This window comes from Microbacterium testaceum (assembly GCF_020781835.1).
Taxonomy (GTDB): domain Bacteria; phylum Actinomycetota; class Actinomycetes; order Actinomycetales; family Microbacteriaceae; genus Microbacterium; species Microbacterium testaceum_H.
In genome coordinates this window covers 1-56872 of record NZ_JAJGNJ010000014.1, presented here as the reverse complement: position 1 = coordinate 56872, position 56872 = coordinate 1, and the positions used below count along the sequence as shown (strand labels likewise).

At 69.9% G+C, this 56872-nt stretch carries 55 protein-coding genes and 2 tRNA genes (1 of these 57 cut by a window edge); 24 read left to right on the top strand and 33 right to left on the bottom strand.

Annotated elements, in window-relative coordinates; translation table 11 throughout:
• Together LL239_RS16290 and LL239_RS16285 are read left to right on the top strand one after the other, a co-directional pair.
• Window positions 1–2457 carry the 3' portion of a carboxypeptidase-like regulatory domain-containing protein gene (locus LL239_RS16290; protein WP_228164443.1) on the top strand. It extends 2190 nt beyond the left edge of the window, so only the last 2457 of its 4647 coding nucleotides appear in the window; its start codon lies off the left edge, out of view; it ends in the stop codon at window positions 2455–2457.
• 72 nt (window positions 2458–2529) lie between these two features.
• A complete protein-coding gene (locus LL239_RS16285) occupies window positions 2530–3480 on the top strand; it encodes an arsenic resistance protein (RefSeq protein WP_228164442.1) in 951 nt (316 codons plus the stop codon).
• 7 nt (window positions 3481–3487) lie between these two features.
• Here the strand turns inward: LL239_RS16285 and LL239_RS16280 are convergent, their stop codons facing one another.
• Window positions 3488–4024, bottom strand: coding sequence for a gamma carbonic anhydrase family protein (locus tag LL239_RS16280; RefSeq protein WP_228164441.1), 537 nt, complete (start codon window positions 4022–4024; stop codon window positions 3488–3490).
• 139 nt (window positions 4025–4163) lie between these two features.
• Between LL239_RS16280 and LL239_RS16275 the strand changes: the two genes are divergently transcribed.
• Window positions 4164–4649, top strand: a complete 486-nt coding sequence (locus tag LL239_RS16275; RefSeq protein WP_228164440.1) for a Dps family protein — start codon at window positions 4164–4166, stop codon at window positions 4647–4649.
• A 56-nt stretch (window positions 4650–4705) separates the two neighbouring features.
• Here LL239_RS16275 and LL239_RS16270 read toward each other — a convergent pair whose 3' ends face one another.
• The 5 genes from LL239_RS16270 to LL239_RS16250 all read right to left on the bottom strand — a co-directional run bounded on the left by LL239_RS16270 (window position 4706) and on the right by LL239_RS16250 (window position 9651).
• Window positions 4706–6202 (bottom strand): amidohydrolase, encoded by a 1497-nt coding sequence (locus LL239_RS16270; RefSeq protein WP_228164439.1) that lies wholly within the window; start codon window positions 6200–6202, stop codon window positions 4706–4708.
• The gene (locus LL239_RS16265) at window positions 6199–6831 is read right to left on the bottom strand and encodes an FMN-binding negative transcriptional regulator (RefSeq protein ID WP_228164438.1); all 633 of its coding nucleotides are present in this window, start codon (window positions 6829–6831) and stop codon (window positions 6199–6201) included. The genes LL239_RS16270 and LL239_RS16265 overlap by 4 nt, the downstream gene beginning before the upstream one ends.
• An 18-nt stretch (window positions 6832–6849) precedes the next feature.
• A complete protein-coding gene (locus LL239_RS16260) occupies window positions 6850–7839 on the bottom strand; it encodes an Fpg/Nei family DNA glycosylase (RefSeq protein ID WP_228164437.1) in 990 nt (329 codons plus the stop codon).
• Window positions 7839–8381 carry a ribose-5-phosphate isomerase gene (locus LL239_RS16255; protein WP_228164436.1) on the bottom strand — a complete coding sequence of 181 codons (543 nt, stop codon included), beginning with the start codon at window positions 8379–8381 and terminating at the stop codon, window positions 7839–7841. The genes LL239_RS16260 and LL239_RS16255 overlap by 1 nt, the downstream gene beginning before the upstream one ends.
• Before the next feature lie 82 nt (window positions 8382–8463).
• Window positions 8464–9651 carry a ferrochelatase gene (locus tag LL239_RS16250; RefSeq protein ID WP_228164435.1) on the bottom strand — a complete coding sequence of 396 codons (1188 nt, stop codon included), beginning with the start codon at window positions 9649–9651 and terminating at the stop codon, window positions 8464–8466.
• Between the two features lie 126 nt (window positions 9652–9777).
• On the opposite strand from LL239_RS16250, the gene pepN reads away from it, so the two are divergent.
• From pepN to LL239_RS16225, 5 genes are all read left to right on the top strand, one after another.
• Entirely contained in the window at window positions 9778–12327 is a 2550-nt protein-coding gene (pepN, locus tag LL239_RS16245) for an aminopeptidase N (RefSeq protein WP_228164434.1), read from the top strand.
• A 131-nt stretch (window positions 12328–12458) separates the two neighbouring features.
• A complete protein-coding gene (locus LL239_RS16240) occupies window positions 12459–13370 on the top strand; it encodes an ABC transporter ATP-binding protein (protein ID WP_228164433.1) in 912 nt (303 codons plus the stop codon).
• Window positions 13367–14155: an ABC transporter permease gene (locus tag LL239_RS16235; protein WP_228164432.1), complete on the top strand. Its 789-nt coding sequence runs from the start codon at window positions 13367–13369 to the stop codon at window positions 14153–14155. Before LL239_RS16240 ends, LL239_RS16235 begins: the two co-directional genes overlap by 4 nt.
• Window positions 14156–14224: 69 nt before the next feature.
• Window positions 14225–15499: a mechanosensitive ion channel family protein gene (locus LL239_RS16230; RefSeq protein WP_228164431.1), complete on the top strand. Its 1275-nt coding sequence runs from the start codon at window positions 14225–14227 to the stop codon at window positions 15497–15499.
• A complete protein-coding gene (locus LL239_RS16225; protein WP_228164430.1) occupies window positions 15496–15945 on the top strand; it encodes a globin in 450 nt (149 codons plus the stop codon). The genes LL239_RS16230 and LL239_RS16225 overlap by 4 nt, the downstream gene beginning before the upstream one ends.
• A gap of 100 nt (window positions 15946–16045) precedes the next feature.
• Here the strand turns inward: LL239_RS16225 and LL239_RS16220 are convergent, their stop codons facing one another.
• Entirely contained in the window at window positions 16046–16714 is a 669-nt protein-coding gene (locus LL239_RS16220; RefSeq protein ID WP_228164429.1) for a hypothetical protein, read from the bottom strand.
• Between the two features lie 52 nt (window positions 16715–16766).
• On the opposite strand from LL239_RS16220, the gene LL239_RS16215 reads away from it, so the two are divergent.
• Window positions 16767–17636 (top strand): acyl-CoA thioesterase, encoded by an 870-nt coding sequence (locus tag LL239_RS16215; protein ID WP_228164428.1) that lies wholly within the window; start codon window positions 16767–16769, stop codon window positions 17634–17636.
• A 31-nt stretch (window positions 17637–17667) separates the two neighbouring features.
• On the opposite strand, the gene LL239_RS16210 is transcribed toward LL239_RS16215, so the two are convergent.
• The 4 genes from LL239_RS16210 to LL239_RS16195 all read right to left on the bottom strand — a co-directional run bounded on the left by LL239_RS16210 (window position 17668) and on the right by LL239_RS16195 (window position 21108).
• Window positions 17668–18201, bottom strand: coding sequence for an acyl-CoA thioesterase (locus LL239_RS16210; RefSeq protein ID WP_228164427.1), 534 nt, complete (start codon window positions 18199–18201; stop codon window positions 17668–17670).
• Window positions 18194–19873 (bottom strand): energy-dependent translational throttle protein EttA, encoded by a 1680-nt coding sequence (gene ettA, locus LL239_RS16205; RefSeq protein ID WP_228164426.1) that lies wholly within the window; start codon window positions 19871–19873, stop codon window positions 18194–18196. The genes LL239_RS16210 and ettA overlap by 8 nt, the downstream gene beginning before the upstream one ends.
• A gap of 151 nt (window positions 19874–20024) precedes the next feature.
• Window positions 20025–20525 (bottom strand): DUF6993 domain-containing protein, encoded by a 501-nt coding sequence (locus tag LL239_RS16200; protein ID WP_228164425.1) that lies wholly within the window; start codon window positions 20523–20525, stop codon window positions 20025–20027.
• Between the two features lie 40 nt (window positions 20526–20565).
• Window positions 20566–21108, bottom strand: coding sequence for a single-stranded DNA-binding protein (locus LL239_RS16195; RefSeq protein WP_228164424.1), 543 nt, complete (start codon window positions 21106–21108; stop codon window positions 20566–20568).
• A 192-nt stretch (window positions 21109–21300) separates the two neighbouring features.
• Between LL239_RS16195 and LL239_RS16190 the strand changes: the two genes are divergently transcribed.
• On the top strand, window positions 21301–21558 hold the full coding sequence (locus LL239_RS16190; protein WP_228164423.1) for a hypothetical protein: 258 nt from the start codon (window positions 21301–21303) through the stop codon (window positions 21556–21558).
• Window positions 21559–21599: 41 nt separating this feature from the next.
• On the opposite strand, the gene yczR is transcribed toward LL239_RS16190, so the two are convergent.
• Window positions 21600–23018 carry a MocR-like transcription factor YczR gene (yczR, locus tag LL239_RS16185; protein WP_228164422.1) on the bottom strand — a complete coding sequence of 473 codons (1419 nt, stop codon included), beginning with the start codon at window positions 23016–23018 and terminating at the stop codon, window positions 21600–21602.
• A 62-nt stretch (window positions 23019–23080) separates the two neighbouring features.
• Here yczR and yczE point away from each other — a divergent pair, with 62 nt between their 5' ends.
• A complete protein-coding gene (gene yczE, locus LL239_RS16180; RefSeq protein ID WP_228164421.1) occupies window positions 23081–23689 on the top strand; it encodes a membrane protein YczE in 609 nt (202 codons plus the stop codon).
• Window positions 23690–23738: 49 nt separating this feature from the next.
• On the opposite strand, the gene LL239_RS16175 is transcribed toward yczE, so the two are convergent.
• Window positions 23739–23948 carry a methyltransferase gene (locus LL239_RS16175; protein ID WP_228164420.1) on the bottom strand — a complete coding sequence of 70 codons (210 nt, stop codon included), beginning with the start codon at window positions 23946–23948 and terminating at the stop codon, window positions 23739–23741.
• Window positions 23949–24049: 101 nt separating this feature from the next.
• On the opposite strand from LL239_RS16175, the gene LL239_RS16170 reads away from it, so the two are divergent.
• From LL239_RS16170 to LL239_RS16155, 4 genes are all read left to right on the top strand, one after another.
• Window positions 24050–24122 (top strand) — tRNA-Arg (locus tag LL239_RS16170).
• Between the two features lie 37 nt (window positions 24123–24159).
• Window positions 24160–24786 (top strand): oligoribonuclease, encoded by a 627-nt coding sequence (gene orn, locus LL239_RS16165; RefSeq protein WP_228164419.1) that lies wholly within the window; start codon window positions 24160–24162, stop codon window positions 24784–24786.
• Window positions 24787–24822: 36 nt separating this feature from the next.
• Window positions 24823–24898, top strand: a tRNA-His gene (locus tag LL239_RS16160).
• 100 nt (window positions 24899–24998) lie between these two features.
• Entirely contained in the window at window positions 24999–26294 is a 1296-nt protein-coding gene (locus tag LL239_RS16155; RefSeq protein WP_228164418.1) for a tyrosine-type recombinase/integrase, read from the top strand.
• A gap of 36 nt (window positions 26295–26330) precedes the next feature.
• Here LL239_RS16155 and LL239_RS16150 read toward each other — a convergent pair whose 3' ends face one another.
• Window positions 26331–26519 carry a hypothetical protein gene (locus LL239_RS16150; RefSeq protein ID WP_228164417.1) on the bottom strand — a complete coding sequence of 63 codons (189 nt, stop codon included), beginning with the start codon at window positions 26517–26519 and terminating at the stop codon, window positions 26331–26333.
• Between the two features lie 59 nt (window positions 26520–26578).
• Here LL239_RS16150 and LL239_RS16145 point away from each other — a divergent pair, with 59 nt between their 5' ends.
• Complete coding sequence (locus LL239_RS16145) at window positions 26579–26791, top strand: hypothetical protein (RefSeq protein WP_228164416.1); 213 nt, start codon at window positions 26579–26581, stop codon at window positions 26789–26791.
• 331 nt (window positions 26792–27122) lie between these two features.
• Here the strand turns inward: LL239_RS16145 and LL239_RS16140 are convergent, their stop codons facing one another.
• Together LL239_RS16140 and LL239_RS16135 are read right to left on the bottom strand one after the other, a co-directional pair.
• Window positions 27123–27917, bottom strand: a complete 795-nt coding sequence (locus tag LL239_RS16140) for an SGNH/GDSL hydrolase family protein (RefSeq protein ID WP_228164415.1) — start codon at window positions 27915–27917, stop codon at window positions 27123–27125.
• A gap of 83 nt (window positions 27918–28000) precedes the next feature.
• On the bottom strand, window positions 28001–28213 hold the full coding sequence (locus LL239_RS16135) for a hypothetical protein (RefSeq protein ID WP_228164414.1): 213 nt from the start codon (window positions 28211–28213) through the stop codon (window positions 28001–28003).
• A gap of 375 nt (window positions 28214–28588) precedes the next feature.
• On the opposite strand from LL239_RS16135, the gene LL239_RS16130 reads away from it, so the two are divergent.
• From LL239_RS16130 to LL239_RS16120, 3 genes are read left to right on the top strand one after another with little or no spacing between them, the layout of a single operon-like run.
• Window positions 28589–28966 carry a metallopeptidase family protein gene (locus LL239_RS16130; protein ID WP_228164413.1) on the top strand — a complete coding sequence of 126 codons (378 nt, stop codon included), beginning with the start codon at window positions 28589–28591 and terminating at the stop codon, window positions 28964–28966.
• Window positions 28966–29259: an ATP-dependent Clp protease adapter ClpS gene (gene clpS / locus LL239_RS16125; RefSeq protein ID WP_228164412.1), complete on the top strand. Its 294-nt coding sequence runs from the start codon at window positions 28966–28968 to the stop codon at window positions 29257–29259. The genes LL239_RS16130 and clpS overlap by 1 nt, the downstream gene beginning before the upstream one ends.
• Complete coding sequence (locus tag LL239_RS16120; protein WP_228164411.1) at window positions 29256–29759, top strand: DUF2017 family protein; 504 nt, start codon at window positions 29256–29258, stop codon at window positions 29757–29759. Before clpS ends, LL239_RS16120 begins: the two co-directional genes overlap by 4 nt.
• Window positions 29760–29788: 29 nt before the next feature.
• Here LL239_RS16120 and LL239_RS16115 read toward each other — a convergent pair whose 3' ends face one another.
• The 6 genes from LL239_RS16115 to gatC all read right to left on the bottom strand — a co-directional run bounded on the left by LL239_RS16115 (window position 29789) and on the right by gatC (window position 35546).
• Window positions 29789–30382: a hypothetical protein gene (locus LL239_RS16115; RefSeq protein WP_228164410.1), complete on the bottom strand. Its 594-nt coding sequence runs from the start codon at window positions 30380–30382 to the stop codon at window positions 29789–29791.
• Window positions 30357–30677 carry a hypothetical protein gene (locus tag LL239_RS16110; RefSeq protein WP_228164409.1) on the bottom strand — a complete coding sequence of 107 codons (321 nt, stop codon included), beginning with the start codon at window positions 30675–30677 and terminating at the stop codon, window positions 30357–30359. Before LL239_RS16110 ends, LL239_RS16115 begins: the two co-directional genes overlap by 26 nt.
• Before the next feature lie 63 nt (window positions 30678–30740).
• Entirely contained in the window at window positions 30741–31997 is a 1257-nt protein-coding gene (gene dinB, locus LL239_RS16105) for a DNA polymerase IV (RefSeq protein WP_228164408.1), read from the bottom strand.
• A gap of 218 nt (window positions 31998–32215) precedes the next feature.
• Window positions 32216–33730 (bottom strand): Asp-tRNA(Asn)/Glu-tRNA(Gln) amidotransferase subunit GatB, encoded by a 1515-nt coding sequence (gatB, locus tag LL239_RS16100; protein WP_228164406.1) that lies wholly within the window; start codon window positions 33728–33730, stop codon window positions 32216–32218.
• Window positions 33730–35250, bottom strand: coding sequence for an Asp-tRNA(Asn)/Glu-tRNA(Gln) amidotransferase subunit GatA (gene gatA / locus LL239_RS16095; protein WP_228164405.1), 1521 nt, complete (start codon window positions 35248–35250; stop codon window positions 33730–33732). Before gatA ends, gatB begins: the two co-directional genes overlap by 1 nt.
• The gene (gene gatC, locus LL239_RS16090; protein ID WP_228164403.1) at window positions 35247–35546 is read right to left on the bottom strand and encodes an Asp-tRNA(Asn)/Glu-tRNA(Gln) amidotransferase subunit GatC; all 300 of its coding nucleotides are present in this window, start codon (window positions 35544–35546) and stop codon (window positions 35247–35249) included. Before gatC ends, gatA begins: the two co-directional genes overlap by 4 nt.
• A gap of 60 nt (window positions 35547–35606) precedes the next feature.
• Between gatC and LL239_RS16085 the strand changes: the two genes are divergently transcribed.
• Window positions 35607–37295, top strand: a complete 1689-nt coding sequence (locus LL239_RS16085) for a long-chain-fatty-acid--CoA ligase (RefSeq protein WP_228164402.1) — start codon at window positions 35607–35609, stop codon at window positions 37293–37295.
• Window positions 37296–37399: 104 nt separating this feature from the next.
• Here LL239_RS16085 and ligA read toward each other — a convergent pair whose 3' ends face one another.
• The 3 genes from ligA to LL239_RS16070 all read right to left on the bottom strand — a co-directional run bounded on the left by ligA (window position 37400) and on the right by LL239_RS16070 (window position 42256).
• Window positions 37400–39808 carry an NAD-dependent DNA ligase LigA gene (gene ligA / locus LL239_RS16080; protein WP_228164401.1) on the bottom strand — a complete coding sequence of 803 codons (2409 nt, stop codon included), beginning with the start codon at window positions 39806–39808 and terminating at the stop codon, window positions 37400–37402.
• A gap of 156 nt (window positions 39809–39964) precedes the next feature.
• Window positions 39965–41062: a tRNA 2-thiouridine(34) synthase MnmA gene (gene mnmA, locus LL239_RS16075; RefSeq protein WP_228164400.1), complete on the bottom strand. Its 1098-nt coding sequence runs from the start codon at window positions 41060–41062 to the stop codon at window positions 39965–39967.
• Between the two features lie 9 nt (window positions 41063–41071).
• Entirely contained in the window at window positions 41072–42256 is a 1185-nt protein-coding gene (locus LL239_RS16070) for a cysteine desulfurase family protein (protein WP_228164399.1), read from the bottom strand.
• A 45-nt stretch (window positions 42257–42301) separates the two neighbouring features.
• On the opposite strand from LL239_RS16070, the gene glgX reads away from it, so the two are divergent.
• The 3 genes from glgX to glgB all read left to right on the top strand — a co-directional run bounded on the left by glgX (window position 42302) and on the right by glgB (window position 48696).
• A complete protein-coding gene (gene glgX / locus LL239_RS16065; protein ID WP_228164398.1) occupies window positions 42302–44392 on the top strand; it encodes a glycogen debranching protein GlgX in 2091 nt (696 codons plus the stop codon).
• 201 nt (window positions 44393–44593) lie between these two features.
• On the top strand, window positions 44594–46561 hold the full coding sequence (locus LL239_RS16060) for a maltotransferase domain-containing protein (RefSeq protein ID WP_228164451.1): 1968 nt from the start codon (window positions 44594–44596) through the stop codon (window positions 46559–46561).
• The gene (glgB, locus tag LL239_RS16055; protein ID WP_228164397.1) at window positions 46558–48696 is read left to right on the top strand and encodes a 1,4-alpha-glucan branching protein GlgB; all 2139 of its coding nucleotides are present in this window, start codon (window positions 46558–46560) and stop codon (window positions 48694–48696) included. Before LL239_RS16060 ends, glgB begins: the two co-directional genes overlap by 4 nt.
• Before the next feature lie 54 nt (window positions 48697–48750).
• Here glgB and LL239_RS16050 read toward each other — a convergent pair whose 3' ends face one another.
• A complete protein-coding gene (locus LL239_RS16050; RefSeq protein ID WP_228164396.1) occupies window positions 48751–49695 on the bottom strand; it encodes a tetratricopeptide repeat protein in 945 nt (314 codons plus the stop codon).
• The gene (locus tag LL239_RS16045; protein WP_228164395.1) at window positions 49692–51494 is read right to left on the bottom strand and encodes a glycosyl transferase; all 1803 of its coding nucleotides are present in this window, start codon (window positions 51492–51494) and stop codon (window positions 49692–49694) included. The genes LL239_RS16050 and LL239_RS16045 overlap by 4 nt, the downstream gene beginning before the upstream one ends.
• A gap of 173 nt (window positions 51495–51667) precedes the next feature.
• Here LL239_RS16045 and LL239_RS16040 point away from each other — a divergent pair, with 173 nt between their 5' ends.
• Window positions 51668–52744, top strand: coding sequence for an AI-2E family transporter (locus tag LL239_RS16040; RefSeq protein ID WP_228164394.1), 1077 nt, complete (start codon window positions 51668–51670; stop codon window positions 52742–52744).
• A 3-nt stretch (window positions 52745–52747) separates the two neighbouring features.
• On the opposite strand, the gene LL239_RS16035 is transcribed toward LL239_RS16040, so the two are convergent.
• Genes LL239_RS16035 through frr form a run of 6 tightly spaced genes read right to left on the bottom strand, consistent with a single transcriptional unit; the run spans window position 52748 to window position 56702 of the window.
• Window positions 52748–53470 (bottom strand): alpha/beta hydrolase, encoded by a 723-nt coding sequence (locus LL239_RS16035; protein ID WP_228164393.1) that lies wholly within the window; start codon window positions 53468–53470, stop codon window positions 52748–52750.
• Window positions 53470–53757 carry a hypothetical protein gene (locus LL239_RS16030; RefSeq protein ID WP_228164392.1) on the bottom strand — a complete coding sequence of 96 codons (288 nt, stop codon included), beginning with the start codon at window positions 53755–53757 and terminating at the stop codon, window positions 53470–53472. Before LL239_RS16030 ends, LL239_RS16035 begins: the two co-directional genes overlap by 1 nt.
• A 7-nt stretch (window positions 53758–53764) precedes the next feature.
• Window positions 53765–54478, bottom strand: a complete 714-nt coding sequence (locus LL239_RS16025; protein ID WP_228164391.1) for a transglycosylase SLT domain-containing protein — start codon at window positions 54476–54478, stop codon at window positions 53765–53767.
• A gap of 47 nt (window positions 54479–54525) precedes the next feature.
• Window positions 54526–55101 carry a DivIVA domain-containing protein gene (locus LL239_RS16020; RefSeq protein ID WP_228164390.1) on the bottom strand — a complete coding sequence of 192 codons (576 nt, stop codon included), beginning with the start codon at window positions 55099–55101 and terminating at the stop codon, window positions 54526–54528.
• The gene (locus LL239_RS16015) at window positions 55098–56144 is read right to left on the bottom strand and encodes a phosphatidate cytidylyltransferase (RefSeq protein WP_228164389.1); all 1047 of its coding nucleotides are present in this window, start codon (window positions 56142–56144) and stop codon (window positions 55098–55100) included. The genes LL239_RS16020 and LL239_RS16015 overlap by 4 nt, the downstream gene beginning before the upstream one ends.
• A gap of 3 nt (window positions 56145–56147) precedes the next feature.
• The gene (gene frr, locus LL239_RS16010; RefSeq protein ID WP_228164388.1) at window positions 56148–56702 is read right to left on the bottom strand and encodes a ribosome recycling factor; all 555 of its coding nucleotides are present in this window, start codon (window positions 56700–56702) and stop codon (window positions 56148–56150) included.
• Between the last annotated feature and the right edge of the window lie 170 nt (window positions 56703–56872).

Sequence of the window (56872 nt, the reverse complement as noted above, 5' to 3'; positions counted from 1 at the left end):
GCGTACACGTTCACCGGCCTGAGCCCGGCGACCTATGCGCTCGAGTTCACTCCCCCGTCGGGTTCGGCGCTGCTGCCCGAGTGGTGGAACGACTCAACGGACCAGGCGACGGCAACCGGCCTGACAGTGGACGCGGGCCAGGTTCGCAGCAACCTCGTCACCAAACTTGCGACGGGCGGCTCGGTGGCGGGAACCGTACGCTCCGCCGACGGAGTCGCCGTGGGCGGAGCGGACGTACGCGTTATGAACCGCGCCGGTGTCGAGGTGGGCTCGTCCCGGACGGACGCGGCAGGTGCGTTCAGGGTGGTCGGGCTGCGCGCCGGAGACGTCGCCGTCGGTGTCCTCACGGGGGGTGGGCTGACGTTCTCCAACGGCGCCGGCTCGATCGTCGCGGCGGCGTTCTCATCCGTGGCGCTCGGTCGGACCACCACCGTCGAGATCGCCCTGGGTGGTCGCTCGATCACCGGCGTCATCACCGCGGCCGACACCGGCGCGGCGATCTCGAGCGGTACGGTCACGCTGTACTCGTCGACCGGCGCCGCCGGGATTCAGGCCACCATCGGCAAGGGCGGCGCGTACGCGCTGCGCAACGTCCCGCCCGGTTCCTACACGCTCGCGGTCCGTCCCGCCGATGCCGCGTACGCGCAGACATGGGCCTTCGGTGCGTCCTCAGCGGCAGAGTCCGACTACTTCACGATGAGCACGACATCGCTGAAGAAGAACCTCGCGGTGCTCCGTGCCGGTGCGATCACAGGTGACGTCCGCACCTCGTCGCAAGGGGGTCTGTCGCTGGGCCTGTGGCAGTCGAACGGCGCGACATGGGAGCGCACCGGGTCGCAATGGATCTCCGACGGCCAGACCTTCACGTTCGGGAGCCTCGCACCCGGCGTGTACGCGCTCGTCTCCTCGACCTACGATTTCGCATCCGACGATCCGGCGTCGGCGCCGCGGATCACGGTGGGCGCGGGTGCCACTGTCGACATCGGGACGGTGACGGATGTCCCAGCCTCGGCGGGGAGCCTGAGCGGGTCGGTGTCCGGCATCACATCCGCCTCGAACGTCGCCGTGTTCGTGACGTCCGCCGACGGCACGATCCGCTCCACCACGGTGAAGCGCACGGGACCGACGTCGTTCACCTACACGTTCCCCGCACTGTCTGCAGGTTCGTACACCGTGGGGGTGCAGAGCCCGTCGGCGCCCACCGCCTGGTACGGCGGGACGAGCGCCTCGTCCGCGCGGAAGGTGACCGTGTCGGCCGGAGGCGCCGCGAGCGCAAACCTCGCTGTCGTCCCGGGCAAGGCGAGCCTCGTCGGCACCGTGACCGGTCCCGACGGCGTCGGGGTTGCCGGCGTGTACGTCGCTGTCACGGAGACAACGGCCGCCGGCGGCATCGTCGACGCGAGGAGCGTCACCACGGGAGCGGACGGGCGCTACTCATTCCCCTCCGCGCTCGCCGCCGGTCACGCATACACCGTGACCGCGAGCAACTCGCCCGGGACGTCGGCGCGCGCGGAGATCCTTGCGCGCACGGGGTCTCAGACGGTGGACCTGGCGTTCGCGGCGCCCGCACGTCTGAAGGGCACCGTCCTGGATGCCACGACCGGCGCGCCCGTGGTCGGAACACCGGTACACATCGTCCTCAACAACGATGAGGGGCTCGTCGAGGAGACAGTGACCGACTCGCGCGGTCGGTACGACTTCTCGGATCTGTCGAGCGGGTCGTACCGCGTGCGGGTCGGTGCCTACAGCAGCGGCTACTCCCTGCCGGACGCGAGGAACTCGACGTACGCCCCGGAGTGGGTCGACAACGCCGCGACCCGCAGCGCCGCGACACCCGTGGCGGTGACGGCAGGATCGGTGGCCACCGTCCCCACGAGCAAACTGTCGGCCGGAGGCTTGCTGACCGGCCGGGTGAAGGCATCTCTCGCGACGGGCGGGAACGTCTGGCTCAGCAACGCGCACGTGTCGGTGAAGACCACCTCGGGTGAAGAGGTCGTGTCCGCGGAGACGAGCGCGACCGGAGCCCCGGGCGTGTACTCCGCCGTCCTCCCGCCGGGCACGTACCGCGTGTGCGCCTCCCTTCCGACGGGGGTTCCCCGGAGCGACCACTTCGGCGAGGCGTGCGGCACCACGACCGTCACCGTCAAGGCCGGGGCGGCGTCCACGGCGAACGTGACGCTCACCGAGCTGAAAGACCTGCAGACGACGAAGCCGCGCATCATCGGCAGCCCGAAAGTCGGGTCGACGCTGACCGCGGATCCCGGCGCGTGGACGGCGGGCACCACGCTCGGTTACACCTGGTTCGCCGGGAGCCAGGCGATCGCCGGGGCGACGAAAAGCACGTTTCGACTGACGTCCGCACAGGTGGGCAAGGCGATCACCGTGAGGGTCCGCGGGACCCAGACCGGCTACGTGCCCGCTTCGCTGACATCCTCCGCCACCAGCCCGGTGAAATGAGTCCGCGGGGCCGGCGGTCCACGCCGTCGGCCCCGCGGACGACCGACTGGCGGTCGCCCTAGGCTCGAGTCGATGATCACATGGGCGAACCGCTGGCAGATCCCCCTCTACCTGACGGGGATTCTCGCGGGCGCCGCGGTCGGAATCCTGCTGCCCAGCGCGACTCCCGTCTTCACGGCGCTCGTCAATCCGACCCTGATCGTGCTCCTGTTCGCGACGTTTCTCGCGGTGCCGTTCGTCGAGATCGGCCGCGCGGCGCGCGATGTCCGCTTCCTCGCGGCGATCCTCCTCCTCAACTTCGCACTCGTGCCGGCGCTGGTCTTCGGGCTCTCCCGCTTCGTCGCCCACGATCGGGCGATCCTCGTCGGCGTCCTGCTCGTCCTGCTCGCCCCCTGCATCGACTACGTCGTTGTCTTCACGCGGATCGCCGGCGGCGCGGCATCCCGGCTTCTGGCCGTGTCGCCCGTGGTCATGCTCGTTCAACTCGCGCTGCTGCCAGTCTTCATCGGGCTCATGGCCGGACCCGACGTCATCGACGGTATCGACATCGCCCCGTTCACGAGCGCGTTCGGCCTCTTCGTCGTCCTGCCGATGGGACTCGCCGCTCTCACTCAGGCGCTGGGACGCCGGGTCGCGGTCGCACGAATGGTCGAGCGCAGCATGGATGCCGCGATGGTGCCGATCCTCGCCGTCACCCTCGCGGTCATCGTCGCGGCCCACGTCGGGACGGTCCGCGACCATGTGAGTGCCCTCTTAGGGGTGCTCCCCGTGTACGTCGCCTTCCTCGTGGCCGCACCGCTCCTGGGCGTCGTCGTCTCCCGGCTCTTCCGGCAGGATGCGGCAACGGCGCGGGCGACGGTGTTCTCCGGCTCCACGCGGAATTCGCTCGTCGTCCTGCCGCTCGCCCTGGCCCTGCCCCAGCCGCTGGCCGCGGCATCCGCCGCCGTCGTCGCGCAGACCGTCGTCGAGCTGATCGGGATGATCGTGCTCGTCCGCGTCGTTCCGCGCCTGATTCCGCGGTGAGAATCACTCAGCTGGGGGTCGCCGCCGAATGCCGCTCCACGTGGTCGAGGTAAGTCTGAGCGTTACGCAGGATGCCGGCGCGTTCCTCTGACGTGAGCGCGCGGCGCACCTTCGCGGGCACTCCCGCGACGAGCGAGCCCTCCGGGATTACGGTGCCCTCCAGGACCACCGCTCCCCCGGCCACGAGGCATCCGGGTCCGATCTCGGCGCCCGAGAGCACGACGCTGCCCATCCCGATCAGCGAACCGTCGCCGATCGTGCAGCCGTGCACCACGGCGTTGTGTCCCACCGACACGTCCGCGCCGATCGTGACCGGACGACCCCGGTCGACGTGCACCGACACGTTGTCCTGCAGGTTGCTCCGTGGGCCGAGCACGATCGCCGCGCTGTCCCCGCGCACGACGGCGTTGTACCAGACGCTGGAATCCTCGCCGAGGGTCACATCGCCGATGATGCGTGCACCGGATGCCACGAACGCGGTCGCATGCACCTCCGGCGTCGCATCGGGCAGGGCGAGGACAGTGGCATCGGCAGCGATCGTCATACCGCCGACCCTATCGCCGGAGTGAGGTGAGGATTGCCTGTCTACCAGGGATTTAGCCGAGCCTCATCTTGCTTGCGGAATGTTCCGGGCTGAGTAGCGTTGCTGTCAGAACGACTTCCGAAGAACCCGAGGAGATCTCATGAGCACCGTTCAGACGCCCGCCGCCACCACCGTCGACTCGACCATGGCGTCCAGCACCGCACAGTTCCTCTCGCCGGTCGTCCTCGGTCTGGAGGCCCTCGTCGTCAACGGCAAGCAGGCGCATTGGCACGTGCGCGGTTCCAACTTCATCGGCGTGCACGAGCTGCTCGACACCGTCGTCGCCCACGCGCAGGACTGGGCCGACCTCGCTGCGGAGCGCATCGTCGCCCTCGGTCTCCCCATCGACTCGCGCCTGTCCACCGTCGCCGCCAAGGCGAAGGAGACCGCCGTCCCCGCGGGCTTCGCTCAGTCCGACGTCATCATCCGCGCCGTGATCGCCGACATCGACGCCGTTCTCGTCGACATCCAGACCGCCATCGACGGCCTCGACGAGACCGACCTGTCGAGCCAGGACGTCGCGATCGAGATCAAGCGCGGCCTCGACAAGGACCGCTGGTTCCTCTTCGCGCACCTCGCAGCCTGACGGACCCTCCGAGAAGGGGGCGGCGCTTCGGCGTCGCCCCCTTCTCGCGTCAGGAGTCAGGACGCGTGCGTCACCCGACCCGCGATGAGTGTGGTGCGGACGGGCATGGAACGCAGACCGCGCTCATCCGCGGTGCGAGGATCGGCGTCGACGATGACGAGGTCCGCACGCGCTCCCGGGGCGATCTCCGCGGGAGAGGTCGATCCTCCCGCGGTGGATGCCGCGATGGCGGTGTCGATGTCGACACGCTGATGCGGTTGCCACGCATCGCGCCCATCTCGGGTGCGGAACACCGCGGATGCCATCGCGGCCCACGGGTCGAGCGGCGCGACGGGGGCATCGGAGCCGAAGCGGAGGTTGCCGCCGCTGTCGGCCAGTGCGCGCAGCGGATACGGCTGCGCGGATTGCTCCGCCCAGATGGCATCCGTCATGTCTCGATCGTCCAGGGCGTGCTCGGGCTGCACGCTGGCGGCGACCCCCAGACGCGCGAACCGCGGAATGTCCGCGTGCGCGACGAGCTGCGCGTGCTCGATCGTGCCCACCGCGCCGGTGCGGGCGTACGCATCGAGCGCGTGCGCGTTGGCGACATCGCCGATCGCGTGGATCGCGCACTCGAGTCCCGCGGCCGTCGCGCGCGTCATGAGGTCCTCGAGCTCGTGAGGCGGGATCGTCAGCAGCCCGTGATTGCCGACATCTCCCGGATAGGGATGAGCGCACGCGGCGGTCCGCGTGCCGAGCGATCCGTCGGTGATGGCCTTGAGTGGGCCGACGCGGACGAGGTCGTGGTGCGCCCCGCGCACGGGGTCGCCCGTTCGAAGGCCTTCCGCGATCGCTCGATCCAGATGCTGCGGATACGTGCCGTACGACACCCGCAGCGCGTCGAATCCCCGTGCGACGCGGCGCTGCCACGGCTCGTCGTTCCAGGTCATGTCGAGGTCGACCAGTCCGACGATCCCCCGCGCGGCGGCGGCGCGCGCCATTCGCTCGACGGCGCGGTCCGCGACATCGGACCCGACGTCGTTGATCCGTCGCGAGATCTCGAACGCCTCCTCCTCGCGCAGCATCCCGGATGCCGAGGGCTCGATGCCCTCGCGACGGAAGGCGGCGGAGTTCATCCACACGCTGTGCACGTCGGCGTTCACGAGGTAGGTCGGCGCCTGGCCCGTGGCGGCATCCAGTACGTCGAGCGTGGGCTCGTCGGGCCACAGTCCATCGCGGAAGCCCACTCCGATGCGCCGGCCGCCGGACACGGGCGCGCGTCCCATGATGGCGGCGGCTTCAGCGGCCGACGCCGCATCCCCGAGCGGGATCCGCTCCACACTGAGCGCCCACTGCACGACATGGACGTGGTGATCCCACAGGCCGGGCAGGAGCCAACCGTCCCTCCCGTCGATGATGTGGCCGCGGGGCCGCAGGTTGCCGGTCGGCGCGATGTCCAGGATGCGTCCGTCGGCGAGCACCAGGTCCACGGGTTCACCGGGCGTGGGCAAGAACTCCCGGCCCGGACCGGCCACACGGACCGCGCGGACGAAGGCCGCGGTCTCGCCGATCATGCCCGCGGTCGCGCGTCGGCGGCGCGGCGCATCTCGGCAGCGAGAGACGGGTTGGCGTACGGCCGATCGCTCAGTCCGTCGATGATCGTGTCCACGACCTCGGCCGAACGGTTCTGCGACAGCTTCCGCTTGGCGACGACCCGCGTCGGTGTCAGCCGGAACCCGACCGTGCCCCGCTCCAGCCGCTCGACGAACTCCGGGTCGTTCGGCGCGCGGTACAGGCCGCGCGCATCGACGCCGTCGCCCTCGAAACGGGCGACGAGACGGTCGAGCACCCGCAGGTTCTCGTCGGGAGAGAGCAGTTCCGGGATGCCGCTGAGATGCGCCGTGACGAAGTTCCATGTCGGCACTGCCGGGACGTCGCCGTACCACCGCGGCGACACGTAGCCATGCGGACCTTGTACGACCACCAGCAGTTCCCGATCCCCGAGCCCGAGGATCGCATCGTCGGGCTTGCCGACGTGCCCCACGATGGCGAGATCGTCACGCTCATCGTCCAGAAGCACGGCGTAGTGGGAGGCGACGAGCCCCTCCGCGCCGGACGAGACCAGGGTGACCCACGGATTCTGCTCGATGAGACGTCGGATCTCGCCGACGTCGGTGATCGCGAAACTCGGATTCTGCCGCACCGGATCAGCCTAGAACGCTCACGCCTGGCAATTCGGACACCAGTACAGCTTGCGTCCGGCCGCCTCTTCCACGAGCACCGTCGTGCCGCAGACCCGGCACGGAAGACCCGCCCGGTGGTACACCCAGTGCCGGTCGTCCCGGTGTGCCATCGCGCGACGGTAGGCCTCGGGGTCGAGATCGTCCATCGTCATCATCTGCCCGGTCTGCACGCCGATCGCCAGCAGGCGCACCCAGTCGCGCCAGATGTCGCGCACGGTCTCCTCCGGCACGTCTCGGCCAGGGGTGTGCGGGTTCTGACGTGCGCGGAAGAGGAGCTCGGCGCGGTAGACGTTGCCGATACCGCTCACGACGGCTTGATCCATCAGCAGCAGGCCGATGGCGGTGGGCTTGCGCCGGACGGTGGCGACGAAACGCTCCTCCCCCTCGGCGATGTCGTCGACGAGCGGGTCGGGACCGAGCTTCGCGATCGTCGCCGCGACCTCGTCAGGGCTCTGCAGCTGGCACGCGGTGGGCCCGCGCAGGTCGGCGCACGTCGCCTCGGTGAGCAGGCGCAGACGCACCGCTCCCACGACCGGAGGCGGCCATTCGGTCTGCTCTTCGAGACCGGTGGTCTGCTCCGACATCCGCACCCGGGCGCGCCGCGGTGCACCGATCGAGGTCAGGGAGTTCTCGCCGGCGGCATCCAGAATCGGCTCGTCCAGGACGGTGCCGCGTTGGTTGGTCTGACCCATGCGTCCGTTCGCGGCGGCGATGGTGGCGTCCACCGCCACCTCGCCGGAGAAGTCCCACGCCCCGTACATACCGAGGTGGACGCGCAGCCACACGTCCGGGTCGAACCGCACGAACATCTGCTTTCCGACGGCGCGGACCTCCAGGGCCCCGCGTCCGTCGATGACCGCCGCACCCTCCGCGAACCGGCCCTGGGGGCTGGATGCCGCCACGGCGCGGCCGACGATGTTGCGGTCGAACTGCCGGGCGATGCGATGGACGGAGTGCCCTTCGGGCATCAGCCTGCCTCGGGGTCGAACGAATCGCTCGCGTCGAGCACGTCGGGCTCCTGCTGCCCCTCGCGGGGGTCGGGTACGAGGATGCCGTCCTGCTCGTAGGCGGCGAGCTGCGCGATCCGGCGGGCATGGCGCTCTTCGCCGGAGAACGGCGTTGCGATGAACCGGTCGATGAACGACACGGCCTCATCGAACGTGTGCTGACGTGCCCCGATCGCGATCACGTTGGCGTCATTGTGCTCGCGCGCCAGTTCGGCCGTCGCGATGCTCCACACGAGGGCGGCGCGGACACCGAGGACCTTGTTCGCCGCGATCTGCTCACCGTTGCCGGATCCGCCGAAGACGACACCGAGCGTCTCGACGCCGTCGGCCTGGTCACGCACGACCGCCTGGGCGGCGCGGATGCAGAACGCCGGGTAGTCGTCGAGCGGGTCGTACTCGATCGGACCGTGGTCGACGACCTCGTGGCCCTGTTCGGCCAGGTGGTGCTGAAGCTGAGTGGAGAACTCGAGACCGGCGTGATCGGTGCCGATGTGAATGCGCATGCGCTCATCCTATTGAGGGTCGCTGACACGTCGGGTGGACGCGAAGGCGCCGCCCACCCGACGCGGGCGGCGCCGCGGTGCGTCAGGGCCGAAGTCCCGCGGCGACGGGCTTGAATCCGGCGCGGACGTTCTCGCAGCACCCCGGACGGCACACGTCATACCAGGGGCCGAGGTCGGTGACGTGGGGACGTTCCGCCTTCGGGGTTCCCTTCAGACGCTCCTCGACGAGGTCGATCAGCCCCGACACGTACGCGGGGTCGATGCCCGGCGTGGGGGTGCGGACGGCACGGATGCCGGCCTCCTCGGCGGCTTCCATCGCTTCGGTGTCCAGGTCCCAGAGGACTTCCATGTGGTCGCTGACGAAGCCGAGCGGCACGATCACCACGGCCTCGGCCCCGCGGCCGGGGAGCTCGGCGATGACATCGTTCACGTCGGGCTCCAGCCACGGCTGCGACGCGGGGCCGGAACGCGACTGGTAGACCAACTCCCACTCGACGTCGGCGACGGCCGCGGCGACCTCGGCCATCACGAAGGCGGCGACGGCCTTGTGCTGCGCCTCGTAGGCACCGCCCTCGCCGAAGTCGACGTCGCGCGGACCCGAGCGCTGGGCATCCGCGGTGGGGATGGAGTGGGTGGAGAAGAGGACGCGGATCTTCTCGGGCGCGACGCCATCGGCGACGTAGGTGGACACGGCATCCTTCACGCCCTCGACGAAGGTCGAGACGAACCCGGGGTGGTCGAAGAACTGGCGCACCTTGTCGATCGTCACCGTCTCGCCGAGGCCGGTGGCCTCGAGCACGCGGGCGTAGTCCTCGCGGTACTGGCGGCAGCTCGAGAACGAGCTGTACGCGCTCGTCGCGATGGCCAGCAGGGTCGTGTCGCCGGCCTCCGCGGCCTCGGTGACGGCTTCCTCGAGGTAGGGCGCCCAGTTGCGGTTGCCCCAGTACACGGGAAGGTTCAGCCCGCGCCGGGCGATCTCGGCCTCGAGCGCCGCCTTCAACTGACGGTTGTGCTCGTTGATCGGGCTCACACCGCCGAAGTGACGGTAGTGGTGCGCGACCTCTTCGAGGCGCTCGTCGGGGATCCCGCGCCCGCGCGTGACGTTGCGCAGGAAGGGGATGACATCGTCCTGACCCTCGGGCCCGCCGAAACCGGCGAGGAGGATGGCGTCGTACGCCACGGGCGTCTCGACCCACCGGGGTCCGGATGCCGCGGCAGGCGACGCGTAGAGGACGGTCTCGGGGCTGGTGTCCGTGTCGGTCGTGCTCACCCCGACATCCTCCCACCTGCGCGATCAGCCCGGGCGTGGGGTATCTCGACATTAGGCTTATACGGTTGTCGTCGGCGCCAGCAGTGCCATCCGCGACGATCCACCCACATCCTCGGGAGAACGCCAGTGCCAGGAGAGAACCTCACCCGCATCGAAGCGCAGGAGCGCCGCGCGATCGTCGACACGCACGAGTACCGCGTGCAGCTCGACCTCACGCGCGGCGACGAGGTGTTCGGTTCGGTGACCACCGCCCGCTTCGCCGCCACCGAGGGGGCGTCGACCTTCATCGACCTCATCGCGCGCACCGTGAACTCCGTGACCCTCAACGGTCGCAGCCTCGATCCGGCAGAGGTCTTCGCCGACTCCCGCATCGCGCTCGACGGACTCCAGGCCGAGAACGAACTCGTCGTGGACGCCGACTGCGAGTACACGAACACCGGAGAAGGCCTCCACCGGTTCGTCGACCCCGTCGACGGCGAGGTCTACCTCTACACCCAGTTCGAGGTGCCCGACTCGCGCCGTGTCTTCACGGTGTTCGAGCAGCCCGACCTCAAGGCCGAGTTCACCTTCACCGTGACGGCTCCCGCCGCGTGGAAAGTCGTCTCCAACTCCCCCACCCCCGAACCGGTCGAGGCCGGCGATGGTGTGGCACGATGGGATTTCCCCGCGACGCCGCGCATCTCGTCGTACATCACCGCCCTCATCGCCGGTCCGTACGAGAGCACGTCCTCCGAGCTCACCAGCGCCGACGGCCGCGTCATCCCGCTCGGCGTCTACGCCCGCAAGAGCCTGTGGCAGTACCTGGATGCCGACTACGTCTTCGACAAGACGCGTCAGGGCTTCGCCTACTTCGAGGAGAAGTTCGGCTTCCCCTACCCCTTCGCCAAGTACGACCAGCTCTTCGTGCCCGAGTTCAACGCCGGTGCGATGGAGAACGCCGGCGCCGTGACCTTCACCGAGACCTACGTCTTCCGCAGCAAGGTCACGGATGCCGTGAAGGAGCGTCGTGTCGTGACGATCCTCCACGAGCTCGCCCACATGTGGTTCGGCGACCTCGTCACGATGAAGTGGTGGAACGACCTGTGGCTGAACGAGTCGTTCGCCGAATGGGCGTCGACGATCGCCACGGCCGAGGCCACCGAGTGGGAGGCCGCCTGGACGACCTTCAACGCCATGGAGAAGACGTGGGCCTACCGCCAGGACCAGCTGCCCTCCACGCACCCGGTCGTCGCCGAGATCAACGACCTCGAGGACGTGCAGGTGAACTTCGACGGCATCACGTACGCCAAGGGCGGCTCGGTGCTGAAGCAGCTGGCGGCCTGGGTCGGCATCGAGCAGTTCTTCGCGGGCGTCGCGGCGTACTTCCAGAAGCACCAGTGGTCCAACACCGAGGTCGGCGACCTTCTCGCCGAGCTCGAGACGACGAGCGGACGCGACCTCGGCGACTGGGCCAAGAAGTGGCTGGAGACGGCGGGCGTGAACACGCTCTCGCCGCTCATCGAGCAGGATGACCACGGCTCGCTCACGCGGTTCGCCATCGTGCAGACCGCGCCGTCGGACTACCCCACCATCCGCCCGCACCGTCTGGCGGTGGGCTTCTACTCGCTCAACGGCACGGGGGTCCTCGAGCGGGTGCACCGCGTCGAGCTCGACGTCGACGGCGACCGCACCGAGGTGCCTCAGCTGCGCGGCATCCGTCGCCCCGACCTCGTCCTGCTCAACGACGACGACCTCGCCTACGCCAAGATCCGCCTCGACGAGCGGTCGCTGGCCACCGCCATCGCGCACCTGAAGGACATCGGCGACCCGCTCGCGCGGTCCCTTGTCTGGGGAGCCGCGTGGGACCAGACCCGGGATGCCGAGGCCTCGGCGACCGACTACATCGACCTGGTGCTGCGCAACATCGGTGCGGAGACCGAGTCGACGACCGTTCGCACGACGCTCGCTCAGCTGCAGCTCACGGCGAACAGCTACGTCGCACCGGCGACGCGTCAGGCTGCGCGCGAGCGCGTCGCGGACGGACTCTGGGAGCTCGCGCAGGCGGCCGCGGCCGGCAGCGACAGCCAGCTCCAGTTCGTGACCGCCTTCGCTGCGGCCGCCGCGACACCGGCGCACGTCGACGCCGTACGGGCCCTCCGCGACGGCGAGACGGTCCTGGACGGCCTCGAGGTCGACACCGACCTGTCGTGGCAGTTGCTGGTGGCGCTCGCCGCCGGTGGCGCGGTCACGGCGACCGACATCGACGATGCTCGCGCCGCCGACAACACCGCCAAGGGCGGCGAGTTCGCGGCGCAGGCCAAGGCAGCCCTCCCGAGCCTCGAGGCCAAGCAGGAAGCCTGGAGCTCGCTCATCGACCGCGCCGACGCGCCCAACACGATCGTGCGCTCCGCCGCCCTCGGCTTCACACACCCGGCGACGGTGGACGTCCTCGCCGAGTTCGTCGGGCCGTACTTCGACATGCTGCTTCCGATCTGGGAGAGCCGCAGCTACCAGATCGCGCAGTACCTCATCGTGGGGATGTACCCCGCCGCCCTCGCGAACGTCGAGCTGCGGGATGCCACCCGCGCGTGGCTGTCCGCTCACAAGGACGCGGCTCCGGCACTGCGTCGCCTCGTCAGCGAGAACCTGGCGGGCGTGGAGCGCGCGCTGGCCGTGCAGGAGCGCGACGCGCAGTAGGTCGCAGTTCACCGGATACGCCCTCTCCCGCTGCCGCGGGAGGGGGCGTACCTCTTCCGATGTACGTCGAGGCGCGGAGATCCCTCCGAGGACGGACGCGGAGAACGGTGACCGCTTCCTAGCGTGGACGCATGATCGTCGCAGACCACCTCACCAAGAGATACGGCACCCGCGTCGCCGTGTCCGACGTCTCCTTCACCGTCCCGCCGGGACGCGTCACCGGGTTCCTCGGACCCAACGGCGCCGGCAAGTCCACGACGATGCGCATGATCGTCGGACTCGACCGACCGACCGCGGGCAGCGTCACCGTCAACGGAACGCCGTACGATCGCCTGCGCGCTCCCCTGACCGAGGTCGGCGTGCTGCTCGACGCCAAGGCTGTGCACACCGGGCGTACGGCCCGTAATCATCTCCGGGTCATGGCCGCCACCCACGGAATCAGCCGCCGACGCGTCGACGAGGTCATCGAGATCACCGGCATCGCGTCGGTGGCCGACAAGCGGGCGGGGGGCTTCTCCCTCGGCATGGGTCAGCGGCTGGGCATCGCCGCGGCACTGCTGGGCGACCCGCACACGCTCATCCTGGACGAACCGGTGAACGGTCTCGACCCCGAGGGGGTCCGCTGGGTGCGCGAGTTCGTGCGCCATGTGGCCTCCCAAGGGCGCACCGTCCTGCTCTCCAGCCATCTGATGAGCGAGATGGCGATGACCGCCGACCACGTCATCGTCCTCGGCCGGGGCTCGGTGCTCGCCGACGCCCCTCTCGCGGATCTCGTGCGCTCCTGGACCACCGAGGCGGTGCTCGTCCGCTCTCCGGAGCTTCCCCGCCTCGTCGAAGCGCTCGCGCCGACGGGCGTGACGGCGACGCCCGTGGAGCCCGGTTGCGCCAGCCTCACCGGCGCCTCGGCATCCGACGTCGGGGACGTCGCCGCCCGACACGGCATCCCGCTTCACGAACTCACCCCGCGCCGCGGTTCTCTCGAGGACGCCTACCTCGCCCTCACCGAGGACGCGATCGAATACAAGACGAAGGAGCTCGTATGACCGCCCTGACCTCGCCCCGTCGCGCCACGTTCACGGATGCCGCGGGGGGACCGACGTTCCTGCGGACCCTGCGTGGCGAACTCCTCAAACTCGTGACATTGCGGTCGACGTGGTGGTCGCTCACGATCGCTGCCGTTCTCTCGGTCGCCATCGCCTTTCTGTACGCCTCGGCCTCGGACGGCGGATCTCCCGTCCTCGGCGTGCTCGTCTCCGCCCAGTTCACGATGCTCGTGGCGGGGGTGCTGGGCGCGATCACCGTCACCGGCGAGTACGCCACCGGCATGATCCGCTCGACCCTGGCCGCCGACCCCCGCCGCGTCCAGGTGGCGCTGGCGAAGAGCATCGCTGTCGCGATCGTCGTCGGTGCGGCCACCGCCGTGAGCTACCTGGTGTGCCTCGCCGTCACGGTTCCGATGTCGTCCACCGAGGTCGCCTGGGCCGAACCCGCCCAGGCTCTGCTGCCCCTGGTGCTCGGCATCGCCGCGATGGTCGCCTACGCCCTCATCGGGATGGGCTTCGGTCTCCTCATCCGCAACGGCGCCGGCGCGATCGCCGCGACCGTCGGTGTGCTGTTCGTCGCCCCCATCGCCGTGAGCCTCTTCCAGTTGGGCGGGGCGTCCTGGCAGTGGGTCGTCGACCTCGGCCGCTACCTCCCTGTCGCCGCCGGATCCGACCTGACCGCGATTCCCACCGGGGATCCCCTGGTCCCCGCGCTCACGCTCACGGCCTGGGTGGTGGCGCTCGTCGGCGCCGGCATCGTTCTGCTGCAGCGTCGCGACGCGTAACCGTGTGAGGAAGGAGGGATGCCTCGATGCTCAGGCGGCACCGAGGCATCCCTCGTTAGCATGAAGGCGATGTCTGTTCTCGCCAGCGCACCGGAACCGTCCCCCACCTCGCCCAGCTCACCCGCCGACTTCGTCGACCCCTCCACCTGGGCGTGGATCGGCGCGCGGCTGCTGGAGTTCGGCGGCGTGACGCTCCGCGTGATCGGGGTCATCATCGGCGTGGTGGTCGCCGCGTGGATCCTGCGCTCGATCATCCGGCGCGTCGTCGACCGCATCGTCAACGGCGCCAAGAAGAATGCGCGCGTCGACGACACCCAGGCGCTCGATCGGTCGCCGCTCGCTGCCGTCCGTCTCGTGCAGCGCACGCGGACGCTCGGCACGATCCTGCAGAACATCGTCAACGTCGTGCTCGTGATCGTCGCCCTCGTCTGGATCGCCGGCATCGTGGCGCCGAACGCCCTGGCATCCCTCACCCTCCTCACCGCCGCGGTGGGCGCCGGACTCGGCTTCGGTGCGCAGAACATCGTCAAGGACGTCCTGAACGGCATCTTCATCGTCGCCGAGGACCAGATCGGCATCGGCGACGTCGTCGACCTGGGGCTGGCCACCGGCATCGTGGAGTTCGTCAGCGTGCGGATCACCCACGTCCGCGATGTCAACGGCACACTGTGGTACGTCCGCAACGGAGAGATCACCCGCATCGGCAACATGTCGCAGGGCTGGTCGCGCGTCATCATCGACCTGGCGGTGCCGGTGGATGCCGACATCGACGAGGTCGAAACGGCCATGCTCGGAGCCGCGAGAGGTCTGGCCAAGGAGCCCAAGTGGCGCTCCCGGATCATCGAGCAGCCCGAAATCTGGGGCCTGGAGTCCATCAGCGGCGACGCCCTCGTCATCCGACTGGTCATGAAGACGCGCTCGAGCGCGAAGGACGACGTGGCACGAGAGCTCCGTGTGCGTCTCAAGCGCGCGATCGACGCGCTCGGCATCACCCTGCCCCAGCTCAACTCGATCGTCCTCACGGGGGCCGAGGGCGCGCAGAGCGTCCGCGGGGCACACCCGCCGAAGACCAAGCCGACCCCTGCGGTGACGACGGCGACCGAGCGTCCGGTGTGGCGCCCCAAGCGCAGGAAGCTGGCGGTGTCCGACTCGGTCCTCGACGCCGACGCCGTAGCCGCCGAGATGGCGGCCGCGAAGCCGCGCCCGAAGAAGACGGCCGCGGCGGATGCCGCGCCCCCCGCCGCGGCGACCCCACCGTCGGCGACGCCGACTGCCGACGACGATGCCGTGATCAAGCCCACTCCCCCCGCGGTGCGGGCCGACGATGACGGAGCCTCCGCATGAGCGAGCCGATCAGCTTCTACGAACAGGCCGGCGGCATGGACACGTTCCGCCGTCTGGTCGATGCCTTCTACCGAGGGGTCGCGCGGGACGACGTTCTCAAGCCCATGTATCCGGAGGAAGACCTCGGACCCGCCGCCGAGCGTCTCACGCTGTTCCTCGCTCAGTACTGGGGAGGACCCACGACGTACAGCGAGAATCGCGGGCACCCGCGCCTTCGGATGCGCCACATGCCCTTCCACGTCGACCCCGACGCCCGCGACCGCTGGCTGGGGCACATGCGCGCCGCGGTGGACGAGATCGCACTGCCCCCGGCCCTGGAGGCACCGCTGTGGGACTACCTCGAGCGGGCCGCCCACGCCATGGTCAACACGTTCGAGCCGCGCGGAATCGGTCCGACCGGCCCGGGACGCGCCGGCACCGGGCTGCCGATCCGCTCCGCGGACTGACGGCGGCCGCCGCGCGGCGCCTGACCCGGTCGGGAATGCTCTCCTCTTGTCGGCAAACGGTGACGGCGACGCCACCGACCTCGCCCGTGTGATCGCTGGTTCAGCGCCCCGTGGTTCGGACGGCCGTGAGCCCCGAGCGCACGGGTCCTCGCACCAGGACGTGGCCCCGATCCAGCGTCACGCGTGTCCAGGCCCCGCTGGTGCGAACGGCCGCTTCCTCCGCCCCGGCGATGAATCCGAGGGCGTAGGCGGCGAAGGCGGCTCCCAGGGGCAACCCTCCGAGCGCGTCGTCCGGTCGACCCCACACCTGGGCGCGCACCGTGCGCACGACGTCTTCGCCGGGATCGGCGGGCAGCGCGTCGGCCACCGCGGCGATGCCGTACTGGGCCCGGGCGGCGAGCACGGCGCTGTCGAGGGCGTCGGTCGCCGTCCACCCGCCGCGGGGTGGTGAGATGCCCGCCCATGCGGGGGCGCTCGCCGTCTCCGGCAGCACGATCGCGGAGGCGTCGTCGGAAGCGAGGGACAGGGCGGATGCCTCGACCACGAGGTCGCACTGCAGTTCCGGGTCGACCGCCGACACGCGCAGCCCGAGCACGGTGGGGGTGGCATCCAGCAGACCCCTCGGCGCAAGGGGGGCAGCCGTGGTGACCAGCACGCCGCCGTCGGCCCGCAGGCGGACGGATCCGTCGCCGAGCCGGACGGCCCGGGAGGAGAAGGTGAGCAGGTCGGCTGCCGCCTGGGGGTCGGGGAACAACAGGCGCGCGGACACCCGCCCTAAACTATCAAGCGACGCAGACCTCTGCGGCGGAACGGGAGTGAGCGTGACCGACGCCATCGACCCCGTCGCCTCGCTTCTCGCGGTGCTGGACCTCCGCGACGCGGGTGCGCGGACCACCGAGGACATCTTCACCGGCATGTCGCAGCCCATGCCGTCGGGACGGGTCTACGGCGGACAGGTGCTCGCGCAGTCCATCGTCGCCGCTTCCCGTACGCTCCCTCCCGAGCGAGCCGTCCACTCGATGCACGGCTACTTCCTGCGCCCCGGCGACCCCGCGGCCGGCATCACCTTCTCGGTCGATCGGATCCACGACGGGCGGTCGTTCTCGACCCGGCGCACCCAGGCCTTCCAGTCGGGCGTGCCGATCTTCTCGATGATCGCCTCGTTCCAGGACGACGGCCCCGGTCTCGAACACGCCGAGCCCATGCCCGAGGGCATTCCGCAGCCCGAGGACCTCCCCCCGTTCGACGAGGGCCAACTGCATCCGGTCAGCCGCAATCTGTTCTCGGAACGCCCGGTCGATGTCGTGCACGTGCCCTCTCCGGTCTACTCCTCGGTCGAGGAACCTCATGTGCCCCGCCAGGCGGTCTGGATGCGAACCCGGCGCGCGCTCCCCGACGACCCCGCGGTGCATCGTGCGGCGCTGGCGTACCTCAGCGACCTCACCATCCAGGAAACGATCCTGCGCGGTCACGGCGTGCCATGGAGCACGCCGGGTCTGCGGGTCGCGAGCCTCGACCACGCCATGTGGTGGCACCGCCCGGGCAGGGTCGACGATTGGCTCCTGTACGTGCAGGAATCGCCGAACGCCCGCGGTGGTCGAGGCCTCTCGACCGGCCGGATCTACACCCGCGGGGGAACCCTGCTCGCCAGCGTCGCGCAGGAGATCATGGCGCGGGTCCCGGGCGAGTGAGCCCGTCCCGCCCGCGGTCGGCGGTGCGGCGTCAGCGCCCGGCGGCGCGGCGTCGGTACTCGATGGGTTCGCCGACGTACGGTCCCCAGGCGCGACGTTCGGTCTCACTCCAACGGATGGGGCGACCGCTGGCGGTGTCGACCAGCACGACCACGGCGGTGGCACGCGCGTAGAGAACGGGTGCGTCGTCTCCGATGGGGCTGAACACCTCGAAGCAGATGTCGGCGCTGGAGCCGCCCATCGCGCCGATCCACAGGCGCACGTCGAGGGGGCGCTGACTGTAGGGCACGGGCCGCAGGTACTCGATCTCCTGGCGGGCGATGAGCGTCGCACGCTCTCCGCCGCTCTCCAGCACGCTCATGTCGAACACGGCGGTGGGCAGCGGCTCCCCGCCCTCGTCGCCCCGCCAGAATGCGCGCAGACGCGCCTCTTCGAGCAGCTTGAGCATCGACGTGTTGTTCACGTGCCCGAGCGCATCGAGGTCGCCCCATCGCAGGTGGATGGGCACGTGCAGCCGCGTGGGCCCGGCCGGAGCCGAGCCCACGTTCGTGCTCGCGTCAGTCACGGGTGAGCTTGCGGTAGCTCGAACGCGACGGGTTAGCGGCGTCCGGACCGAGGCGCTCGACCTTGTTGGCCTCATACGCCTCGAAGTTGCCCTCGAACCAGTGCCACTGGTCGGGGTGCTCGTCCGTGCCTTCGTAGGCGAGGATGTGCGTCGCGATGCGGTCCAGGAACCACCGGTCGTGCGTGATGACCACGGCACATCCCGGGAACTCCAGGAGCGCGTTCTCGAGCGACTGCAGCGTCTCGACGTCGAGATCGTTCGTCGGCTCATCCAGGAGAAGCAGGTTGCCGCCCTCCTTGAGCGTCAGCGCGAGGTTCAGTCGGTTGCGCTCTCCGCCGGAGAGGACGCCGGCCTTCTTCTGCTGATCGGGCCCCTTGAAACCGAACTTCGACACGTAGGCGCGTGAGGGGATCTCGGTCTTGCCGACGGTGATGATGTCGAGCCCGTCCGACACCACCTCCCACAGCGTCTTGTTCGGGTCGATGTTGGCGCGCGACTGGTCGACGTAGCTGATCTTGACGGTCTCACCGATCTTCAACGTGCCGCCGTCGAGGGGCTCCAGGCCCACGATCGTCTTGAAGAGCGTGGTCTTTCCGACACCGTTCGGTCCGATGACGCCGACGATGCCGTTGGGCGGGAGGTTGAAGCTCAGGTTCGAGATCAGCGAACGGTCGCCGAAACGCTTCTCGAGCTTATTCGCGTCGATCACGATGCTGCCCAGGCGCGGCCCCGGCGGGATCTGGATCTCCTCGAAATCGAGCTTGCGCGTCCGGTCGGCCTCGGCGGCCATCTCCTCGTAACGGGCCAGGCGCGCCTTCGACTTGGCCTGGCGGCCCTTGGCGTTGGACCGCACCCACTCGAGCTCTTCCTTCAGGCGCTTGGCGAGCTTGGCATCTTTCTTGCCCTGCACCTCCAGGCGTTCCCCCTTCTTCTCGAGGTACGTCGAGTAGTTGCCCTCGTAGCCGATGAGCCGACCGCGGTCGACCTCGGCGATCCACTCGGCGACGTTGTCGAGGAAGTACCGGTCGTGGGTGATGGCGATGACGGCGCCGGGGTACTTCTGCAGGTGCTGCTCGAGCCACAGGACGCTCTCGGCATCCAGGTGGTTGGTGGGCTCGTCCAGGAGCAGCAGGTCGGGCTTCTGCAGGAGGAGCTTGGTCAGCGCCACGCGGCGCTTCTCACCGCCGGACAGCGGTCCGATCGCGGCATCGCCCGGCGGGGTGCGCAGGGCATCCATGGCCTGTTCGAGCTGCGAGTCGAGGTCCCACGCGTCGGCCGCGTCGATCTCTTCCTGCAGGGTGCCCATCTCGGCCAGGAGCGCGTCGAAATCCGCGTCGGGGTCGCTCATGAGCGCGGAGATCTCGTTGAAGCGGTCGACCTTCGCCTTGATGGCGATGCCGTCCTGGATGTTCTCGAGCACGGTCTTGTTCTCATCGAGCTCGGGCTCCTGCATGAGGATGCCGACTGAGAACCCGGGGCTGAGCTTGGCCTCGCCGTTGGACGGGGTGTCGAGCCCGGCCATGATCTTGAGGATCGTCGACTTGCCGGCACCGTTCGGGCCGACCATGCCGATCTTCGCTCCCGGCAGGAACGCCATCGTGACGTCGTCGAGGATGAGTTTGTCGCCCACCGCCTTGCGGGCGCGGACCATGGAGTAGATGTATTCGGCCATCGAGGACGTACCACCTTCGATCGGGGATGAGGGCCGCGCCCTCCCGGGTCGCCGACTCGAATCTCAGCGGAGCGCCCGGGTGCGCGGAAGTCTCCTCCAGCCTATCAACGCCGCCTGTGGGGCCGACCGTCGGTACACACGAACGCGGGCGTCACCAGTCGATGGGGCGAGTCTGTCCGATGAGGCACCCCCCGGTGGATAGGCCGGGCAGAACGGTCACGACAGGATCGCCGATCGACGGCCCGACCTGACCGACAAGGCACTCCTCCCCCCACCGGACCGAGAACTCGATGCTCTCCGCGGGGTTGCCGATCACGGTGGTGTCCGGTGTGACCTGCATGGCGCCCTTGTCGAAGCCTGCCGCCACGAGGGCGTCGATGTACGCGCGGCCCGATACCTGCGCCGGTCCGTTCCAGACTTCCCGGACGACCCTCTCGAACAGGGGGAGGTTGTCAGCGGCCGAAGCCTCCGGTGCGAGCGCACCGGCCGAGGCGGAAGGCGAGGGAGCCGGTGCAGAGACCGCGGGGGACGCCGAAGACGCCGTGGGGCCGGTGCCCGACGGTTCCGCCGGCGCACTGGGCGTGCAGCCGGCGAGGAACAGAACGGCTGCCGTCGCCAGCACCGCGATCGGACGGGGATTCAGGCGGATCACGCGCCCGAGTCTACGGACCGCTCGCGCCCGCCTCGCGCCGTCAGAACGGGGTCGTGTCGCCGGCGTCGACGAGTACGGGCTCAGCCCGGGCGTCGCCTGCCGTCTCCGGGTCGGGTGTGGACCCGGGATCAGCCGGCGCAGCGCCCGGGACCGCCCACGCATCGCCTTCCGGCGCGGCGTGGCTGGTCGTGGCCGAGCTTTCGGTGTCGTCGGCCGGCGCCTCCGATCGAGTGGACCGCCGGAATGCCGTCGCCCCCCAGCGCAGGTCGTGCCCGACCGCGTCGGCCGTGACATCCGCGCTCACGCCGCGTTTGGTGTCCGTCTCCCACTCACGCAACCGCAGTCTTCCCGCGACGATGACCCGCTCTCCCTTGCGCAGCGACGTCAATGCGTTGCGCCCCAACTCGCCGAAGACCGAGACGGCGTAGTAGTTGGTGTGTCCATCGATCCACTGACCGCGCTCGCGGTCGAACCGCCGCTCGCTCACGGCCAGCCGGAACGCGGCGATCGGATCGCCGCCGCGGGTGGCTCGCTCCTCCGGGTCTCCGACGATGTTGCCGACGAGGGTGATGTGGTCGCTCATGATGTGTCCTCTCTCCATGGGGTGGGCTCCGGCATCCGTGTGCCCGACGGACGCCGGAGCCAGTGCCAGGATGACGGGGTCCGGTCGGTACGCGCGGGCCGCGATGGCTGTTCCGTGGAGAAGTCCTCAGAGCACGCCCGTGGGGAGGAGGACCGACCGCGCGATGTCGGAGGCCCCTCGTACCGTGAAGCCATGAGCACCGCACTGTGGAACGACCTCGCCCCGGCCCCGCGCCCGGTCGGGTGGGGCGCCGCGACGCACGTCGCCGCGGGTCTGTGGCGCATCGCCGATCCGCGCGGCGTGGTGGTCGGGCACGTGCGCGCCATCGCCGCCGACGGCGGCTGGCGGTACGCGGCCGAGCGCTTCCACGCGGCGACCGGCCGGTTCCGGCGGCTCGGCGAGTTCTGGTCCTCGGCCGACGCGCTCGAATGTCTGCGCTACGCGCGGTGAACCCTCGCGGCCCGAGCCTGGCGTCCGCCGAAGACGACCGCTCAGACCACCGCGGTGAGGTCGTCGAGAGCGGCACCGGCGGGGGTTCCCCGGACGTCGTCCCACGCGGAGCGGAGGATCCCGACGGCGCGCTCCAGAGTGTGCGGAGCGGCCGTGAACGGCAGGCGCAGACGCCGGTCGTGCCCGCCCTCCACCGCGAACCGCGAACCCGCGGAAAGGAGCAGGCCGCGCGTACGGGCGTTCATCACCAGCGGGGTACTGACCGGCTCGCCGATTCCGACCCACAGCGAGACGCCGCCGTGCACTACCGGTATCTCCCACTCGGGGAACGTCTCCGTCAGCGCGCGCGTCAGGGCGTCGCGGCCGGCACGGAGCAGATCTGCGCGCTGCACGCTGATCTCGTCCAGCCGCCCGACCACCCGCGCCGCAACGGCCTGTTCGAACTCGGGCGTGCCCAGGTCATGGACGGGTCGTCCGCTCGCGAGCCGTCGCACGATGTCGGCCTCGGCACGCACCCATCCGACGCGAAGACCGCCCCACACGGTCTTCCCCAGCGATCCCACGCGGATGATCCGGGGCACGTCGGGGAACGACGTTCCCGCCGTCTTCCTGTCGATGTCGAGTCCCGCCGTCGTCTCGTCGAGGAGCAGATACGTCCCCGCCCGCTGCGCGCCCTCGACGAAAGCCGCGACCTCGGTCGGGCTCATCGTGCGTCCGGTGGGGTTGTGGAAGTCGGGCATGAGGTACGCCAGCGTCGGCAGCACCCGCGCGAACGTCTGGGCCGCGCGGTCGAGGTCCCACCCGGCATCCGGGGTCACCGGGACACCCACGAGTCGCGCCCCGGCGGCCCGGAAGGCGTCCGCGCCGTGGGAGTAGGTCGGGGTCTCGATGAGCACGCGGTCGGCGCGCGACACCAGGACGGATGCCACCAGGTGCAGCGCGCTCTGCGCGCCCGTGGTCACGAGGAGCTGATCCGCGGTCGTCGGCAGACCCCGGTCGCGGTACAGCTGGGCGATCGCCTCGCGCAGGCCGATGTCGCCAACGACGTCGTACCCCGTGCGCGCGACGAGGGCCGCCGCATCCTGGGCGACCTCCGCCATCACGGCCGGCAGCCCGGGCCACGCTGCGGGACTCGCCTGCTGCAGATCGATCACACCGTCGCGGCGGTCCACCGCACCCGGGTCGTTGCGTCGAAGCGGAAGGGTCACGCTGCCGCTCCCCCGCAGGCTCTCGATGTGCCCCGAGTCCCGGAGGCTGCGATAGGTCGCGGCGACGGTCGTCCGGCTCAGGCCCAGGGCCGCCGCGAGCTCGCGTTCCGCCGGGAGAGCCGTCAGCGGCGCGATGCGGTTGTCCAGGCAGAGCAGGCGGATGCCGTCGGCCAGCGCCTCGTAGGCCGGACCGCGGCCACGCCACCCGCCGAGCGCCTCAGCCAGCGCACGAGCGGAGATGCGGGAATCCATGGGGCCAGAATACTCGAATTGGCCACGTGGAGAAGGACCAATCACATGATTGGATCTTCCATGTGTCATCCCGGATCCTCCGCCTTCTGATCGGCCTCGCACTCTACGGTTTCGGCTGCGCATTGACCGTCGCGGCGGAACTCGGCGTCGACCCCTGGACGGTCTTCGCCGAAGGACTGGCCCGCGTGACGGGGATCGGCGTCGGGTGGATCACCAACATCGTGGGACTCGCCGTCCTGCTGCTGTGGATTCCGCTGCATCAACGGCCGGGTGTCGGCACCGTGGCGAACATCCTGCTGGTGGGGACGAGCATGCAGTTCGCCCTGGGCGTGCTGCCTCACCCCGACTCCGCCCTCGGGCAGGCCGCGATGCTGGTCACCGGAGTGGTCACCGTCGCCGTGGCATCCGGTCTGTACATCGGCGCACACTTCGGCCCCGGACCGCGAGACGGTCTGATGACCGGCTTGCACGCGCGGCTCGGCTGGCCAATCTGGGCCTGCCGCCTGGGCGTCGAGGGGACCGTGTTGGTCGCGGGATGGCTCCTGGGCGGCACCGTCGGCATCGGCACCGTGGTGTTCGCGCTGGGGATCGGACCGCTCGTGCACGTGGCGCTGCCCCTGCTGGCGGCACCCGAGCCGCACCGGCGTCTTCGCCGTGCGGCCCGGGTGTGAGGACCCGCCCTCCGCGGCAGCGCCCTCGCCCCGCGACGCGGTGACGAGCTCAGTGCTCGCGGAACTCGGGACGATCGCTCCCGGGCTTGAGGTGGGCGTGCAGGGCGTTCTTGGCGATCGCCATGGTCGGGTAGACCCCGAGCCTGTCGTCCGTGCCCGTCATGTGCACGGCATACCCCTCGGCGTCCTTCTGGATCGTGCCGACCACTCCGGTCGGACCGTACGCGACCCACAGGCGTCGTGTCGTCGTGTCGGACATGGTGCTCCTTTCGTTCGACCTGGCCGGAGATTACGCCCGCGCGCGTGGCCCCGCCAGGGGGTCGACCACGCCGCGCGCGGTCACCGATATCCTGGTGGCGACCCCCAGTAGCTCAGTGGATAGAGCAGCGGCCTTCTAATCCGCCGGTCGCACGTTCGAATCGTGCCTGGGGGACCGACTCCGTGTCCGAGCCCGTCAGTAGGATGACGGGATGGTAAGCGCCTCTGAGAACGATCGGCTGGTCTGGATCGACTGCGAGATGACCGGCCTCGATCTGGCGGTCGACGAGCTCGTGGAGATCGCGATCGTCATCACCGATTTCGAGTTGAACGTCCTCGATCCCGGTTTCCAGGTCGTCATCAAGCCCGATGCCTCGGCGCTGGCGAACATGGGCGAGTTCGTCACCGAGATGCACCGCTCCTCCGGACTCCTCGACGAGATCCCGAACGGCGTCAGCCTCGCGGATGCCGAGTTCCAAGCGCTCGAGTACATCCAGCGCTTCGCGCCTCTCGAAGGCAAGGCGCCGCTCGCGGGCAACACCATCGGCACCGACCGCATGTTCCTGGCGAAGTACATGCCGCGGGTCGACCGCTGGCTGCACTACCGCAACGTCGACGTGTCGAGCATCAAGGAACTCTCGCGGCGGTGGTACCCGCGCGCCTACTTCAACGCTCCCGCGAAGAACGGGGGCCATCGTGCCCTCGCGGACATCCTGGAGTCCATCCGCGAGCTGGCCTATTACCGCAAGGCCGTGTTCGTGGCCGAGCCCGGACCCACCAGCGACGAGGCGAAGGGCGCCGCATCGTCGGTCGTTTCGTCGTTCGCGCGCGACGTATGACATAATCGTTCAGTTGTCCGCGACGGCGGACACATGGTGGCTATAGCTCAGTTGGTAGAGCACCGCGTTGTGGTCGCGGGGGTCGCGGGTTCAAGTCCCGTTAGCCACCCCAATAAAATCAAGGGAACACAGGGCACGAAGAGCCCTTTGCCTACATTTTGGCCTACATCTAGCTGCGAGTCGCGCTCCGCGACCGGCAGATGGAGGCCGAAATGGCAAGTGTCACCCCCCGTCGAAGCAAGGCCACGAACGCGCTGAGCTGGCGCGTCCAGTTCCGCATCGACGGCCAGATGTGCCAGGAGACGTTCCCCGACGAAGGCGGCGGCAAGGGTATCGCCGCGCACGAGTTCGGAGCGCTCGTCGACCGCGTCGGAGGTCGAGCCGCGCGCACCGTTCTCCTCGCGCGCAACGCAGCGCCCGCCGACATGCCGTCGCTGCGCGAGTTCATGACGCGCTACCTCGACCCGGAGTCCGGCCTGCTGAGTGGCGTGACCGATGGCACACGAGACGGCTACCGTCGCGCCGCCGGCCGTTCGTTCCTCAACATCCTCGGCGACCACCCCCTCGACGCCATCACGAAGACTGACGTCGCCCGGTGGATCGCCTGGCAGGAGAAGCAGCCGTCCGTCCACCGCGCCGGACAGCTCGTCGCCGCCAAGACGATCAAGAACTACCACGGCATCCTCTCCGCCGCGCTCGCGTCCGCCGTCGCGGAGAAGATCATCGTCGCCAACCCGGCCTACAAGACCAAGCTCACCGAGGGTGTCAAGAAGGAAGCCACCTTCCTCACCCCGGCCGAGTTCGAGACCATCCTGCACTTCACCCCCGAGTACTACCGGCCCCTGGTCCACTTCCTCGGCGGGACGGGCGCCCGATGGGGTGAGGCCACTGCCGTCACTTGGAACGACATTCAGCTCGCGGTGAGCCCGCCCACTGTCCGCATCGTCAAGGCATGGAAGAAGGGCGCCACTGCAGCGCGCGAGCTCGGCGTCACGAAGTCGAAGGCCGGACGCCGATCGGTTTCCCTCTACCCGGACCTCGTCGATGCGCTCGGGACCCCCGGGCGTGGCGACCAGCTCATCTTCCGCGGCAAGGTATCCGGCGATGCCATCTGGTACCGGCGCTTCCGCGCGAGCACCTGGATTCCCACGCTCCGCCGTGCACAGGACATCGAGCTCTGCAAGGAGGCTGGACTCACTCCGCTTCGGCAGAACCCCACCATCCACGACCTGCGCCACTCCCACGCGTCCTGGCTCATCGCCGCCGGCGTCCCGCTCCCCTACATTCAGGCGCGCCTCGGCCACGAGAAGATCACCACCACGGTCGGCGTCTACGGTCACCTCGTGCCCGACGCGCACGCCAAGATGGCCGACGCCATCGGCGACATCCTCGGCTCCGGCAAGTCCACTCTCCGAGCACTCGAGGCACCCGAGGTGGACGAGGACGAGGAGCTCGTCTACGAGGATGAGGACGACGAAGGCGTCTACTCCCCCACCAGCGCGGCTTAGGCCGTCAGAACGAACACCAGAAGCCCCCCACGCCCGTCACTGGGCGTGGGGGGCTTCTGTCGTTTCGGGGTCGTCGTCTTCGTAGTCCTCGATGTACTCCTCGAGGCCGGCGACCACGACAGACGTGAGAGAGCGGTTCTCCGACTGCGCTTTGTGCAGCGCGCGCACGTAGATGTCTTCCGGGATGCGGAAGCTCCGGGGCGGCGTGTGGCGAGGCGCGGTCACGATGTCCATGTTGTCAGCACCGGTTGTCGCGTGTATTGACACGGCGTACCATCGGCGTCGTGGACGATCGCGAAGCGAACGACGGCGTCTTCCACGGTGTCGACGCCGACCTCCTCGCGCGCGCCGCTGCTCTCGCAGCCTCCCGCGGGCAGACCCTCGCGGACGTGCTGACGCGCATCCTCAGTGAGTACATTGACCCAGCCCCCTCGCCAATGTCGGAGCCCTCCTCTACTATCGAACACACCTTCGAAAGTGGGTTGGAAGAGAGCTAATTGCTAGGTGATCTAAGGGGGTTACGCGATCGTTACCCGGCTTCCTGAGATTCCTATGGATTTGATGTTCGACCGTTCAAATCTCAGATTAGAGTCTTCTCACCTGTGCTCGTGTATATCGGGATTCAGCGGACCTGCACACGCCGCGGGCGCGCAGGTCGTGCAGATCGACCGCTCCTACGTCACTGGCACAGGTCGTGTCGGGGCTACCAACCTGTCCGGGAACGCAGATCTGGTCCGCGGTTCTGACGGTACGCACCCGAGCCGGTGGGGGATGAAGCATCACGCCCGGTACGTGGGGGGCAAGCTGGCCGCCGCGTGGACCGCGTGATCACGCTGCGGGCGTTGCCTCGTAAGGGGAGACGCCCGCAGCGGTCAAGCTCTCGATGATGCGCTGGGCGATCACCGCCTGACCCGCCGAAGTGGGGTGTGTTCCGTCTGGCCCGATCAACGCGGGGTCACGGTTTACCCACTCGCCTTCGATCGGATCGAGGAATCGCAGGCCGCGTGCTTCTGCCTCTTCCCGGACGATATCGCGCACCATGAGGATCTCGGGGATGGGGTTGCCGCGCGGCCAGAAGGGGCCGATGACCACGATCTCCGTCTCGGGCAGGCCGTCTCGGACGCCACCAAGCGTTTCCTGCACGGCGGCGCGGATCTCGTCTTCCGTGTAGTTCCGCGACGTGTCATTCAGCCCGGCCGCGACGAATAGGAAGTCGGGGGCGTCTGCGATCACCCTCTGCACGTGTCCGGTCAGAGGTTCACGTTCCGGGAACTCCTGGGGTCCGTCCGTGACGTAACCGGTTCCGCCCTCAGCGGCATTGGTCAACGTCCACCCGAAGTGTTCGGAGACGATCTTCGGGAACCGCTCATTCTCCGGCACCTGACCCGCCTCTGTGAACGAATCTCCCAACCATCGCGCATGAGGCCGCTCATCCTGTGGAGCCCCGAACGAAAAATCGGTGCGCGGGGTGCGTTGCGGTTCTGCTTGCACCGCGCTCGGCATGTTGACGAATGCGACAGCGGCGAGAACCGCGATGACAGTTGCTGTGGCGACCAACGCCCAGATCGGCATCCCGCCGATCTCGGATTGAACCCATGTGCGGTGCCCTGACCGGAAGCTCATGCGACGAAGTCTAGGGGAACCGCTGAACGCTCCGATCTCGGTCGCTTCCCCTGCATCTTTCGTGCGCAGATTGATTCACACCCTCAGAGGAGTCCGCGCTGGCGATACTCAAGGACCCGCGCCTCGAATGAGGCTCGACGCTCCCGCTGGTAGGGCGTCCACAGGTCAGGTCGGTAGGTGACGTCCACCCCGCCCTTGTGGGGGCGCTCCCATGGCGGATCGCTCCCCGCGCGCAGGTAAGCGAGCTCGTGGTGCACATTCACGACGCCTAGGCTCGCGCCAGGTCTGGGGTCCATGCCAGAAGCCTAGGACGACCCTCGCTACGCAGCCCCCGGGCACCCCTCTCCGGAGCGGGAGCCCGGGGGCTTCTTTGTGTAGACACGCTGTAGGCATGCCTACAAATGACCACCCAGAGAGGCCTATATTGGCCTACACGAGCAACCCGCTCACTCACACAAGATCCGCGTGATTCCGCGGCTAGATGCAGATCGGCCGGGGTGTGTGCAACTGGTTCAAGTCCCGTTAGCCACCCCAGCAGACGAAGGCCCGCCTCTCCGGCGGGCCTTGGTCGTTCCGGTCCGCATGGTCCGCATCTCCCTGAGGCTCGTAGAATCGATCGGACGAGGCGGCTCGGCATCCCCTCGCCATCGTCCGGAGAGTCGGGAGACCCCATGCACGAGGACGTCGAAGAGCGGTCGCCGCTCGATCTCGACGCCGACGCGTTCGAGGCTCTGGTCGTCGCCGAGCTCGATCGGTTGCCCGACGACATGGTCGACGGACTCGACAACGTCGTCTTCGTGGTCGAGGACCGTCCCGAGGACGGCTCGCTCGATCTCCTGGGTCTGTACGACGGCTGGGCGCTGACCGAGCGCGAGCGCTACGGGGTCGGAGAGCTCCCCGATCGCATCATCGTGTACCGCGAGCCGCACCTGGCGGTCTGCGTCGATGAGGACGAGCTGCGCGACGAGATCCACACGACGCTCGTCCACGAGATCGCGCACTTCTACGGCATCGACGACACGCGCCTGCACGAGCTGGGGTGGGCGTGATGGCCGGCGTGGCCGCACCCGACCTCGACGAGACGACCGCGATCGAGGTCGCTCCCCCGACGTCGTGGCAGACGGTCGTCTGGAACGACCCGGTGAACCTCATGAGCTACGTCGTCCATGTGTTCCGGACCTACTTCGGCTTCGATGCGGCCACTGCGCACCGGCTCATGCTCGCCGTCCACCACGACGGCCATGCCGTGGTCGCCCGGGGCCCGCGCGAGCTCATGGAGGTGCATGCACAGGCGATGCACGACTTCGGTCTGTGGGCCACGGTGCGAAAGGACCCGCGGTGAACGATCGCATCGTCGTGCTCGAGGTCAGCGGTCTCGAGGCGCTGCACCTGGCGGGCATCGTCGGTCAATTCCGTGACCTCGTCGTCAACGCCGACCGGGATGACGACCCGGCTGTCGCGCGGCTCACCCCGGATGCCTACCCCGACGACGAGGACGCCAGCCGCGAGTTCCGCCGGTTGACCGGCGCAGACATGCTGGATCGCCGCGCGGACGACGCGCAGACGGTGCTTCACACCCTCGGCATGGAAAGCGGCGAGCTCGATCCGACCGGCGATCCCGAGACCACCATCACGGTGGCCCTGGGAGAGGGCGAAGCGCGCGCGTGGATGCGGACCCTCTCGGCCGTCCGCCTCGTGCTGGCCACGAGGCTCGGCATCCAGGACGACGATGACCATCGCCCGGGCGACGCGCGATTCGGCATCTACGACTGGATCGGCTACCGCCTCGACGGCCTGGTCACAGCCCTCGACCGCACGCTCGAGGAACCACCCGGGCACTGAGGCGCGGAGCCGTCTGCCGGCGCGGATGCTCAGGGCAGGTCGACGACGACGGATGCCAGCGCCCGCGGGTCGTGGTCGGCCAGGTGCGTCTCCTCCTGAGCGGCCCACCGTTCCCAGTGCGGGCGATACGTGTCGCCGTCCCGACGCAATGCACGGTCCTTCCGGGAGCCGTCCGGCGCATCGACCCACACGCAGACGTCGGCCAAGGACGCGGCGGCAGGTGTGAGAAGCCCGGCGCCCTCCACGACGAGCGGCAACGACGGATCCACGGCGTGAGCCTCGGCGCGCTCCCCCGCCTCCCAGTCCCACCTTCGCCACACGCCGACGTTCCCCTTCGCGTGCGGCAGAAGGATGACCTCGCGCGCATACTCCGCACCGTCGGCGAGACCGTCCCACCCCGGGTACAGGTCGTCCAGCGCGACCAGCTGCACGCGACTGCGGCCGGGCCACGCGCTCACCAGGCGTCGCGCGAGGGAACTCTTGCCCGCCCCGCTGCGGCCGTCGATGAGGACGACGGGGTTGGCCGCGCCCACCGCCGCGACCCGCGACGACACCGCCCCGACCGCGATGGTCAGGGCGTCGTCGAGGGGATCGGCGCTACTTCTTGAGGGCGCGGATGACACGGCTGAGCGCGCGACCGGCGACCCACACGAACGGGATGCCGACGGCGAGCAGCGAGACCAGGTTCGGGTCGAAGCGCAGGTCGTCGCCCCGGCGGATGTAGGCGCCGAGCGGCAGGGTGTAGCCGCCTCCGCCTCCGCCGCCGTTGCCCTGCTCGTCGGAGCCGCCGCCGAATCCGGCCCAGGTGAGGGCGACGGGGACGATGCGCACGCCGTCGACGTCCTGCTGCTCGCCGTAAGCGGCCGTAACGCCGAAGTTCGTGGACTGCTGACCGAGTTCCAATGCGATGTTGGGCATGAGCCCACCGTACCCGGGGGTCGCGGCCGCGCCCAGGGGCGTTGCGCGCCGGATCGGCTCGTGTCAGTGCTCGTACGACGGGCGCGGATTGGTCGGCAGCGCGCCCCCGCCCCGCGAGGGACCGAGCAGGGAGCCACGGGTCACCGCACCGCGCCCGAACCGCGCGGCCGCGCCGTCGAGCGCCCCCTCGACGCGACGCCATTCGGCATCGTCGTCCCACAGCGTCGCCGCAGCCGAGGTCGGTCGCAGTTTCTCACCGCGCACCCCCACCAGCCGCACTGCCTGGCGCCGGTCGATACCGTCGAACATCTCGATCGCGGCCTCCCCGATCCGCTGACCGACCGAGGTGGCCTCGGGGAGCGTCCGCGAGCGGCTGAGGGTCGTGAAATCGCTGAAGCGCACCTTGATGGAGATCGTGGATGCCTCGTATCCCTGGCTGCGCAGACGCGCACCGACGCGATCGGCGAGGCGCCGCAGCTCGACGTGCAAGGTGGGCGTGTCGGAGATGTCGGTGTGGAACGTCTCTTCGTGCCCGACGCTCTTCTCGACACGCCCGGTATGCACCGCACGGGCATCGACGCCCCGGGCCAGGTGCCAGACGCGTTCTCCCATCGCCGGCCCCAACACCTGTGCCAAGACAGGAGGAGGGGTGTCGAGCACATCGGCGATGAGACGGATACCGCGGGACTCGAGGGACTCCGCCGCCTTGGGACCGACACCCCACAGCGTGCGCACCGACCGCGGGCGCAGGAACGCCTCGGTGTCGGCCTCGGCGACGATGAGCAGGCCGTCGGGCTTGGAGATCGTCGAGGCCATCTTGGCGACGTGCTTCGTCGCGGCCACCCCGACGCTGCACGTCAGGCCCGTCCGTTCCTTGACGCGCGCGCGAAGGTCACGCGCGATCTTCCCGGGGCTGCCCCACAGCCGCCGCGCCCCGCGCACATCGAGGAAGGCCTCGTCGATGGACAGCGGCTCCACCAGCGGTGTGATCTCGTCGAAGATCGACATGACCTGCCGCGACATCTCGGTGTAACGCGAGTACGGCGGGTTGACCACGATGGCGGTCGGGCACAGGCGGAGGGCGATCGCCACCGGCATCGCGGACTTCACACCGTAACGCCGCGCCTCGTACGACGCGCTCGAGACGACGCCGCGACCCTGGGTGCCGCCGACGATGAGAGGCTTTCCCGCGAGCGACGGATCGTCGAGCACGGCGACCGACGCGAAGAACGCGTCCATGTCGACGTGCAGGATCCCGGTGCCCGTGTCGTCGGCGCCCGGCGGTGACACGATGCGCCCCGTGCCGTCTCCGCGTCCCATGGCATCCATTCTCCCCCGGGCCTCCGACATCGGGCCGGGACCACCGCCGCGTCACACGCGCAACCTCAGCCATCCGCAGAACCTCAGCTCGAATCCCGCGGAAACCACTGACCCGGGGCGGATCACTGAGGTTGCGCGGCCGCGCGACGCCGCCGCCGTAACGACGGATGCCACGGCCCCGCGTCTCGTGGACGGGCGGGGCCGTGGCATCCGGGGGCTTACTGGGCGGCGCGCTCCAGCACGAGCTCGCGCACGCGCGCGGCGTCGGCCTGACCCCTCATCGCCTTCATCACGGCGCCGATCACGGCGCCGGCGGCCTGGACCTTGCCGTCGCGGATCTTCGCGAGCACGTCGGGCTGCGCGGCGAGGGCGTCGTCGATCGCGGCGATGAGCGCGCCGTCGTCGGACACGACGGCGAGGCCGCGCGCGTCCACCACCTGCTGCGGCGTGCCCTCACCGGCGATGACGCCCTCGAGCACCTGCCGCGCGAGCTTGTCGGTCAGCGTGCCGGCGTCGACGAGCTGCTGCAGCGCGGCGACGTTCTCGGGGCTGACGAGCTCGGCGGGCTCGCGCTCCTCGGCGTTCGCGATACGGCTGATCTCGCTCATCCACCACTTGCGCGCGGCAGCGGGCGAGGCGCCGGCCGCGACCGTGGCCTCGACCTCGTCGAGCAGACCCGCGTTGACGACGCCCTGGAAGTCGATGTCGGCGAAGCCCCAGTCGGCCTTGAGCCGGCGACGCCGGGCGGCCGGCGGCTCAGGGAGCGCGGCCCGCAGCTCCTCGATCAGCTCGGGTGCCGGGACCACCGGCAGCAGGTCGGGCTCGGGGAAGTAGCGGTAGTCGTCGGCATCCGACTTCGGACGACCCGGCGACGTGCGCCCGGTGTCCTCGTGCCAGTGCCGCGTCTCCTGCGTGATCGTCCCGCCGGCGGCCAGGATCGCGGCCTGCCGCTGGATCTCGTACCGGACCGCGCGCTCGACCGACCGCATGGAGTTCACGTTCTTGGTCTCCGTGCGGGTGCCGAGCCTCTCCTGGCCGCGCGGACGCAGCGACACGTTCGCGTCGCAGCGGAGGTTGCCGCGTTCCAGACGCGCCTCGGAGATGCCGAGGGCGCGGACGATGTCGCGAATCGTCGCGACGTACGCCTTCGCCAGGGCCGGAGCGGAGTGCTCGGCGCCGAAGATCGGCTTCGTCACGATCTCGACGAGCGGGACGCCCGCGCGGTTGTAGTCGACGAGCGAATACTCGGCGCCCTGGATACGCCCGGTCGCCCCGCCCATGTGCGTGAGCTTGCCGGCGTCTTCCTCCATGTGGGCCCGTTCGATCGGCACGGTCACGATCGTGCCGTCCTCGAGCTCCACCTCGACCGACCCCTCGAACGCGATCGGCTCGTCGTACTGGGAGATCTGGTAGTTCTTGCCGAGATCAGGGTAGAAGTAGTTCTTCCGCGCGAAGCGGCTCGACGGCGCGATCGAGCAGCCGAGCGCCAGGCCCAGACTGATCGACGAGCGGATCGCCTCGGCGTTCACGACGGGCAGCGCGCCCGGCAGACCCATGTCGACCGGAGCCACGAGCGTGTTCGGCTCGGCCCCGTGATTGGCCTCGTTCGCCGGGTTGGGCGCGGCGGAGAACATCTTCGTCGCGGTGTTCAGTTCGACGTGGACCTCGAAGCCGAGGACCGGCTCGAACAGTTCGAGCGCCTCGTCGAAGTCCATCAGCGCATCCTTGGCCATCAGCGCGTCGCTCCGTTCGTGAGGGAGGGGGCTCGATCCAGCAGAGGACCGCCCCACTGGTCGACGAGCAGCGCCTCGACCGCCGCGCCGACGCGGTACAGACGCGCGTCTTCGCGAGCGGGGGCGAGGAACTGGATGCCGACCGGCAGGCCGTCCTCCTCGGCCAGACCGCTCGGGATCGAGATACCCGGGACACCGGCGAGGTTCGCCGGGATCGTGGTGACGTCGTTGAGGTACATCTGCAGCGGATCGTCGATCTTCTCGCCCAGGCGGAAGGCCGTGGTCGGCGCCGACGGGGTCGCGATGACGTCGACCTCGGCGAAGGCGGCGTCGAAGTCCTGCTGGATGAGCGTCCGGACCTTCTGCGCACTGCCGTAGTAGGCGTCGTAGTACCCGGCCGAGAGGGCGTAGGTGCCGAGGATGATCCGGCGCTTGACCTCCGGCCCGAAGCCGGCGTCGCGGGTGGCGGCCATCACGTTCTCCACCGTCGGCGTGCCCTGCGGAGTGACGCGCAGGCCGAAACGGACCGAGTCGAACTTGGCCAGGTTGCTGGATGCCTCGGCGGGCAGGATCAGGTAATAGGCGGCCACGCCGTACTCGAAGTGAGGGGCGCTGATCTCGACGATCTCCGCACCCTGCGCCTCCATGGCCGCCAGCGCTTCGCGGAACGAAGCGGACACGCCCTTCTGGAAGCCGCTGTCGTCGAGCTCCCGGACGACTCCGACCTTGAGGCCCTTCAGCACCTGCCCGGTGGCACCCTCCCGCGCGGCCGCGGCGAACGAGGGCCAGGCGTCGGAGAGCGAGGTGGAGTCGTGCGGGTCGTGCCCGCCGATCACGTCGTGCAGAAGTCCCGCGTCGAGCACCGTGCGGGTGACGGGACCCACCTGATCGAGACTGGATGCCAGGGCGATCGCGCCGTAACGGCTGACGCCGCCGTAGGTGGGCTTGACCCCCACCGTCCCGGTGACGTGCGCGGGCTGACGGATCGAGCCGCCCGTGTCGGAGCCGAGGGCGAGCGGAGCCTCGAAGGCGGCGACCGCCGCGGCCGATCCTCCGCCGGAACCGCCCGGGATGCGGTCGAGATCCCACGGGTTGCGGGTGGGGCCGTAGGCCGAGAACTCCGTCGACGAGCCCATGGCGAACTCGTCCATGTTCGTCTTGCCGAGCGGCACCAGGCCCACTGCGCGGGAGCGCGCGACGACGGTGGCGTCGTACGGCGACATGTACCCCTCGAGGATCCTGGATCCGCTCGTGGACGGCATGTCGGTGGTGACGAGGACGTCCTTCACGGCCAGCGGGACGCCGGCGAGTTCGCCGAGCTCCTCGCCCGCGGCGCGGCGGCGGTCGATGTCGGCGGCGACGTCGAGAGCGTGGTCGCTGACGTGGAGGTAGGCGTGCACGTCGCCGTCCACGGCGGCGATGCGGTCGAGGTGCGCCTGCGTCGCCTCGACGCTGGACACCTCCTTCGCGGTCAGGGCGGCGGCGAGGTCGGCGGCGCTCAGGCGCGTGAGATCGGTCACTGCTCCTCCCCCAGGATCGCGGTCACCCGGAATCGGCCGTCAGCCTGATCGGGCGCGTTCTGCAGCGCCTGCTCGCGGGTGAGGGTGTCGCCCACGGCGTCGGGGCGGAAGACGTTCTGGAGCGGGATCGGGTGGCTCGTCGCCGCGACGTCGGGCGTTGCCACCTCGGACACCTTCGCGATGTTGTCGACGATGGCATCCAGCTGCCCGGTGAGGCGCTGCACCTCTTCGTCGCTCAACTGGATCCGAGCGAGCACACCGAGATGGCGCACGAGATCAGGGGTGATTTCAGACACCCGGCAAGTCTAGTTCGCAGGCATCGCGCGCCGAGACCGAGCCCGGCCTACGCTGGGACGGTGACGAGCTTCGACCCGCCTCGCCCCTGGACCGCCAGCTACGCCCCCGGAGTCCCGGAGGACCTCGACCCCCAGTCGGGATCGCTCGTCGACATCCTCGACGCCTCGACGCGGGACTACCCGGACGCCCCGGCACTGGAATTCTTCGGCCGTGAGACCACGTACACCGAGCTGTCCTCCCAGGTGGCCTGCGTCGCGGCGGCGCTCGCGGCTCACGGCGTGCGCGCCGGCGACCCGGTCGCGATCGTGCTCCCGAACTGCCCGCAGCACATCGTGGCCTTCTACGCGGTCCTGCGACTGGGCGCGGTCGTCGTGGAGCACAACCCGCTCTACACGGCCCGCGAGCTGCGCAAGCAGTTCGAGGACCACGGAGCGAAGCACGCGATCGTCTGGAGCAAGGTCGTGAAGACCGTGCAGGAGTTCCCCGCGGATCTGCGGGTCACCACGCTCGTCTCGGTCGACGTCACCCGCGCGATGCCGTTGCGCATGCGTCTCGCGCTGCGCCTCCCCGTCGCGAAAGCGCGTGACGCGCGCGCGGCTCTGACGGAGAAGACCTCGGATGCCACCCCGTGGGCGCAGCTCCTGCGGCACGACGCGCTCCCCGAGACGCACCCGCGTCCGGCCACGGGCGACCTGGCGATCATCCAGTACACCAGCGGCACCACCGGGACGCCGAAGGGGGCGATGCTCAGCCACGCCAATCTGCTCTCCAACGCGGCCCAGGCGCGCGCGTGGGTGCCCTCGATCGTGCGTGGAGAGGGGTGCGTGGTGTACGCCGTCCTGCCGATGTTCCACGCGTACGGCCTCACGCTGTGCCTCACGTTCGCGATGTCGATGGGCGCGCGTCTCGTGCTGTTCCCGAAGTTCGACCCCGACCTCGTCCTCGCCGTCACCAAACGGCATCCGGCGACCTTCCTGCCGCTCGTACCTCCGATCGCCGAGCGCCTCCTGGCCGCTGCCGAGGCGCAGGGCGTCTCGCTCGCGGGCACCGACATCGCCATCTCGGGCGCCATGGCGCTGCCCCACGACCTGGTGGTGCCGTTCGAGAAGGCCACCGGCGGTTACCTCGTCGAGGGCTATGGGCTGAGCGAGTGCTCGCCCGTGCTCATGGCGAACCCCGTCGCCGAGAATCGCGTGCCCGGCACGGTCGGACTGCCGCTCCCGGGCACCGAGTGCCGCGTCGTCGACCCGGACGATCCGCACGCCGACGTCGAGCCCGGCGGACGCGGTGAGCTGCTGGTGCGCGGCCCGCAGGTGTTCTCGGGCTACTACGGCAAACCCGAGGAGACCGAGGCGGTGTTCGTGGACGGGTGGTTCCGGACGGGCGACATCGTGACCATCGACGAGGACGGGTTCGTCCGCATCGTGGATCGCATCAAGGAGCTCATCATCACCGGCGGCTTCAACGTGGCACCCACCGAGGTGGAGAACGTGCTGCGACAGCATCCGGCCGTCGCGGAGGTCGCGGTCGTGGGCCTGCCCAGCGAGCACTCGGGCGAAGAGGTCGTCGCGGCTGTCGTCGCCGCCGAAGGGTCGGAGATCGATCCCGAGGAGGTGCGCGCGTACGCGCGCGGCATCCTGACGCCGTACAAGGTCCCGCGCAGGATCGTGGTCGTCGACGAGCTGCCGAAGTCTCTCATCGGCAAGGTGCTCCGCCGCCAGGTGAAGGAACGCCTGCTCGCTGAGTGACGTCGGGGCTGGGGAACCGGTTCCTCCCGCGGACAGCGGGCGGACGCCGCGAGGCGGACGCACCGAGGGCGGTCCGGGACCGTCGCCGCCTCGGCCCGCTCGTGTCATTCGTCGGGCACGGTTCCTTCGACCGGCTCGAGGGCCGTGGGCCCCTGCTCCACGAGGATGCGGAACTGCGCGGCATCCAGGATCCGGATGCCGAGTTCCTCGGCCTTCGCGAGCTTCGAGCCCGCGCCCGGTCCGGCGGCGACGAAGTCCGTCTTCTTGGACACGCTCGACGCGGCCTTGCCTCCGGCCTCGATGATCGCCTCCTGCGCCCCCTCGCGCGTGTAGCCCTCGAGCGACCCCGTCGCGACGACCGTGAGACCGGCGAGAACGCCGCCCGCCGATGCTGCGGCGCCGGGCCCGGGGTGTCCCGGGATCGCGAAGCGCACCCCCGCCGCTGTCCAGCGATCGACGATCTCGCGGTGCCAGTCGACATCGAACCAGTCGATGACCGCGTCGGCGATGATGCCGCCGACGCCTTCGACGGCGGCGAGCTCGTCGCGCGAGGCCGCGCGGATGGCATCCAGCGAGCCGAACCACTGCGCGAGGGCGCGCGCGGCGACCGGCCCGACGTGACGGATGTTCAGCGAGACCAGCAGACGCCAGAGGTCCTTCGTCTTCGCCTTCTCGAGCTCGGCCACGAGCTTGACCGCCTGCTCGGACGGCAACACCTCGCGATAGTCCTTGCGGATGCCGCGACGACGACGCTCGGCGGGGTCGAGGTCGTCCGTGCCCGGCGGGTACGTCGCAGGGCCGAGCTTCTGGAACGGCGCTCGGCGCACCTCCTCGCCCGTCTTCTCGTCGATCTTGCGCTCGCCCGTCTCGGCGTCGCGCACGACGACTTCGATCGGGACGAGTTGGTCGACCGTCAGGTCGAACAGCCCCGCCTCGGTGTCGAGCGGCGGCTCGGACGGGACGTCGGGCTGGGTCAGGGCGGCGGCGGTCACCTCGCCGAGCGCCTCGATGTCGAGGGCGCCGCGTGAGCCGATGTGCTCGACGCGCCCCCGCACCTGCGCGGGACACGAGCGGGCGTTCGGGCAGCGCAGGTCGATGTCGCCCTCTTTGGCGGGACGGAGCGGCGTGCCGCACTCCGGGCAGTTCGCGGGCATGACGAAGGCGCGTTCGGTTCCGTCCCGGAGCTCGACCACCGGTCCGAGCACCTCGGGGATGACATCGCCCGCTTTGCGCAGCACGACCGTGTCGCCGATCAGCACACCCTTGACCTTGACGACGTCCTGGTTGTGGAGGGTGGCCTGCCGCACGACGCTCCCTGCCACGCGAGCGGGCTCCATCACCGCGAACGGGGTCGCACGCCCCGTGCGCCCGACCGACACGACGATGTCGAGCAGCGTGGTGTTCACCTGCTCGGGCGGGTACTTGTAGGCGATGGCCCAGCGCGGTGCGCGGCTGGTCGCGCCGAGCTCGTCGTGCAGCGCGAGCTCGTCGACCTTCACCACCACGCCGTCGATCTCGTGCTCGACGTCGTGGCGGTGCTCGCCGTAGTGCGCGACGAAGTCGAGGACGCCTTCCACCGTGGACTCGACCCTGCTGTACGGAGAGGTCGGCAGTCCCCACGACTTCAGGAGGTCGTAGATCTCGCTCTGGGCCGCGACCGGAGGGTCGGGCCACGCACCGATGCCGTGCACGTAGAGCGCGAGCGAGGCGATCCGCGCGAGCCCCGCCTCGAGCTCGAGCCCGGACTTCTTCTCGATCTGCTGGCGCAGTCCGCCGCTGGCGGCATTACGGGGGTTGGCGAAGGCGGGGAAGCGGCGCGCCGCGGCCTGCTCGGCCTTCTGCTCGTCGAACGCCTTCGCGCCTCCGCGCCGGGTGATGGCGCGTTCGCGCGCCTCCGCCACGGCGCGCTCGCGATACTCGCCCTGCAGCCGGTTGAGTCTCTCGAACGCCGCAACCGGGATGAAGACCTCGCCGCGCACCTCCACCAGCGCCGGATGCCCCTCGCCATCGAGTTCACGCGGGATGCCCGCGACGCGCAGCGCGTTGTCGGTCACGATCTCGCCGACGCGCCCGTCTCCGCGGGTCGCGGCCGACGTCAGCACGCCGTTCTCGTACCGCAGGCTGATCGCGAGCCCGTCGATCTTGAGCTCGCTGAGCCAGTTCACCGCGCGCCCGGCCGATGCCTCGGTCTTCACGGCCCAGTCGCGCAGCTCCTCCGCGGAGAACACGTTGTCGAGGCTCAGCATCCGCTCGGCGTGCTCGATGGTGACGAGGTCGGTCGCCTCGGCGGCACCGACCGACTGCGTCGGGCTGTCCTGCCCCTGGAGCTCGGGATAGAGCCGCTCGATCGCCTCGAGCCGGTGCATCCATCCGTCGTAGGTCGCGTCGTCGACGAGCTCGGCATCCCGGCCGTAGTACGCGTCGCGCGCCCCGACGATGCGCTCCGTCAGATCGGCCGCCTCGGTGCGCGCTTCGTCGAGGGTCAGGTCGGGAAGCTGATCGTGCTCGGTCACGCGTCCAGCTTAGGGAGAGGGTCCGACATCACCGGCGGGGTTGTCCCGGACGCGTGTTCGGGAGGAGGTTCCGCGATCGACGGACGGATGCCGAGATCCCCCTCCACCCTGCCCACATCTTCTCCGCTGCCGGAGGGCGGGCCGGTGCCGATGCGCTCAGGCCTCGACCGGGACCGCCGACACCGTCCGGGCGATCGTGAACTGCCCGATGACCCGGGTGCCGTCGTAGAGGACTGCGGTCTGCCCCGGCGCGACACCGTCGAAGGGCTCATCCGGACGGACCGTGAGCACGCCGTCGACGAGCACGGCCGTCGCCGGGACCGGATCGGCGTGCGCGCGGATCTGCACGTGGCAGGAGAACTCGGACGTCTCGGGCGCCCGGCCGGCCCACGTGAAGCGGTCGCCGGCGATCTCGGCGCACGCGAGGGCCTCCTTCGGTCCCACGACGACGGTGTTGTTCACCGGCCGGACCTCGAGGACGAACCGCGGCTTGCCGTCGGCCGCGGGCACGCCGAGCTGCAGTCCCCGGCGCTGACCGACGGTGAACGCGTGCGCTCCCTCGTGACGCCCCACCACGGCGCCCGAGCGGTCGAGGATGTCGCCGGTCTCGGCCCCCACGCGGTCGGCGAGCCAGCCCCGCGTGTCACCGTCCGGGATGAAGCAGATGTCGTGGCTGTCCGGCTTCTGCGCGACCGACAGCCCGCGCTCCTCGGCCTCGGCGCGCACGACGGCCTTCGACGGCGTGGACCCGAGCGGGAAGTAGGTGTGGGCGAGCTGCGCCGCGGTGAGGACGCCGAGAACGTAGGACTGGTCCTTCGCGGCATCCGACGCGCGATGCAGTTCGCGTCCGTCGGGGGTGTCGACGAGCGTGGCGTAGTGCCCCGTGCAGACGGCGTCGAATCCGAGCTCGAGCGCTCGCTCCAGCAGCGCGGCGAACTTGATCTTCTCGTTGCACCGCATGCAGGGATTCGGTGTGCGGCCCGCGCGGTACTCCGACACGAAGTCCTCGATCACGTCGTCGCGGAACCGCTCCGAGAAATCCCACACGTAGAAGGGGATGCCGAGCTTGTCCGCGGCACGACGGGCGTCCATCGCGTCCTCGATCGTGCAGCAGCCGCGGCTCCCCGCGCGCAGCGTCCCGCCCGCGCGCGAGAGGGCCAGGTGGACGCCGACCACGTCATGCCCCGCCTCGACCGCGCGCGCCGCGGCCACCGCGGAGTCGACGCCACCGCTCATCGCCGCCAGAACTCGCATCGTCCCAGTCTACGAACCGCCGGCTGAGCGGGCGCCGGATGCCACGGCCCGCTCGTAGGCGGAGGGCAGCGCCGCCAGCACGGCATCCACGTCCTCCTCCGTCGACGTGCGCCCCAGGGTCAGCCGGAGCACGGACCGCGCGGCGCGATCGTCCAGACCGAGGGCGAGCACGACGTGCGAGGGCTCGGCGACGCCCGCCTGGCACGCGGATCCCGTCGACACCGAGATGCCCGCCATGTCGAGGAGGAACAGCAGCGTCTCCCCCGCCGCCTCCGGGAAGAGCACGTGGACGTTCCCCGGCAGCCTGTCCTCCGGGTCGCCGAGCAGCCGCGCGGCCGGGATCGAGTCGAGGATGCCGTGCACCAGGCGCCGACGCAGTGTCCGGAGCCGCACGGCCTCCCGCTCCCGCTCCGCCTCGCTCGCCGCCGCAGCGGCCGCGAAAGCGGCGGCTCCGGCAGCATCCTGGGTTCCCGCGCGGAGTCCGCGCTGCTGTCCCCCGCCGTGCAGGAGCGGCGTGAGTCGCGCGTGACGCGACACCACCGCGGCGCCGACACCGACCGGTCCGCCGACCTTGTGCGCGGACACGGACAGGGCGACCAAGCCCGCGGGCCCGCTCCCACCGCCGCGCCAGCGCGAGAAGTCCACGTGCACTTGTCCGAGTGCCGACACCGCGTCCAAGTGCAGCGGCACGCCGGCCTCGTCCGCGACGCGTGCGAGGCCCGCGGCATCCTGGACCGTGCCGACCTCGTTGTTGGCGACCAGGGCCGTCGCGAGGGCCGAGCCCGGCAGCGCGCCCGAGAAGGCGTCGAGCGGGATGCGACCGAGCGTGTCGAGCCCGACGGGGCGCAGCGCGGCACCCGCCTCGGAGGTCAGCCACGCCACCGTGTCGACGGTGGCGTGGTGCTCGCCGTCGGGCAGGACCACCGCATCGGTGGACGGCTCGCGCGACCACCACAGCCCCTTCAACGCGAGATTGGTCGCCTCGGTGCCGCCCGAGGTCAGCACGACCTCGATGGGCTGGCATCCCAGGACCTCCGCGAGCCGCTCACGGGCGTCCTCGAGCAGCCGCCGTGCCGCCTGCCCGGCACCGTGGATCGACGACGGGTTGCCCAGCACCTCATGGGCGGCCAGCCAGGCGTCGCGCGCCTCCGGCCGCAGCGGGGTCGTGGCGGCGTGGTCGAGATAGACCGACATGCACCCTCCCGCTTCCCGTCCGAGTCCTTCACTACCCTAGGACGCATGGTCCCACCCGAAGCGGCCCTGTCTGCACGATCCGCCCTCCTCTCGCCGTCCCTCGATGACCTGGGGGTGCGGCTCGGTCCCGAGGGCGGCACGCTCCGGGTGTGGTCGGCGCACGCGGACGCGATGCAGCTCGTCGTGTTCGACGACGTCGACCTCGACTGGGCCGTCGAGACGCTGCCGATGACGGCCGTGGGTGGCGGCGTTTTCGAGGCCACGACCCCGCTGTTGACCCCCGGCGCGCGGTATGCCGTGCGCGTCGGCGGCCCCCACGGGCCCGGGAACACGTTCAACCCCGAGACGCTCCTCCTGGACCCGTACGCCCGTGGCCTCGTCGCGGGCGGCTTCGGGGACTGGCGGTCGGTCGTCGTCGAGGGGGGCTTCGACTGGGGAGGCGTCGCGAAGCCGCGCGTCCCGATGGACCGGACGGTCATCTACGAGGGCCACGTGAAGGGCCTCACCAAGCGGCATCCCGGGGTCCCGCCGGCCCTGCACGGCACGTACGCCGGACTCGCCCACCCGGCGATGATCGAGCACTTCCTCTCGCTCGGGATCACCAGCGTCGAACTCCTGCCCGTCCACGCGTTCGCGACCGAGCCGCGCCTGCTCCAACTCGGGCTGACGAACTACTGGGGCTACAACTCGCTCAACTTCTTCACGCCGCACGCGGCCTACGCCACCGCCGCGAGCCGGGCCGAGGGTCCCGAGGCGGTGCTGCGCGAGTTCAAGGGCATGGTCCGGCTCCTGCACGAGGCCGGGCTCGAGGTCATCCTCGACGTCGTGTACAACCACACCGCCGAGGAGGGCATCGGCGGACCGCGCTCGAGCTTCCGCGGCATCGACAACCGCTCGTACTACCGTCAGACCGACGAGGGCGTCTACATCGACGAGACCGGTTGCGGGAACGCCGTGAACACCGCGACGGATGCCGCGGCCCGACTCGTGCTCGACTCCCTGCGCTATTGGGCCGAGGACGTGCAGATCGACGGATTCCGTTTCGACCTCGCCGTGACCCTCGGCCGTGACCAGAACCATGCGTTCACGCCCGACCATCCGCTGCTGACGGCGATCCGCGAGGACGAGGTTCTCGCGGGCACCAAGCTCATCGCCGAGCCCTGGGACGTCGGCATGGGCGGTTGGCAGACCGGCGGGTTCGGCGACGGATGGCACGAGTGGAACGACCGCTACCGCGACCGCGTCCGAAACTTCTGGCTCAGCGACGTCGACTACGCGCGCCGCGCCAGCACGGCGCCCGTCGGCATCGGGGGGTTCGCCACGCGCCTGGCGGGGTCCTCGAACACGTTCTCCGAAGAACGCGGACCGCTCGCGAGCGTCAACTTCGTCACGGCCCACGACGGGTTCACGCTTCGCGACCTCGTGTCGTACGACGTCAAGCACAACCTCGGCAACGGCGAGCAGAACCGCGACGGCGCCGACACCAATCGCTCGTACAACCACGGTGCCGAGGGGAAGACCGACGATCCGCGTATCCTCGCCACCCGCCGGAAGGCGATGCGCAACCTGCTCGGGACGCTGCTGCTGTCGGCGGGCGTGCCGATGATCACCGCGGGCGACGAGATGGGTCGCACGCAGCGCGGCAACAACAACGCGTACTGCCACGATTCCCCCCTCACATGGTTGTCCTGGGACCTCGCGCCCTGGCAGCAGGATCTGTACGCGCACACGCGGCGGCTCCTCACCCTGCGCCGTGAGAACCCGGCGCTGCGCCCCGTGCGCTTTGCGCGCTCCGGCGAGCGGATCCCCTCCGCGTCGGTCATGGACTGGTTCGACGAGCACGGCGAGACCATGTCGGGTGAGCGATGGACCGACCCCTCGCACCGCACCCTCCAGTACCTCGCGACGTCGACCCCGGAGACCGAGGAGTTCAATCGCATCCTGCTCGTCGTGCACGGCAACGAAAGCCCCGTCGAGGTGACGCTGCCGGCGCTGGCGGACGATGTGGAGTACGTGTCTCTGTGGTCGAGCGCCGATGAAACGCCGTCCGAGGAGACGCCCCGCCTGTCCCCCGGCGACGTCGTCCCGTTCGTCGGAACGTCGATGCGGCTCTTCCGCGTCGAGGCGCGAGGCTGACGAACCGTCGTCGAACCGGAGGGTCCTGTCAAGGCCCGGGGCAAGCCCTGCGGCAACCTCGTCGCCCCACGGTAGGTTCGGACCGTGGCCACCACGACGACGACCTCTTCGCCCGTTTCCGCCTGGCGCAGCGCCGCCTCGATCCCGGTGCGTCCGATCAAACCGACGCCCTCCCGAGGGGTGGTGACGCCGCGCATCCCGATGGCTCTCCCCCATCCGCACGTGCCCGGCGGTCGGTTCCGCCCCTCGGCCTACGTCGGCGAAGCGGTGCCCTTCACCGTCACCGCGTTCCGCGAGGGACATGACCGCATCGGCGTTCACGTGCGCCTCTTCTCCCCGTCCGGCGACGAGTCCCTGCACCGGCTTTCGCCGCTGAACGACGGGTTCGACCGGTGGTCGACCCTCGTCGCCCCGCTCGAGCAGGGCGTGTGGCGGTTCCGCTTCGAGGCGTTCGCCGACGAGTTCGCCACGTGGGAGCACGCTGCCGAGGTGAAGATCGCCGCCGGCGTCGACGCCGCACTGATGCGCGAGATGGGTGCGCAGCTGTTCGACCGGGCCCGCGGCGAGAAGAAGCGTCCGGCCGAAGACAAAGACCTGCTGTACGCCGCCGCGCGAACGCTCCGCGACCCCGACACGCACGACGACGTCGCTCTCCAGGTGGTCCGCGACCCCCAGATCGCGGAGCTGTTCGCGGCCCGTCCCGTCATGGGGCTCGTCTCCGCGGGTCGGGACGCCGAACTGCTCGTCGAACGCGAGCGTGCCGGCGTCGGCGCCTGGTACGAGTTCTTCCCGCGCTCGGAGGGCGCCACGCGCGCCGAGGACGGCTCCGTGATCAGCGGTACCTTCCGCTCTGCCGTCGACCGTCTGCCGGGTGTGGCAGGCATGGGCTTCGACGTGCTCTACCTGCCGCCGATCCATCCGATCGGCGAGCAGAACCGCAAGGGTCCCAACAACACCCTCGTCACCTCCCCGGGCGACCCCGGGTCACCCTGGGCGATCGGTGGACCGGCCGGCGGCCACGACACCGTGCACCCCGACCTCGGGACGCTCGACGATTTCCGCGCGTTCGTCGAGGCAGCACGCGTCAACGGCATCGAGGTCGCCCTCGACCTCGCTCTCCAAGCCTCCCCCGACCACCCCTGGGTCACCGAGCACCCCGAATGGTTCACGACGCTTCCCGACGGGTCGATCGCTTACGCCGAGAACCCTCCCAAGAAGTACCAGGACATCTACCCGGTCAACTTCGACAACGACCCCGACGGCATCCGGGCCGAGGTCCTGCGGATCGTGCGGCATTGGATCGCCCAGGGCGTCCGCATCTTCCGCGTCGACAACCCGCACACCAAGCCGCTGCAGTTCTGGGAGTGGCTCATCGCCACCGTCAGTGCCGAAGAGCCCGACGCGGTGTTCCTCGCCGAGGCCTTCACACGACCCGCGCCGCTGCAGGGTCTCGCGATGGCCGGGTTCCAGCAGAGCTACACGTACTTCACGTGGCGCAACACCAAGCAGGAGCTCGAGGAGTTCTTCGACGGTCTCGCCCACGAGACCGCGGACTTCCTCCGCCCCAACCTCTTCGTCAACACCCCCGACATCCTCACCGAGTACCTGCAGTTCGGCGGTCGCCCCGCCTACAAGATCCGTGCTGCCCTCGCGGCGACCGCGGCGCCGACGTACGGCGTGTACGCCGGCTACGAGCTGTACGAGAACGTCGCGCGGCCGGGGTCCGAAGAGAACATCGACAACGAGAAGTACGAGTACAAATTCCGCGACTGGTCCGGTGCCGAGGCGGCCGGCGACTCCCTCGCCCCGTACCTGCGCCGCCTGAACGGCATCCGACGCGACCACCCGGCCCTGCGCCAGCTGCGCAACCTCCACATCCAGTGGAGCGACGACGACGCGATCCTGGTCTACGCCAAGCACCTCGACGCTGCGCTGTCGCCCACGGGCCAGGCCGACACGATCATCGTCGTGGCCAACGTCGACCCGCACTCCACGCGTGAGACGACGGTTCACCTCGACACCACGATCTGGGGCGTCGAGCCCGGGACGCCCTACGACGTCGAAGACCTCGTCACGGGCGCGGTCTGGACCTGGACCGACCACAACTTCGTGCGCCTGGACGCATTCGCCGAACCCGTGCACATCCTGCACGTGAAGGAGTCCCGATGACCGCTCTTCCCCCCGAACTCCTGGATGCCGTGGCCCACGGCGCCCACCATGACCCCCACAGCGTCCTCGGCGTGCACGAGACCGCCGACGGATGGGTCATCCGCACCCGACGACCGCTGGCGCGTGAGGTCGTCGCGGAACTCGCCGACGGCTCCACGGTGGATCTCGCCCACACGCACGGCGGCATCTGGGAGGGTGCGCACGCCGGCGCGCCGGGTCCGTATCGCGTGCGCGCGACGTACGACGGCGGAGCCGAGCATGTCGCCGACGATCCCTATCGGCATCTGCCCTCGCTGGGCGAGCTCGACCTGCACCTCATCTCGGAGGGCCGTCACGAAGAGCTCTGGCGCGTCCTCGGCGCCCATGTCCGTGAACTGGACGGCTCCACGGGTACGGCGTTCACCGTGTGGGCGCCCGACGCTCGCGCCGTCCGCGTGATCGGCGACTTCAACGGATGGGACGGAAGCGGCAGTGCGATGCGCTCGATGGGCGGCAGCGGCATCTGGGAACTGTTCGTCCCCGAAGTCGGCGTCGGCGCGCGCTACAAGTTCGAGATCCTGACGCGTGCGGGGGCGTGGATCCAGAAGGCCGATCCCATGGCACGCCTGGCGGAGATCCCCCCGGCCACCGCGTCGGTCGTGACGACATCCGCCTACCGCTGGGCCGATGACGCCTGGATCGAGGAGCGGTCCCGGACCGCCCCGATCGATCGCCCCATGTCGATCTACGAGCTGCACCTGGGCTCGTGGCGCCCGGGCCTGTCGTACCGCGACGCCGCCGACGAGATCATCGCCTACGTCAGCGCCCAGGGCTTCACACATGTGGAGTTCCTGCCCCTCGCCGAGCACCCGTTCGGAGGGTCGTGGGGCTACCAGGTCTCCGGGTACTACGCCCCCACGAGCCGCTTCGGCGACCCCGACGACCTCCGCTACCTGATCGACCGCCTGCACCAGGCCGGCATCGGCGTGATCATGGACTGGGTCCCCGGCCACTTCCCCAAGGACGACTTCGCCCTCGCCCGCTTCGACGGAGAGCCGCTCTACGAGCACCCCGACCCCCGTCGCGGAGAGCACAAGGACTGGGGCACCCTGATCTTCGACTACGGACGCAACGAGGTGCGCAACTTCCTCGTCGCCAATGCGCTGTACTGGTTCGAGGAGTTCCACGTGGACGGACTCCGCGTGGATGCCGTGGCATCCATGCTCTATCTCGACTACTCCCGCAACGATGGCGAGTGGGCCCCCAACCAGTTCGGTGGCCGCGAGAACCTCGAGGCCATCCGCTTCCTGCAGGAGGTCAACGCCACCGCCTACAAGCGCTACCCCGGCATCGCGATGATCGCCGAGGAGTCGACGAGCTTCCCGGGCGTCACCGCGCCGACCGCCCACGCGGGCCTGGGCTTCGGGTTCAAGTGGAACATGGGCTGGATGAACGACTCGCTCCAGTACATCGCGCGCGATCCCATGTACCGCTCGCACCACGAGGGTGAGCTGTCGTTCTCGTTCGTGTACGCGTTCAGCGAGAACTTCATCCTCCCCATCAGCCACGACGAGGTCGTGCACGGCAAGGGCAGTCTGTTCGGTCGAATGCCGGGCGACCACTGGCAGAAGCTCGCGAACATGCGCGCCTTCCTCGCCTACATGTGGGGTCATCCGGGCAAACAGCTGCTGTTCATGGGCCAGGAGTTCGGGCAGATGTCCGAATGGTCGGAGTCGCGGAGCCTCGACTGGTGGATGCTCGACCAGCCTTCGCACGCCCAGCTGCACTCGTTCGTCGCCGAACTCAATCGCGTCTACCGCGAGCACGCGCCGCTGTGGTCGCGCGACCACGACGGAGCCGCGTTCTCGCGCCTGGGCGCACCGGCGTGGAACCCCAACGTGCTCGCTTTCGCGCGCCGCGACCACCACGGCAACACCGTGGTCGTGGTCTGCAACTTCTCCGGTGTGCCCCTCGGCGACTTCCCGCTCGATCTCCCCGAGGCCGGCACGTGGACCGAGGTGCTCAACAGCGACGCGGAGGCGTTCGGCGGCTCCGGTCAGGGCAACCTCGGCTCGGTGACCACGGACGCCCGCGGAAGCGCCGTCCTGACGGTTCCGCCGCTCGGCGTCCTCTGGCTGCACCACCGCGCGGGCTGACCGACGCGCGCAGATGTGAAAGGCCCCGTCCGCGGACGGGGCCTTTCACATGGATCAGAACAGCAGGGATGCCAGACGCGAGCGAGCGCGGATCACCCGGGCGTCCTCGTCGCCGACGAGCCCGAACAGCTCCAGGAGACGTTCGCGCACCGGAGGGCGCTCGTCCGAGGGAAGGGCGGCGAACAGGTCGAGCAACCGCTCGAACGCGTCGTCGACGTGACCGCCGGCGACGTCCAGATCGGCCACCAGGAACTGGGCGTCGACATCGGTCGGGCCCGCGGCTGCGGCCGCCCGCGCGGCCTGCAGGTCGGCGCCCTGGACGCGATCGAGCAGACGCACCTGGCCGAGTCCGGCACGCGCATCGGCGTCACGGGGGTTCTCCGCCAGAGCGCGCTCGTACGCCGCGATCGCACGCGGGTAGTCGCCCTCTTCGATGGCGGCGAACGCTTCGGCGTGCAACGGCGGGAGCGGCTGCTCGGCGGGCTCCTCGGCATCCGTCGCGCCATCGAGAGGCACCGTGCCGGTGACCCCGTGCTGGGCCGCGAGCTGGAGAAGCTGCGCGAACACCTCACGGACCTGCTGCTCGGGCACGGCACCGGTGAACAGGGGCACCGGCTGGCCCGCGACGAGCGCGACGACCATCGGGATCGACTGCGCGCGGAAGCCTTGGGCGAGCTGGGGGTTGGCGTCGACGTCGACCTTCGCGAGCACCACCTTGCCGGCCAGCTCGATCACGACCTTCTCGAGCACCGGGCTGAGCTGCTTGCACGGACCGCACCACTCGGCCCACAGGTCCACGACCACCGGGACGGTGCGCGAGAGCTCGAGCACCTGTCCGAAGGACGCGTCGGTGACGTCGACGACGAGCGGGGACGGGGCGGCACCCGCGGCGGGGGACGGCGCACCGTCGGTAAGCGCCGCCGGCGGCTGCGGACGGTTGCGCAGGGACGAGAGGTCGACGGCACCGCGGAGGACGGAACCGGGGGTGGGAGTGCTCACGGAGACACCTTCGCTTCGAGGAGGCTGGAACGGTAGCCCAGCAGCCGGATCTTGTCGTCCGATCCCTGACTGGGCACGTAGAAGAAGATCTGGTCGGTGTAGGTCGTGGTGAAGCCCGTCGCCGACTGGTCGACGCCGGTGAGAGCCTTCACCGCGGGGTTGTTGTCGAGCTTGATGACGGCATCCGCGTTGGTCGGCTTCGCCGTGTCGCTTTCGAAGACGTTGACCGCGACGATCGCGCCGGTGTCGAGCGTGGCGAGGGCGATCGGCGCGGCCGGACCGGCCGTCGCGGAGAAACTGATCTCGGCCGTGCCCTGTCCGGTCTGGTTCAGCTCTTCCGTGCGCTTGCGCTTGTTGTCCTCGATCGCCGGCAGCAGCAGATCGTTGGCGGTGTCGAATGCCGCCCACGATGCACTGTTCTGGCCGTTGTTGATGAGGTCGGCGTACGCGGCTGCGACCTCGTCGGGCGGCATGACCAGGAACGACGAGTCCGGCGGGACCTGCGTCGCGCCGACGTAGGGAGCGGCCAGCTCAGGCAGGTTCGTGGATGCCTCGAGGTTGCCGATGTACGACACCCGGTACTCCGACCACGGATCCTCCTGCGTCATCATCATGATGGACGTGGTGGGGGCGTCGGTGGCCGGGGACTCCACGACCGTCATGACCGTGCGCGGCCAGGTCCCGGTCGTCTGCGGGAGGATGATCTGCACGGGGTCGGAAGGGATCGCGGGCAGCGCGGGCCGGTCGGGCAGCGCGGCGCGCAGGGTGTAGTTCGTCTGCCGCTCGGCCAGCGCGGGTCCGGTGAGCCGCGTCTCGGCTGCGGCGGCATCCAGAGCCGCATCGGCCTGCGCGACCGTCGTGGCGATGCGGGAGATGATCCGCTCCGCCTGGTTCTCGGTCACCGCCGGCGGGAACTGCCCCTCGGGCACGATGACCGTCGGGGTGGGGCTCGGACTCTCGCTCGCGGCGAACTGCGGCCATGCGTCGGCGGAGCACCCCGCGAAGAGCGCGGCCGAGACGCCCAGCGCCGGAACGGCGATCAGCGCGCGGCGGCCGGAACCGAGCGCCCCGCGTCCGCGCCGGGAGGGAGACGAGCTGATCACGCCCTTCTCCGCCGCGTCGGCGTCGGCGATCGAGATCGGCTCGGTGACGGGAAGAGGCAGGCCCTTGCGCCGCGGACGACGGGAGCGGCGGACATGGCGGATGCCGAGCAGGTACAGCACGATGCCGGCGAGGAGGGCGATCGCTCCCCCGGCGATCAGCGGACCCGCCCACGGCGTGGAGTTGTCGATGGGCCACGTGACGGTGATGTCGGACGGGGCGGGCGCTGTACCGTCGCTGGCGACGAGGACGCTCATGTCGGACGGGAGCTGAAGGGTCGTGCTGAGCGAGCCGGTCTGCTGATACTCGTCGAGCCAGAGGTCCGAGCCCACGGGCGTGCGTGCGGCGGTCGCCTCGGTCACGGGAGCCTCGGTCGAGGCGGGGACGAGGGACGTCTGCACGGCGTTCTCCGGCCCCAGGGTGACCGCCGTGTACGGGACGTCGGCGAGCCAGGCGCGCACGTCGCTCGTACGGCCGTAGGAGACGAAGACCTCACCGTCGCCGGAGACGCGCAGCGCCTGGGCACCGGGAAGGCTGCCGAGGACGGCGCCGTCGATGAGCGTGTAGGCCGTGGACCCGTCGGTCTGAATCGACTCCGTGGCCTCGGAGGGCCCCTGGAAGACGGTGCGCTGAGCGATGCCCGCGCCGATCATGGCGGCGGCGATGACGAACGCCACCACGGCCCAGACGAATCTCACGCTACACACCATCCCCACCGGCGACTCGGGCGGCCACCGAAGAATCGACGTTTCAGACTAGCCGAGGCCGGCTGAAAGTTCGCGGCGAGGCCCCGCGGTCACGCCGGAAGCGCACTGTCTCAGTATCCTTTCGAGACGGGCACGCTCGCCCACCGCAGGCAGGAGTCACGAGGATGAAGATCCACAATCCGTTCCGGGTCGCCCTGCTGGCGACCTTGGGCGTCGGCGTCGGTCTCCTGGTCATCGGGAGCGTGCAGAACCTCTCGACGATCCTGCTGTACGTGGGCACCGCGCTGTTCCTCTCCCTCGGGCTCGATCCGGTCGTCTCCTTCCTCGAACGCCGCGGGCTGCCGCGGTGGGCAGCCGTCCTCCTGACGATCCTCGGTGTGCTCGGGATCTTCGCCGGGATCATCCTCATGGTCGTCCCCATCATCGTCAGCCAGATCACCCAGCTCGTCGGGCAGATCGAGCAGCTGCTGCAACCGGGGCGCTGGAACGAGATCGTCGCCGACGTCCAGGACTGGGCCACGATGAATTTTCCCTGGCTTCGGATCGACGAGGTCTGGGCCGGGGTGCAGAACTGGTTCACCACCCTCGACGTCGGCTCGATCTCCACGATGGTCGGCAACAGTCTCCTGACGATCGGCGGGGCGGTGGCCGCCGGCATCGGCGGCGCTTTCATCGTGCTGATCCTCACCATCTACTTCACCGCGTCGACGCCGTCGCTGAAGTCCGCGGTGTATCAGCTCGTCCCGGCATCCCGTCGTGCGCGGTTCATCGAACTGGCCGAGAAGATCACCGACTCGGTCGGCTACTACGTCATGGGTCAGGTGAGCCTCGGCGTGATCAACGGCATCCTGAGCGCGATCTTCCTCACGATCATCGACGCGCCCTTCCCCGCCGTGCTCGCGGTCATCGCGTTCTTCTTCTCCCTCATCCCCCTCGTCGGCACGCTCACGGGGTCGACGATCATCGTGCTGACCTGCCTGATCCCCGGCCTCGGAACGCCGACGTGGGCGATCGTGGCCGCAGCGATCTACTACCTCGTGTACATGCAGATCGAGGCGTACGTGATCTCGCCGCGCATCATGAACCGGGCGGTCTCGGTTCCCGGTTCGGTCGTGGTCATCTCGGCACTCGCCGGTGGGGCGCTGCTGAACCTCCTGGGTGCGCTCATCGCCATCCCGGTTGCGGCCAGCATTCTGATCATCTACCGCGAGGTCATCATCCCGCGCCAGAACGAGCGCTGAGGCTCAGGCCTCGAGGGGGCCGTCCCACTCGACCGGAAGCGGCAGGGCGTCCGGATTCACGGCGGCGACGATCTCCGTCAGCACGCGACGCGTCTGGTTCTCGCCGACCCACAGGTGCTTGCCGCCGTCGACGGCGATGAGCTGCGCCTGTGGAACCGAGGCGAAGCGCTCGCGGGCCTCGTCGGGGCGCAGGTAGTCGTCGAACTCCGGCACCACCACGACCATCCGGCGCCGATCGCCCGCCCAGGCGGCGACCTCGTCCGCGGTCGCCCGGTGCAGCGGCGGGGAGAGCAGGATGACACCCTCGATGTCGTGGTCGCGGCCGTACTTCAGGGCGAGTTCGGTGCCGAAGGACCAGCCCACGAGCCAGGGTCGCGGGAGCCCTCGCTCGCGCACGAAGTCGACGGCCGCGGCGACATCGAACACCTCCGCTCCTCCCCCGTCGAACGCGCCCTCACTCGTCCCGCGCGGCGATGTCGTGCCACGGGTGTTGAACCGCAGGACGGCCAGGTCCGCCAGGGCCGGGAGTCGACCCGCGGCCTTGCGCAGGATGTGCGAGTCCATGAACCCCCCGGCCGTCGGAAGCGGGTGCAGCGTGACGAGCGTGGCCACCGGCTCACGGTGCTCGGGGGATGCCAGTTCGCCGACGAGCGTCAGGCCGTCGACGGTCTCCAGCTCGATGTCCTCCCGTCGAGCGGGAAGCAGCACGGGTCCGCGAATCTCCATCAGGCGATCCTCCAACAGTGGGTGTGCCAGTGACGGCGGGCGGCCAGATCGGCAGAGTCGCCGAGGACGCCGTCGGCGCGCCAGACGACGACGTGGGTGACACCGACCTCGACCGCTCTGCCGCAGCCGGGACAGATATAGGGCTTCTGCGCCTGTGCGCCGGAAAGGGGTTGCACGGTCCACTCGGCACCGCGCTTGAACTCGGTGCGCTTCCAGCCGGCGATCAGGCGGTCGAGCGAGGCGTCGGAACGGTCGCTGGACGGACGCCGCTTGCGCGAACGGGGCACGCGCCCGTCACCACCAGTGGTTGCTGGTCCAGAACGCGTACGCTCCGGCCCAGCTGCCGTACCGACCGGTGGCGTATCCGGTGGCCCAGCGGAGGTTGTCGACGGGGTCGTAGCCGTTCCCGGGCACCTTGCTGCAGGGAAGCGCCTGAACGAGCCCGCAGGCACCGGATGACCGGTTGGTGGCGTTGGGGTTCCAACCGCTCTCGCGGCTGACGATGTAGTCGACGTAGCCCATGTCGGCTTCGGAGATGCCCGCCGCCGCCATCCATTCGCCGGGCGCGCCACCGCCGGAATAGTAGAGCGGTCCGCTGCTGCCCCCGCTGGAAGCGTCCGATCCGGTCGAGGAGGCCCGGACGGGCTGCGGCGTCGGGGTCGGCTTGGGCTTGACGTACACGTTGTAGCTCGAGCGGTCGAGCGAGGGAGCCTGCTTCTCGCCGCCGGTGGAGACCTGCTGCACGTCGTCGAGACCCTCCGCGTACAACGTCACCGTCTGGGGCTCGTCGGCCTGTGCGCTCAGGATCGCCCCGCCCATCGGGCCGACGTACGCGCCCGTGAAGGCGAGCGCGGCGCAGGCGGCGAAGACCGCGACGACACCGCGGCGGCGCGACCAGTGGGGTCCGCGTCGCCCGGATGGAGCCGGATGCACCACATCGACCACCGCGTGGCCGCGACGGGCCACACGTCGGGACGACGCACGCGTGAGGTCGGATCCGGGAGTCACAGTGTGCTCGATTCTATCGATGCCGTCGTCGGGGTGCTATGCGGGGCTCAGCCCACGGCGAGCATGACCTCGACGACGGCGTCGAGCACGGCATCCACCTGCACCTCGCGGTAGCCACCGCGCTGCATGCGGAAGGCCACCGACCGCACCTGTTCCGCGGTGATCGGATCGCCGGACGCGAGGTAACGGCGGACGCGGTCGGCGACGATGTCGACCTCGTCGACGCTGTATCCGTAGTGCAGGAGGCCGACCCGATCGAAGCGCTGCCCGCGGGGCCGCGACAGGCGATCGAGGACGACTTGCGCGGTGTCGCGCGTCTCCGCGACCCAGGCCCGGGCACCGAGCCGCGAGAGGGCGTATTCGCGCTCCCGCGCCGCGAACGCGTCCTCCACACGCCCCAGCGCGGCATCCACCGGTCCGATGGCGTAGCCGCCTCGAACCAGGGGGAAGGATGCCGAACGCACCTCCGTCGACCGGAGGGCGCCGGGCTCGTCGGCCTCGAACGCCTCGCGCGCCTTCTCGAGGAAGGTGTCGACGGCGCGTTTCTCGTAGCCCTTCGAACGCCCGGGGGCGTCGGGGAACGGCGTCGATCGGTCGGAACGGGCGATCTGGGTCTCGGTCATGACACTCCGAGGGGCGCGAGAAGGTAGTACGTCGCGAGCGCCGCGGTCGCGGACGGCAGGATCGAGTCGAGACGGTCGAGCACCCCGCCGTGGCCGGGAAGCCACGAACTCATGTCTTTGATGCCGAGGTCGCGCTTGAGCATCGACTCCCCGAGGTCACCCACGGTGGCGGTGGCCAGCACGACCGCGCCGAAGATCAGCCCCGTCCACCACGGCAGCTGCAGCATGAACACGGCCAGCACGACGCCCGCCGCGAGAGCGGCCACACACGCACCCGCGAAGCCCTCCCAGGTCTTCTTGGGGCTGATTCGCGGGGCCATCGGATGCCGTCCGCCGCGTCCGAACGTCAAACCCGACACGTAGGCGCCGGTGTCGGCGACCACCGCGAGGATCAGGAACGCCAGCACCCACCACTCGCCACCGTCCTCCGCCAGCAGGATCATCGCGATGCTGGTGAGGAACGGGACGTAGAGCTGAACGAACGCGGCGACGAGGACGTCGGCGAGCACCTCGTTATACGCGCGGCCGTCGTCGGCGAGGAGTTGTGCGGTGAGACGCCAGACGATGACGAACGCCACCGCGACGAGCGTCGCCACCCAGTGCAACCAGAGGCCCGCGAGGAACCCGCTGGCCAGAAGCAGGACACCGGCGGCCAGCTGCGGAACGACATCGACCCGTCGCCCCGAGACCTGCAACGCTCGGGAGAACTCGAACACCGCGAGCACCATCGCGCCGAGGGCGAAGAACGCGAAGAGCCACTTCACGAAGATCAGCGACGCCACGACGACGACGCCGATGGCGACGCCGATGAGGATCGCGACGATGAGATCGCGCCCCGTGCGCTGTTTGATGCGCTCGTTGGCCTGATCGAACTCGGCCCGGGCGTGCGCGATGTGCTGCTCGGCGTCCGTCCGCATGGCGCGCAACTGCGACTCGATGGCGGTGACCGAGTCACCGCTCACCGGCGCGCGCCGCGCGTCGGCCCTCCGTCGGGAAGGCGAAGCGGCGGGTGCCGTCTCATCGGCGTCGGGGGCCTCGGGCATGGATCAGACCTCGAGAAGCTCGGCCTCTTTGCGCTTGAGCGCCTCGTCGATCGCATCGACGTGCGCCCGCGTGACGCCGTCGAGCTCCTTCTCGGCGCGTACCAGCTCGTCTTCACCGACATCGCTCTTGAGCGCGTCGAGGTCGTCCTTGGCCTTGCGACGCAGGTTGCGCACCTGCACCTTGGCGTCCTCGCCCTTGCTGCGCACGAGCTTGACGTACTCCTTGCGGCGATCCTCTGTCAGCTCGGGCATCGTGACGCGCACGAGGTTGCCGTCGTTGGTGGGGTTCACACCGAGGTTCGGCATGTCGCGGATCGCCTGCTCGATGGCCTTGAGCGCCGACTTGTCGTACGGGTTGACCACGAGCGTGCGTGCCTCGGGATTGTTCAGCGACGCCAGCTGAGCGAGCGGGGTGGGCGAGCCGTAGTAGTCGACGAGGACCTTCTGGAACATTTGGGGGTTCGCGCGCCCGGTGCGGACGGTCGCGAAGTCCTCCTTGGCGGCCTCCACGGCGCGATCCATGCGCGCTCCGGCATCGGCGAGGACATCGGCGATCACGGTGACTCCATTCGTTGGAACTATCGACTCAGTCTAGTCGCGGGGGGGGGCGGCCCCCCCCCCCCCCCCCCCCCCCCCCCCCCGAGCAGGGGGGACCGCGAAAAGAGGCCCACCCCGCAGCGGGGGGGTGGACCCGGGGGCCCGACCCACAACACCCCCCACCCGCCAAC

Bases quoted from the DNA above. Each gene is read 5' to 3' on its own strand.
- LL239_RS16275 (WP_228164440.1), top strand. From the start codon at position 4,164: ATGAGCACCGTTCAGACGCCCGCCGCCACCACCGTCGACTCGACCATG.
- glgX (WP_228164398.1), top strand. From the start codon at position 42,302: ATGGTCCCACCCGAAGCGGCCCTGTCTGCACGATCCGCCCTCCTCTCG.
- LL239_RS16190 (WP_228164423.1), top strand. From the start codon at position 21,301: ATGAGCACCGCACTGTGGAACGACCTCGCCCCGGCCCCGCGCCCGGTC.
- LL239_RS16035 (WP_228164393.1), bottom strand. From the start codon at position 53,470: ATGGAGATTCGCGGACCCGTGCTGCTTCCCGCTCGACGGGAGGACATC.
- mnmA (WP_228164400.1), bottom strand. From the start codon at position 41,062: ATGCGAGTTCTGGCGGCGATGAGCGGTGGCGTCGACTCCGCGGTGGCC.
- LL239_RS16230 (WP_228164431.1), top strand. From the start codon at position 14,225: ATGTCTGTTCTCGCCAGCGCACCGGAACCGTCCCCCACCTCGCCCAGC.
- LL239_RS16140 (WP_228164415.1), bottom strand. From the start codon at position 27,917: ATGAGCTTCCGGTCAGGGCACCGCACATGGGTTCAATCCGAGATCGGC.
- LL239_RS16255 (WP_228164436.1), bottom strand. From the start codon at position 8,381: ATGCGCATTCACATCGGCACCGATCACGCCGGTCTCGAGTTCTCCACT.
- LL239_RS16060 (WP_228164451.1), top strand. From the start codon at position 44,594: ATGGCTCTCCCCCATCCGCACGTGCCCGGCGGTCGGTTCCGCCCCTCG.
- clpS (WP_228164412.1), top strand. From the start codon at position 28,966: ATGGCCGGCGTGGCCGCACCCGACCTCGACGAGACGACCGCGATCGAG.
- LL239_RS16070 (WP_228164399.1), bottom strand. From the start codon at position 42,256: ATGTCGGTCTATCTCGACCACGCCGCCACGACCCCGCTGCGGCCGGAG.
- LL239_RS16130 (WP_228164413.1), top strand. From the start codon at position 28,589: ATGCACGAGGACGTCGAAGAGCGGTCGCCGCTCGATCTCGACGCCGAC.
- dinB (WP_228164408.1), bottom strand. From the start codon at position 31,997: ATGGGACGCGGAGACGGCACGGGGCGCATCGTGTCACCGCCGGGCGCC.
- LL239_RS16270 (WP_228164439.1), bottom strand. From the start codon at position 6,202: ATGATCGGCGAGACCGCGGCCTTCGTCCGCGCGGTCCGTGTGGCCGGT.
- ettA (WP_228164426.1), bottom strand. From the start codon at position 19,873: ATGGCCGAATACATCTACTCCATGGTCCGCGCCCGCAAGGCGGTGGGC.
- LL239_RS16155 (WP_228164418.1), top strand. From the start codon at position 24,999: ATGGCAAGTGTCACCCCCCGTCGAAGCAAGGCCACGAACGCGCTGAGC.
- LL239_RS16175 (WP_228164420.1), bottom strand. From the start codon at position 23,948: ATGTCCGACACGACGACACGACGCCTGTGGGTCGCGTACGGTCCGACC.
- LL239_RS16225 (WP_228164430.1), top strand. From the start codon at position 15,496: ATGAGCGAGCCGATCAGCTTCTACGAACAGGCCGGCGGCATGGACACG.
- glgB (WP_228164397.1), top strand. From the start codon at position 46,558: ATGACCGCTCTTCCCCCCGAACTCCTGGATGCCGTGGCCCACGGCGCC.
- LL239_RS16235 (WP_228164432.1), top strand. From the start codon at position 13,367: ATGACCGCCCTGACCTCGCCCCGTCGCGCCACGTTCACGGATGCCGCG.
- LL239_RS16285 (WP_228164442.1), top strand. From the start codon at position 2,530: ATGATCACATGGGCGAACCGCTGGCAGATCCCCCTCTACCTGACGGGG.
- LL239_RS16015 (WP_228164389.1), bottom strand. From the start codon at position 56,144: ATGCCCGAGGCCCCCGACGCCGATGAGACGGCACCCGCCGCTTCGCCT.
- LL239_RS16040 (WP_228164394.1), top strand. From the start codon at position 51,668: ATGAAGATCCACAATCCGTTCCGGGTCGCCCTGCTGGCGACCTTGGGC.
- LL239_RS16260 (WP_228164437.1), bottom strand. From the start codon at position 7,839: ATGCCCGAAGGGCACTCCGTCCATCGCATCGCCCGGCAGTTCGACCGC.
- LL239_RS16240 (WP_228164433.1), top strand. From the start codon at position 12,459: ATGATCGTCGCAGACCACCTCACCAAGAGATACGGCACCCGCGTCGCC.
- gatB (WP_228164406.1), bottom strand. From the start codon at position 33,730: ATGGCCAAGGATGCGCTGATGGACTTCGACGAGGCGCTCGAACTGTTC.
- LL239_RS16020 (WP_228164390.1), bottom strand. From the start codon at position 55,101: ATGACCGAGACCCAGATCGCCCGTTCCGACCGATCGACGCCGTTCCCC.
- LL239_RS16195 (WP_228164424.1), bottom strand. From the start codon at position 21,108: ATGAGCGACCACATCACCCTCGTCGGCAACATCGTCGGAGACCCGGAG.
- yczR (WP_228164422.1), bottom strand. From the start codon at position 23,018: ATGGATTCCCGCATCTCCGCTCGTGCGCTGGCTGAGGCGCTCGGCGGG.
- LL239_RS16280 (WP_228164441.1), bottom strand. From the start codon at position 4,024: ATGACGATCGCTGCCGATGCCACTGTCCTCGCCCTGCCCGATGCGACG.
- orn (WP_228164419.1), top strand. From the start codon at position 24,160: ATGGTAAGCGCCTCTGAGAACGATCGGCTGGTCTGGATCGACTGCGAG.
- LL239_RS16135 (WP_228164414.1), bottom strand. From the start codon at position 28,213: ATGGACCCCAGACCTGGCGCGAGCCTAGGCGTCGTGAATGTGCACCAC.
- LL239_RS16110 (WP_228164409.1), bottom strand. From the start codon at position 30,677: ATGCCCAACATCGCATTGGAACTCGGTCAGCAGTCCACGAACTTCGGC.